This is a genomic window from Nesterenkonia sandarakina (assembly GCF_014138825.1).
Classification (GTDB): domain Bacteria; phylum Actinomycetota; class Actinomycetes; order Actinomycetales; family Micrococcaceae; genus Nesterenkonia; species Nesterenkonia sandarakina.
On record NZ_JACJIH010000001.1, the window covers coordinates 570,483 to 627,961 of the forward strand.

Consider the following 57,479-nt stretch of genomic DNA (forward strand, 5'->3'; position numbering starts at 1 on the left):
ACCAGCAGCGCCGATCCCAGCATGTGCAGCCCGACGAGCAGGACCGGCAGCCCGGTGAAGTGCTGGACGTATCCGATGACGCCCTGGGCGATGATGATGACGAAGAGTCCCCAGGCGCTGCGCCGCTGGTTCGCCGCGGCGCCGATCTGATGCTGGCGCACCAGAAGCGCGATCGCTGCGAAGCACAGCACGTAGACCGGGACCACATGCATCCGGGTCACCAGGTCCGGGTCGAAGAGATGCCGCGGCGACCCGGGGTCCCCGGCGTGCGGGCCGGTTCCGGTGACCACAGTGCCCAGGAAGACCGAGACCCAGGTCGAGATCAGGATCACCGGGGCCATCGCTGAGGTCACTGCGTCGGAGGGGCCGTGGCTCATCCGGATCCCGGCCACGCCGTCGCGGTCTGCCGAAGTCCCAGCGGCGGAGCTGGTCTGGAACTCCGGGCCGGACCCCGCGTCGGAGCCCGCGGTGGCGCTTTGAGTGGCGGCCGGGCCCGCCTGCTGCCCGGCGTCCTGAACGGCTTCGCGGGCCACCCGCCGCTCCAGGCGGATCCGATTCAGCAGCATGGTAGAGACCATGACCAGCGCCGCGGAGAGCAGGAAGTGCAGCCCCACGATCCAGGGGTTCAGGTTCGTCCACACAGTGATGCCCCCGATGACGGCCTGCAGCGGGATCCCGGCCAGGATCACCAGGCTCATCCGGAACAGCGCACGGTGACTGCGCCGCAGCCGCAGCAGCGCGAAGAACATCAGCGCGCAGATCAGCACCAGCACGTAGGTCAACAGCCGGTTTCCGAACTCGATGGCCCCGTGCAGTCCCATCTCCTGGGTCGCGACCCAGGACTCCGGGGTGCAGCGCGGCCACTCCGGACAGCCGAGCCCGGAGGCTGTCAGCCGGACCGCGCCTCCGGTGAGGATGATGGCGATGTTGCTGACCAGCGTCGCCCAGGCCACCACCTGGGTGGCGCGGGTGATGCGCGTGGGCAGGTTGTTGCGAAAGGCTTCGATCATATTCATCGGGAACTTCATCGCCAGTTGAACCACCTTCGTGCGGCCAGGACGGCCAGTGCGGCCCACCCGGCGAGAATCAGAGCTTCCAGGACAGGGAACGAGCCATCGAAGGACGCGGAGCGCAGGCCCTCACCCAGCGCTGCGGAGGGAAGCAGCAGCAGCAGCGCCCCGGCGCCGTCGTGGTTGAGCGGGAACACCGAGCCGCCGGCGGCGCCGAGCAGCACCCAGATGACATTGGTCAGGGCCAGGGTCGCCTCGGCGCGCACCGTGCCGGCCAGCAGCAGCCCCAGCGCGGTGAACGCGGTGGCGCCCAGGACGACGACGACGCCCAGCCACACCAGTCCCACCGGGTCTGGGCTCCACCCCAGGATCAGCCCGGCGGCGCCGATCACCAGCACCTGCACGGCGACCACCGCGAGCACGGCGATGGCTTTGCCCAGGATCAGGCCCGTGGCTCCCAGGGGTGTGGTGGCCAGATACGCCAGCACCCCGTACTGCCGTTCGAAGCCGGTGGCGATGCCCTGGCCGGTGAACGCCGAGGCCATCACGGCCAGGGCCAGCACGCCGGGGGTGATCACATCGATGCTGGGAGTCCCGGCGGAGGTGATCAGCTCCAGGCGATGGGCGCCGAAGAGCACCAGCAGCGGCAGGATCAGCGAGACCAGCAGCTGCTCGCCGTTTCGCAGCACATTGCGGGTCTCGTAGAGTCCGTGCGCAAGCACCCGGCGGATGGCCGGGCGCGGCGCCGGCGCCAGCGGAGCGTGCAGAGAGCTCATGCGGCAGAGACCTCCCAAAAGACGTCTTCCAGTGTGCGAGCCTCCATACGGACCTCCACGGGCATCATGTCGATCAGCTCCCACCAGGCCGCGAGTTCGCGAAGCTGTGCCGGGCCGGTCAGGCGCGAGGTCGTCCAGGTGGCACCTGGGGCGTTATCGGTGCCGCCGTCGAGCTCGATGCTCACCGGTGCGCTCGCGATCTCGGCGCGGGTCAGGGTTCTGGCCGCCGTGAAGACCATCCGGCGCGCCGCGCCGTCGGTGGACCCGGTGCCCGCCGACCCGGCGCCGGTGAGCTCGGCGACGGATCCGTGGCGCACCACTTCGCCGTCCTTGAGGATGAAGACCGAATCCGCGAGCTTCTGGGCCTCCTCGAGCAGGTGGGTGGTCAAGACGATGCCCATTCCCATTTCCCGGAGCTCCCCGATCAGCGCGAAGACGGTCTGCCGGGACTGCGGGTCCAGTCCGGCGGTGGGCTCGTCCAGGAAGACCACCTCGGGGCGGCCGAGCAGACTGGCGGCCAGCGCGACCCGCTGCCTCTGTCCGCCGGAGAGGCGGCGGATGGAGGTGCGCAGGAAATCACCCATGCCCAGCCGCTCCACCAGGTCCTCCACCGGCCAGGGGTTCTGGTGCAGGGCAGCCACATGATGAAGCAGCGCGCGGGGCTGGACCGATTGCGGCATGCCACCGTCCTGGAGCATCACCCCGACCCGAGCGCGGAGCTTCGCGTCAGCCCGGAAGGGGTCCTCGCCCAGCAGCGCGACGGTGCCCTGAGAGGGATGCAGCAGTCCTTGGGCGCAGCTGAGCGTGGTCGTCTTGCCGGCGCCGTTGGGCCCGAGCAGGACCGTGACCTCCCCGGAACGAGCCGTGAGGTCCACGCCGCGCAGGATCTCCTTGAGTCCCTGCGGGCTGCGAGCTGAGCCGACGGCATAGCGCACGTGGCGCAGAGTCAGACAGGGCGAAAACTGGGGCACCGCACCAGTCTACATTTCTACACCCCGTAGAAGATCGCGGGGGACGCTCCGGGTCCTGTTCCACGTGCTGGCGATGCGACGCCGGGACCAGGCCTGCGGGCACTGAGCACTACTTAGGTCGACCTTGCTGGCGGCTTTGTTCTGAATAGGTCAGAATAGAGTCATGTATTCGCCCGCGTCCGAGTCTGCCGCCGCAGCGCCTGCCTCACCTGAGGTGGACGCAGCCGAGCCCGGCGCCCCGGCCGAGGTGATCCGCGAGGCGGAGAGCACCACCCGGCAGCGGGTCCTGCAGCTGGTGGTCGAGGAGGGCCCGATCAGTGCCGCCGCACTGGGGGACCAGCTCCAGCTCACCGCAGCCGCGGTGCGCCGCCACCTGGACGCGATGACCGAACAAGGCATCCTCGAGGTCAAGAATGTCACGACGCGGCGCCGCGGGGCCGGCCGGCCCTCGCGACGCTACGTGGTCTCCCAGCGCGGCCAGCGCACCATGGGTGATGACTACCTCGGCCTGGTCAAGACCGCACTGGGGCTGCTGGAAGAGGGACCCGCCGCTCCCGAGGCGGAGATCTCCGCAGCGGCCGGGCTGGCCCGGGAGTACTTCTCCGACTTCGAGCGGCGCTGGGAGCCGGAGCTCTCCGCGATCGAGGACCTCGATGCGCGCACCGAGCGTCTCTCGGAGCTCTTCAACGAGGCCGGGTTCGCCGGGTTCACCCGCCTGGTGGGCCGAGACAACCCACTTCTGGCCATGCAGTCCACCCAGCTGTGTCAGGGTCACTGCCCGATCCGGGAAATAGCCGCGGCCCATCCGGTGTTCTGTGAGGAGGAGACCGATGTGATCTCCCGCCTGCTCGACGTCGATGTCAGGCGGCTCTCCACACAGGCGGCCGGTGCCCATGTCTGCACCACCCACGTCCCTGTGGGCCGCGAGAAGCTCGCCGCAGAGCAGCGGGCGCGTGCCGCTGCCAGCGCAGAGGCAGAACTACAGATCAGCGCCGCAGACGGTGCGACACATCAGTCGCGCAAGGTCAGCGGCGGACGAAAGCGAATCGTCATCTCCCCCCGTCAACAAGAGAGGTTGTCATGACCGAGCAGATCCAGCGCGAGAACGACCAGGGGGTCATCTCCGACATCTTGGAGCGCAACCCCGAGCTCCACGGCATCGGATCCTACGAATACGGCTGGTCGGACTCCGACACCGCCGGAGCCAACGCCAAGCGTGGCATCGACGAAGCGGTCGTGGAGGACATCTCCTCGAAGAAGAGCGAAGCCGAGTGGATGCTCAAGCTGCGCAAGAAGGGCCTGAAGTACTTCCAGCGCAAGCCTATGCCCATGTGGGGTGCTGACCTCTCCGGGATCGACTTCGACAACATCAAGTACTTCGTGCGCTCCACCGAGAAGCAGGCGAAGACCTGGGAGGATCTCCCCGAGGACATCCGCAACACCTACGAGAAGCTCGGAATCCCCGAGGCCGAGCGTGAGCGTCTGGTCTCCGGCGTCGCAGCCCAGTACGAGTCCGAGGTCGTCTACCACCAGATCCGCGAGGACCTGGAGGAGCAGGGCGTGATCTTCATGGACACCGACACCGCCCTGAAGGAGCACCCTGAGTTCTTCGAGGAGTACTTCGGCTCGGTCATCCCGGTGGGCGACAACAAGTTCGCGGCGCTGAACACCGCCGTGTGGTCCGGCGGCTCCTTCGTCTACGTCCCCAAGGGCGTGCACGTGGAGATCCCGCTGCAGGCCTACTTCCGGATCAACACCGAGAACATGGGTCAGTTCGAGCGGACCCTGATCATCGCGGACGAGGACTCCTACGTCCACTACATCGAAGGCTGCACCGCTCCGATCTATGACTCCGACTCGCTGCACTCCGCCGTCGTGGAGATCGTGGTGAAGAAGAACGCCCGCGTTCGCTACACCACCATCCAGAACTGGTCCACCAACGTGTACAACCTGGTGACCAAGCGCGCCGTGGTCGACGCCGGCGGCACCATGGAGTGGATCGACGGCAACATCGGGTCCAAGGTGACCATGAAGTACCCCGCCGTCTACCTCACCGGTGAGCACGCCAAGGGCGAGACGCTCTCGGTGGCCTTCGCCGGCGAGGGCCAGCACCAGGACACCGGTTCCAAGATGGTCCACATGGCGCCGAACACCTCCTCCACGATCGTCTCGAAGTCCGTGGCCCGCAATGGTGGACGCGCGGCGTACCGCGGTCTGGTCCAGATCAACGAGGGCGCCTCGAACTCCGCGAACTCGGTGGTCTGCGACGCCCTGCTGGTGGACACGATCTCCCGGTCCGACACCTACCCGTACATCGACATCCGCGAAGACGACGTCACCCTGGGCCACGAGGCCACGGTCTCGAAGGTCTCTGAGGACCAGCTCTTCTACCTGATGGCCCGCGGCCTGGCCGAGGACGAGGCCATGGCGATGATCGTGCGCGGCTTCATCGAGCCGATCGCCCGCGAGCTGCCCATGGAGTATGCCCTGGAGCTCAACCGCCTGATCGAGCTGCAGATGGAAGGCTCGGTCGGCTGACCCAGCGTTCTCCAGGCAGCCTCCCAGCCGCCCGGTCCCGCACAGGAGCCGGGCGGCTGGGGCCTGCCGTCCACCGCAGCGCCTCCGTTGAACCGCGCACGCAGACCCGCGCATGAAGAAACAAGGGAAGAGAAACACATGACGAATTCCGCGTCCGCCGATCAGGCGGAACAGGTCGCAGGAGTCGAGGTCGGGGAAGCCCGCATCACGATCCCCGGCATGAGCGAGGAGGGCGAGAACCTCGCCACCGCCCATGAGGAGACCGAACACACCCATGGCGGCCTCGGCGAGTCCACCGTCAAGGCCAAGTCCGGCGGCTCCCGCGCCGACCGCACCACCAGCCTGGACGTCGCCGACTTCGCCGTGCCCACCGGGCGCGAGGAGGAGTGGCGCTTCTCTCCGCTGAAGAAGCTGGGCCGGGTGCTCTCCGACGCGGCCACCCAGACCCCGGTGCGCCTGAAGGTCCGCAACCTGGCCGAGGGCGTCACCCAGGGCGAGCTCGCCCAGGCCCAGTCACCGCGCGGCACCGTGTTCTCGGCAGCCGATCGCGCCGCCGTCGTCGGGTACAGCCAGACCGAGAAGGCCGATCACATCAAGGTCGCCGCCGACACCGAGCTGACCGAGCCGGTGTTCCTGGACATCACCGGTGAGGCCGCCGGCCAGCGCGCCAACGGGCACCTCGTGCTCGAGGCCGGCACGCACTCCAAGGTGGTCTTCGTCATGGAGCACCGCGGCTCCGCCGATGCCAACCTCAACGTGGAGGTGATCGCGCGCGACGGCTCCGACGTCACCGTGGTCTCCCTGCAGCGCTGGGACGAGGACGCCATCCACGTGGGCCAGCAGGACGCCGAGGTGGGTCGTGACGCGAAGTACAAGCACATCTCGGTCACCCTGGGCGGCGAGGTCGTGCGGCTGAACTCCAACGTCCGCTACGCGGCCGAGGGTGGGGAAGCGGCCATGTATGGTCTTTACTTCGCCGATGCCGGCCAGCACCTGGAGCACCGCAGCTTCGTGGACCACAACTCCCCGCGGAACAGCTCCAATGTGCTCTACAAGGGCGCACTGCAGGGCCAGGACGCGCGCACCGTCTGGGTCGGTGACGTGCTCATCCGCAAGGCGGCCGAGGGCACCGACTCCTATGAGAAGAACCAGAACCTGATCCTCACCGACGGCGCCCGCGCCGACTCGATCCCGAACCTGGAGATCGAGACCGGACTCATCGAGGGTGCAGGACACGCCTCCTCCACCGGACGCTTCGACGAGAACCACCTGTTCTACCTGATGGCTCGCGGCATCCCCGAGAAAGAGGCCCGCCAGCTCGTGGTGCGCGGGTTCCTCAACGAGATCGTCCAGGCCATCGGCGTGGAGTCGATCGAGGACAGCGTCCAGCAGGATCTGGAGAACGAACTGAAGATCGCCGGCTTCTAGAGACAGCCTCCGCTGCCCGGTCTCAGCTGACCCCCGGGGCCGCCGCGGCTCGTTCGCTCCATCATCAACACCTCACAGAACCAAGCAAAGGACACGCAAAGAATGTCTACTCTCGAGATCAAGGACCTGCACGTCTCCATCGAGACCGAGCAGGGCTCCAAAGAGATCCTCAAAGGCGTCACCCTGACCATCAAGTCCGGCGAGATCCACGCCATCATGGGCCCCAACGGCTCCGGGAAGTCCACACTGGCCTCCACCATCGCGGGGCACCCGCGCTACCAGGTGACCTCCGGGACCATCACCATGGACGGCGAAGACGTGCTGGAGATGTCCGTGGACGAGCGAGCCCGCGCAGGCCTGTTCCTGGCCATGCAGTACCCCGTGGAGGTCCCCGGGGTGACCATGACCAACTTCCTGCGCACCGCCAAGACCGCCATCGACGGCGAGGCCCCGAAGCTGCGCACCTGGACCAAGGACGTCCGCGGCGCCATGGAGAAGCTCAAGATCGACGCCGACTTCGCCAACCGCAACGTCAACGAGGGCTTCTCCGGCGGTGAGAAGAAGCGCGTGGAGATCCTGCAGATGGAGCTGTTCAAGCCCAAGTTCGCCGTGCTCGACGAGACCGACTCCGGTCTGGACATCGACGCCCTGCGCGTGGTCTCCGACGGTGTCAACCGGGCGCACTCCGAGAACGACATGGGCACCCTGCTGATCACCCACTACACGCGGATCCTGAACTACATCACCCCGCAGTTCGTCCACGTCTTCGTCGACGGCCGCGTCGCCGAGCAGGGCGGGCCGGAGCTGGCCGACGAGCTCGAGGCCAACGGCTACGACCGTTTCCTCGCCCCGGTCCAGGCCTGAGCAGCACAGTGTTGAATCCAGACACCATCAGGGCTGACTTCCCGCTGCTGGGCCGCACGGTCCGCGGCGGGAAGTCCCTGGTGTACCTGGACTCTGGGGCCACCGCGCAGAAGCCGCAGCAGGTCATCGACGCCGAGTCGGGGTTCTACTCCCAGACCAATGCTGCGGTGCACCGCGGGGCGCACCAGATCGCCGAAGAGGCCACCGAGGCCTACGAGACCGCCCGTGAGACGGTGGCCGGCTTCCTCGGTGCCGACACCGATGAGATCGTCTGGACCAAGAATGCCACCGAAGCGCTGAACCTGGTGGCCTACGGCTTCCTCAATGCCAGCCTCGCCGCCGCGGCGGGACCTGCCAGCCCCGCCTTCGAGGCGGTCAGCGCGCAGGCCCGGTCGCGCTTCGCGCTGACGCCGGGGGATGAGATCGTGGTCAGCGAGGCTGAACACCACGCGAACCTGGTGCCCTGGCAGCAGCTGGCCGCGAAGACCGGCGCCACCCTGCGCTGGATCTCGGTCACCGCCGAGGGGCGCCTGGATCCGGAGAGCTTCTCGGTGATCGGGGAGCGCACCCGGGTGGTGGCCATCACGCACGCATCCAACGTCACCGGGGCGATCACCGATGTCCCCGCGCTGGTGGCCCGAGCCCGAGCCGTGGGTGCCTACGTGGTGCTCGACGCCTGCCAGACCGCCGCGCACATGCCGGTGGACTTTCATGGCCTGGACGTCGACTTCGCGGCATTCTCCGCCCACAAGATGGTGGGACCCACCGGCGTGGGCGCCCTCTACGGCCGTGCCGAGCTGCTCCAAGACCTGCCGCCCTTCCTCACCGGAGGGTCCATGGTGGAAGTGGTCACCATGGAGTCCACCAGCTTCATGCCCCCGCCGCAGCGCTTCGAGGCCGGGACCCAGATGGTGGCTCAGGTGGTGGGCTTCCGCGCCGCGGTGGAGTACCTCGATGCTCTGGGCATGGACCAGGTGGCCGCCCATGAGCAGCAGATGACCGAGCTGCTGCTCGAGGGCATCGCCTCGGTGCCCGGGGTCCGTGTGCTGGGACCCGCAGATGCCACGGATCGGCTCGCCGTCGTCGCCTTCGAGGTGGACGGGGTGCACCCGCATGATGTCGGCCAGGTGCTCGACGACGCCGGGATCGCCGTTCGGGTGGGCCACCACTGCGCGCAGCCGATCCACCGTCGCCTGGGCGTGCATGCCTCTGCCCGAGCCTCTGCCGGGGTCTACACCACCGCGGCCGATGTCGAGGCCTTCATCCAGGGGCTGCACGAGGTCCGCAGGTTCTTCACCCCGTCTGAGGTCGCCGGCGGGCGCGCACCGAGAGGGGTCTCCAGCTGATGGCCGATGCGATGGAACAGCTCTACCAGCAGGTCATCCTGGATCATGCCCGCGCGCGTCAGGGCGCGGGTGAACTCCTCGACTATGGCGGGGAGTCCTTCCAGATCAACCCCACCTGCGGGGATCAGGTCACTCTACGGGTGAACCTGGATCCGGCAGGAGAGACGATCCTCCAGCTCGGGTGGACCGGAGAAGGATGCTCCATCTCCCAGGCCTCGCTCTCGGTGATGCATGAGCTGGTCACCGGGCACCCGGTGACCCGCGCCGAGGAACTCGGCGGGTACTTCCGGGACCTGATGGCGGCCCGCGGGAAGGAACTCGATGCCGTGCGGCAGGAGGCCCTCGAGGATGCCTCGGCCTTCACCGGTGTGGCACGCTATCCGGCACGGATCAAATGTGCTCTGCTGGGATGGATGGCGCTGCGCGACGCCCTGGTTCAGGCGCGCGGCCGGGCATAGACCCGAAGCCGACACGGTTGAAACCGGCAGAAGCTGCCACGCCCTGACACCACAGCCAGCCGCAAGGCTGCGGCAACACCGCCTGAGATGACACGCAAGCCCCGCACAGATGCAGAGAACTTCGAAGGAAAGGAGCGCACCATGAGTGACGCGCCCGCTGCGGCTCAGACGCCGCTGGAAGACGTCGAGGAAGCCCTCAAGGACGTGATCGACCCGGAGCTCGGGATCAACGTCGTGGATCTGGGCCTGCTCTATGGCCTGAACTACGCCGAGGACGGTGCCCTGCTGATCGATATGACGCTGACCACCGCCGCCTGCCCGCTCACCGATGTGCTCGAGGAGCAGGTCGGACAGCATGTGGGCAGCCTGGTCGATGAGTGGCGGCTCAACTGGGTCTGGATGCCGCCGTGGGGCCCGGAGAAGATCACCGACGACGGTCGGGAGCAGATGCGCGCCCTGGGATTCAATATTTAGATTTGAACTAAATCTTCCCGTCAGGCGTTTTCCTGGGAAGAACCGTGACATAAGCTGTGCCGAAGCAGGTGGCATCCATGTCTGTACCCTGAAGCGGACAGGGTGCCACCTGTGACGGGAGCTTTGATGTCGAGATTGACCACGTTTCTGGGCCGGGAGTCCGAGCTGGCCGCGATCACTGCGGCCGCCTCTGCCGTCCGTGCGTCCGGGGAGCCGCGATTCATCCTGATCGAGGGGCACCCGGGCGTCGGGAAGACCGCCCTGCTCAATGAAGCCGTCTCCCGGCTCACCGGCTGGTCGCGAGCCAACGTCTACCTCGACGCCGCAGATCAGGAGAGCCCCGGATACGCCGCCACCCATCTGCTGCGCAAGAAGCAGCGCCTGCGAGCCCCCACCGAGAAGGCCGGGCTCGCCGCTCTGATCCAAGAACAGGCCGATGGCATCACCGAACCCGTGGTGTTGGTCATCGAGGACCTGCAGTGGATGGACTCCCTCTCCGCGGACGTGATCTATCAGACGATCCGCGAGGTGGAAGACGTGCCGATGCTCTCTCTGGTCACCGGACGCCTGAGCACACGCCCAGAGCTGCTGCGTCTGACTCGTTACACCCAGACGGCCGGAGAGGCGCAGCGCATCGTGCTGGAGCCCTTCAGCCGGGCCGAGCTGCGCGCCCTGCTCCAGCGCGAGACCGGACTGCCGATCAGCAGCAACGTCGCCGGCCGGGTCCACGAAGGCACCGGCGGGCTGCCGGCATTCGTGAACTACGTGATCGAGAAGCTCACGACCCAGGAGGAGGCAGTCAGTGCCGCCGCCCTGGACGCGGCGCTGCGGGATCTGGAGAAGGGTCTGGGCCCTGCGAAGACCCAGCGGCTGCTCATCCGGCAGGTCGCCGAGGAGGCCCCCGAGGACGTACGGCGTGCGCTCGGCATGCTGGCCCTGGCCCGGTACCCACTCGCCGTGCACGAGCTGCGCGAGCTGCTCGGGACCGACACCCTCGATGTGGAGGCGCTGCGGGAATCCAGCCTGGTCCAGGAGTCGATGAAGTCCGGGCGGTTCTCCCTGCAGCATCGGATCTTCGCCCGGTGCCTGGTCGCGGATCTCCCCCGGGAGCAGAAGGTCGACCTGCACATGCGTCTGGCCCGGATGGAGGTGGGCCTCGCCTCGGTGCGCCATCAGGCCCATGCGGCGCTGCTGGATCCTTCGGTGGCGGATCGCCCGGCGATCGTGACAGGGCTGAGCGATGCCGCGAGTCTGGCCAGCCGGTCCGGTGAGACCGCCGAGACCTTGGAGCTCTTGCGGCTGGCCTTCGAGGTCGAACGCTCAGGCGCCACGCTGGAGGCGCTGGCCTTCGCTGCGCTGCGAGCCGGCACCTGGATCGACATCGAATCGACCAGCAGCTGGATGCACACCCACGATGACATCCATCCGGTGCTGCGCCGCGGGGTGCTGGCCCGCGAGAGCCTCATGCGAGGTGACCTCGAAGGCACCCTGGGCTTCCTGGCAGGGGGACTCGATCTCGCCGCCGCCTCGCCCAAGGCGCTGCTCTCCTATGCGGACACCGTGCTGCAGGCCTCCCGCATGGCGGGGCTGCGCGGGTCGTACTGGCACCTGTTCAAGGTTGCCGAGCGCACCGTCGAAGCCCTGGCGAGCCTGGAGGCGCAGCTGGCTGCGGCGGAACCGATCCAGGACACGGCAATCACGGCGCCCGAGGAGCTGCTGGCGGAGGCCCGAGGGCTGCGCGCGAGCCTGCAGCTGTGGCGTCTGCTCGAGGGGATCGGCGACGCCGAACAGCCACACTCGTTCTCCAGCGAGGTGGAGGTGCTCCTGGAGGACCTCCGTCGGGTCCCGGGCACGGAATCCGCCCAGATGCTGCTGCTGGTGGCCCGCGGAGCGCTGCTGCGCACCGCAGGCCACCCCACTGAGGCGTACGCGGACCTGATCACCGCCATCGAGAACTGGCCCGGACGCAATCGCCGGGCACTGGCCCAGGCGCATATCCACATGACCTACCTGCTCTTCGAAGCGGGACTGTGGGGCGAGGCGCAGACCTTCGCGGAGTCGGCAGCCTCCGAGGTCCTGGACATCACCGAGGACAACATCGCGCCGATGGCCTTCAACGCCGCGCACCTGGTTCCCGCCGCGCGCGGTCACCGCGAGGAGCAGGACTGGCCCTTCGATCTCCGGGCCCATATCGGCCGCATGACCGGCACCAGCCTGGGCAAGGCCGGCTGGGGGTTCATCGAGGCCTGGGGAGCCACCTCCGCCCAGGACCACGAGCGGGTGGTGAGCAGCGTGCTCGCGCTCCAGGTCGAGCTGAACATCTGGTCCCCAGCGATCACCCCCGCGGTGCTCCTGGGCCGCTCGCTCTTCCATACCGGCCGCGCACAGGCGCTGCCCGCCCTGATCACCAAGATCCGCGGCGAGGAGCACTCCGCGTCGGTGCAGCGTGACTACGTGCTCCGGCACCTGCGCGGACTCTCCGCCCTGGGCGCGGGCAAACACCCGGCGGCCTATGAGTACCTCAGTGCCGCCATGTCCACGGTCTCAGGGATCCCGTCGCTGAAGTCCACGCATGTGTCCGGCGACGGCGGGGCGCTGAGCATCTACCGGGGTCTGCTCGCACTGGACCTGGGTCACTGTGTGCTGCTCGGCATGGAGTCCCTCCAGGAGAAGGTGGGCGAGGCTTCAGAATGGGTGCTCTGGGCCGCCTCGATGTTCCAGAGCTGCGGAGCCGAGGGCCTCTTCCACCAGGCCGACGAGGTGTTCCGGGCGCTGCGCAAGCCGGGCTCGGGCGCCAACGCCGGCAGCGAGCGGCTGCGCATCATCGATCTGCCCGAGGGGCTCAGCTCCAAGGCCCGTTTCGCGCTCAGCGCGCTGACCACCCGGGAACGCGAGATCGCCCTGATGGTGGGTCAGGGGCTCTCCAACAAGGATGTCGCCGAGGAGCTGGTGCTCTCGGTGCGCACGGTGGAGTATCACGTCGCCAATGCCCTCGGAAAGCTGGCGCTGGAGTCCCGCCATGCCCTGCGGCGCATGCTCCAAGGTGAGGATGAGGGCGACCTGCGCTCCGCCTGAATCGCCTCGACGTCCTGCCTCTGACCTGGGCGACTTGATGATGCAAGCAATTTCAGCGTTCGCACCACGGGGAATCACGGGGGTTCCCCGGTAGTCCCTGCGGGGGTTCACCCACCACTGTGACGCCCGGCACTCGTCCCGGCCTAGCGTGGTCAGCACACCGTGAGAGACGCCCCTCCGTCCAGGGGCGTCTCACCCGGTGACTACTGACCATGCACCGGGAAAGTTGTCACTCATGAATATGCACGACTATGTGCGCATCTGCCGTCGGCGGTGGGCCTCGATCCTGCTCACCCTGCTGATCGCGCTCGCTGCGGCCGCGGTGATCTACCCCTTCCAGCCGACCACCTACGCGGCGACCACCAAGATCTACGTCTCCGCCGCCTCCGGAGAGAACCTCGAGGAGCTCCAGCAGGGCAGCGACTTCGCCGAGCAGCGTGCCGGGACCTACGCAGACCTGGTGACCACCCCCGCAGTTCTGGGACCGGTGATCGAGGAGCTGCGGCTGCCGATGGCGAGCTCTCGGCTCGCTGAGGACATCGACGCAGAGGCGCTCGGGGGCACCACGCTGCTGGAGATCACCGCCAGCGCAGACACCGCGGCGGCAGCCGCGGACATCGCGAACTCCACGGTGACCAGCCTGCAGGAGCTGGTCAACGAGATCGATCGTCCGGTCAGCGGCGCCGCGAGCGATGCCGTCCCGCTCGTCGAGCTCGCAGTGGTCCAGGAGGCGGAGGTGCCGACGCGTCCGGTGAGTCCCCGGCTCGAGGTGACGCTGGGGATCGGCCTCGCGGTGGGTCTGGTGCTCGGCCTGGGCCTGGCGTTCCTGCGGGAAGCCCTCGACACCGCGGTCCGCACCCCACGCGACCTCAAGGACCTCGTCGAGGCACCCCTGCTGGGAGTCATCCGACGGTCCAGGGCCAGCTCGGGCAACAGGCAGCGTTCGGCCCCGGGGCCCGCAGAGTGTGCAGCGTCCTTCCGTGAGGTGCGCATGCGGCTGATGTTCGGAGAGACCCACGGGTCCCCGAGCTCCTACGTGGTCACCAGCTCCCTGGAGCGTGAAGGCCGCACCACCGTGGCGCTGAACCTGGCTCGGTCCCTGGTCGAGGGCGGTCGCCGGACGCTGCTGATCGGAGCGGACTTCGCGGACCCTGATCTCGTGCAGCAGCTGCGCGCCGGACGGTCCCAGAGGGGCCAGATTCGAGACCTGACCCCGACGGGGCTGACCGAGGTGCTCTCGGGGAAGGCCTATCTCGAGGACGTGATCCTCCGAGACGCCGAACCCGGGCTCGACGTCGTCCCCGCCGGTCGCAGAACCGATCAGCGCCTGGAGGCCACTCGCCTGGACTCCATGGCGGGGATGCTGGAGACCTGCGCAGAGACCTATGACGTCACCATCATCGACACTTCCGCCCTGCTGAGCTCCTCCGACGCGGCGCTGCTCGGTCAGATCACCACCGGAGTCATCGTGGTGGCCCGCTACGGCGAAGTCACCCGGGCCCAGCTGAGCACCGGACTGGACCTGCTGGCCCGAGCCCGGGCACGGATCGTGGGCGTGGTCTTCACCGGGGTCCCACGGCGCGGCCCGGACCGGCTCCACGATGCTCACCCCCCGACATCACGACGCCGGCGCTCCGCACGCGGCCCGGCCGAGGTCGAGGCCCCCGAGTCTGATCCGCAAGCCCACTCGCAGCGGCCTGGACACTCCGCCGCCCGGCGTCGTCGGCTGCCCGACGGCACGCTGGCGCTGTCTCAGTCGACTCCGCGCGCAGCGAGCAGCCTGGGCCTCCCGCAGGACAGGGGGTGATCGGGAGCATGCTGACCACCCCGCTGGTGCCTGCGAAGAACCCGATCACCGACCACGAACCTACGCACCGCACGGAGATCCCGGAGGCGCTGCAGAAGCTGCTGTGCCTGCTGCTCATCGGTGGTGGGCTGGTCAGCGTCGGCTTCGTCGGTGAGTTCTCGCCGCTGCCGATGACCACGCTGCTCGATGTCTGGGTGCTGCTGCTCGCCGTATGGATCCTGTTTCGCGGTCGGATCCAGTCCTGGGTGAGCCTGCTCCTGGTCCTGGGGTACCTCGCGGCGCGCGGCATAGCCGCGGTCTCGGTGGATCCTCCGCTGCTGGATCTGCTGCAGGCGCACCGCTGGCTGGTCTACCTCGCGGTCTTCGCGCTGGCCCGAGGCCACCGATGGAGCAGGCCGGAGCTGCTCACCCGGCTGGCATGGTGGCTGGTCGGACTGGCCACCGTGAAGTCGGTGCTGACCGCGCTCACCCTGGGTCTGGATGAACGTCCCGGACTGTTCCTGGAGAACAACTTCGAACTGGCGCTCTTCAGCGGCACGGCAGCGGTCATCCACCGCAATGACCCGCGCAATGGGATCCGGCTGATCCTGCTGCTGGGTCTGCTGACGCTGCTCTCCGGGTCCCGCAGCGGCGCCCTGACCTACCTGGTGCTCGTGGCCTTCGCGCTCTGGAGCGTGAGCACCCGGGATGTCTTCCTGCGCTACCTGGCCATGCTCACCCCGGTGGTCGCCGTCGTCGTCCCCTGGGTGATCTTCGCAGGCCGGGCCGCGGAGTCCGAGGTGATCGACCGAGTGAGGTTCCTCGAGGTGTTCCTCAGCGAGGTCCAGCGCTGGCAATGGCTGGACTGGACCTTCGGGACACCACCGATCACCCCGCTCTCCCCGCAGGGCTGCGCCTCGCTGGCCTACTACGACGTGCTGTTCTCCTCCGCAGGGGACGGCCAGTGCTACTCGGTGATCCTGCACTCCTTCATCCTGCGGCTGCTCTACGACGGCGGCTTCCTGGCCCTGCTCATGGCGCTGCTCCTGCCGCTGGTGATCATGCGCCAGGCCCGGGTGCCCTGGGGCCTGACCCTGACGCTGCTGGCGATCGCGGTGATCAACAGCGCCTCGGTCAGCGGCTTCAACAACCCCTATGTGGCTCTGCCGATCCTGCTCGCGGTCCTCACAGCTGGACCCCGCGAAGCAGTCGACCCCGCAGCCGCTCAACGACCTCTGGCTCCGTTCCATGCACCGTCGCTTCATCCACAAGGAGATCTCCGATGACTGTCATCCCGTCCCTGAATGTTCCTCTGCTCGGCGTCGCCGTCACCCCGCTGAACCGCGCGGAGCTGCTCGCCCATATCCGCGACGCGGTCCAGGAGGGCCGGCAGATGCTGGTCGCCGGGCACAACCTGCACTCGGTCTACCTCTGGTACAGCCTGCCGGAGTTCCGCGACTTCTATGACCGCGCCGGAGCCGTCGTGGTCGACGGGATGCCGCTGCTGGCCCTGCTGCGGATCGGGCAGCGCGCGCCGCTGCGCACCGAACACCGCATCGGGTCCACCGACTGGCTCGACGGGCTGGCTGACCTGGAGGGGATCCAGCGCGTGACGCTGCTCGGCGGCACCCCGGCGGCGAGCACAGCGGTGCTGCGGCACCTGCGCTCATTGGGCGGAGACGTCGCCTGGCAGGGCATCCCCGGTGACCCGTGGCGGGCCGAGGATGTCGATGAGGTCGCCGAGGAGATCCGGGCTCACGATCCCCAGGTGCTGCTGATCGGGATGGGCATGCCGCTGCAGGAACGCATCGCCGATCAGCTCGGCGCACGTCTGGACGTCCCGGTGATCGCCACGGTGGGCGGAGCCTTGGACCAGCTGGGAGGCACCCAGTCGCTCGCCCCGCGGCGACTGGGCACCATGGGCCTGGAATGGGCATGGCGGCTCGCCACCGACCCGCGCCGGCTCGCCGGGCGCTATCTGCTGGAACCCATGAAGCTCGCCGCGCTGCTGATGTGGAGGGCCTGATGAGCATCACCACCTCGGCCTGGAGCGAGACGATGCACCAGGTCCCGTTCACCGCAGAGCTCGACGACCGCCCCGAGTCCACCCCGCCGCGCACGCTGACCGCGATCATCCCCACGGTGGGGCGCCGCTCGCTGAAGCGGGCGGTCGCCTCGGTGTCGCGCCAGACCTGGCCCACCACAGCGCTGGTGGTGCTGGATCGGCCGGAGAACGCCGCCAGCGTGGAGAAGCTGCTGCAGGGCCTGCCGCACCTGCTGGTGGTCAGCCCCGGCGGGCTGGGCGGGGCGGGCGCGCGGAACCTCGGGGTGCGCAGCGCGCGCACCACTCACGTCGCCTTCCTCGACGACGACGACGAATGGGTCTCGGAGAAGGCCGCTCTGCAGATGGCGGTGGCCGGGGAGGACACCGTGGTCAGCTCACGGTCGCTCCTGGTCGGCTCCACGAGTCGGGTCGTGCCGGAGCGGCTCTACCACTCCGAGGGAGACCAGGCGGTGCCTGTGGTCGACTACGTCCTGGACCGGTCCACCCTGCGGCTGCGTCGGCACTTCATGCAGACCTCATCGCTGCTGTGCAGCCGCGACACCGCCCTGCAGGTGCCCTGGAACCAGGACCTGACCCGGCACCAGGACTGGGACTGGCTTGCCAGGCTTGAAGCAGCAGGCAAGACCCTGAGGATGCTGCCCGAGGTGCTTGTGCGGGTGCACCAGGGCAGCACCGGTTCCATCTCGCGCAGCGCCGACTGGCAGGCCAGTTCGCGCTGGCTCGACTCGGTCGGTCCGGGGCTCTCGGATCGGTCCCGGGCAGACTTCCTCACCTCGGTGGTGGCGCGCGGCGCCTTCGCCTCCGGGGCGTGGAACCAGGGCCTGCGGCAGCTCGCCCGAGGGCTGCGGGCACGCCCGCACGCTGCCGCCGTGGTGCTGGCAGTCTCCGGAATGTTGAGAGTGGGCGGGCATGGCTCCTGAGGCTTCCGTCCCGGGTTCGCCTGCGGCTGATCCCGCTGCCCCGGGTGATCCCCGACCAGCACCGCAGCGCAGCTGGACTGCGATGTTCCTGCGCACGGCTGGGTTGCGCGTGGCAGTGCTGCCGGTCAGCGCGCTGTGCGCACTGACCACCGCGGGACTCACCGTGCACTACGCGGGGGTGCTGGCCTTCGGGTTCATCACCCTGGTCGCCCAGCTGCAGCTCGCCCTGCCATTCGCGGATCTCGGCATGGGGGCAGCGGTGGCCCGCGCGGTGGCCCGCGCCGATGGTTCGGCCAGCGGAGCAGAGACAGTCCGGGTGCTGATCCGGCGCACGGCCCTGCTGCTGGGCACGGTGGGCGTGGTGGGGGCGGCGGGTGCGGTGCTGAGCGGGATTTCCGGATTCTGGTCCGGGGTCTTCGATGTGCCCGAGGCCCTGGCCGGGGAAGTGGATCTGGTGATGAGCCTGGTGCTCGCGGTGTTCTTCCTGAGCCTTCCGCTGGGGATCGCTGAACGAGTCCTCATCGGTCGCGATCGCGCCGACGTGCTGGTGCTGCTGGGACTGATCCCCTCGGTGGGGAACCTGCTGGTGGTCCTGGCCCTGGGACAGCTCGGGGTCCCCGTGGCCTGGTTGGCTCTGGGTCTGCCGCTGAGCACGCTGAGCTTCCTGGGACTCTGCGGCTATCTCGCCTTTGTCCATCCGCGCATCGGCCTCCGAGGGATCACCGGTCCGGGCCACCCGCAGGGAGCGGCCCCGGGACAGCCGGCTCCGGCAGGGAAGGTGGTGCGCGATGAGACCTCGATCCGGCTGATCCTGCTCGGGGGACTGCCGGTCCTGCTGTCCACTGCGGGGATGGTCCTCTCCGAGCAGCACGGACGGCTGGTGCTGGCCAGTGCGGGCTCAGCCCTGGACCTCAGCGAGTACGCGATCGCGCTGCAGCTCTACATGCCGATCTACTCGGTGCTCTATATGGCAGCCACGGTGCTCTGGCCGCGCTTCGCAGTGGCGAAGGATCCGCAGCTCTGGAGACGAGCCAATCTGATGCTCACCGGGCTCGGCTTCGGAGCCGCCCTGGGTTATCTCAGCTTCGCCCGCCCCGTGGCAGATCTGGTCTCCGGAGGCAGCCTGGTGCCGTCCTGGGGTGTGGTGCTCGGGCTCAGCGCGGCGCTCATCGCGCAGTCCGCTCACCTGACCCAGGTCAACCTGTTCACCGACCGTGCTGGCTTCTGGCGCCAGGCCGCCATGTCCCTGGCGCTGCTCGGGATCGTGGTCCCCGGGACCCTGCTTGGAATCCGGCTGGGACTCGGCGCCGCCGCCCCCGGCGTCTCGATGGCCCTGGGGGTGACGCTGGCGCAGGTCATCCCGGGACTGCTGCTGGCAGCCCGGCTGCTGCGAGTCGCGGCCGCAGGATCGGCGCCTGGGTCACCGGTGACGCGGTCCTCGACCGGCACCGCCGATGCGCCGAGCTCCGCATCCCCGCGGCACCCCATTGAGCTCGCCGATCAGACCGACCCTGCTGATCAGGCTGAGCTCGCTGATCAACCTGAGCCTGCTGATCCAACTGACCCTGCTGATTCCACCGAGCCATCCGATCCCACCAGCCCCGCCGGCAAGGCGTCCACCGCTGCGGCATCCGGCGCCGCGCAGACCCATGACCGTTTCCTCACGCCTGCTCAGCAGGCCTGACCTTGAAAGGCAATCACCATGCACCCTTCAGCTCGCAGAATGTTGACCCCCGTTCCGGATTCGATCCTGCGTCAGGTCATGTACCGCCGTCGCTTCGGTCGCTGGGGGGACTTCAAGACCCCGGCGCGGTTCACCGAGTTCCTCACCCAGCGGATGCTGCGGGATCGCAGCCCGGAGATTGCGTGGACCTGCGATAAACGCGCGATGAAGGCCTACGCCGCGGAGCACACCCCCTGGATTAACGTGCCTGACACGCTGTGGCACGGGACCGACCTGGACCAGCTCGACCTGGCGAGCCTGCCGGACCAGTGGGTGATCAAGCCGAATCACCGCAGCAAGGCGGTGCACTTCGGCGATCGCAGCACCACCCTGGATGAGCTGCGCAGGGTGACCCGAGGCTGGCTCCGACCCTACGACCGGATCGCCGTGGGGGAGTGGGCCTACAGCACCGCCCGCCGAGAGCTGATCATCGAACCTCGCATCGGGCACGGCCGGACTCTGGTGGACTACAAGTTTTTCGTGTTCCACGGCAGGCTGCGAATTCTGCACACTGACAGCAACCGGTTCACGGACAACTTCGAGGAGATGTTCTACAACCGAGAATGGGATGCTCTGGATATCGCCAATGGGGCACCCAGAGGTGCGGTCCTGCCGCGTCCGGACAACTTCGAGGCGATGGTGCGTGCCGTGGAGACCCTCGGCGCCGGCTACGACTTCATGCGGGTGGACCTCTACAACATCGACGGTGAACCGTGGTTCGGCGAGCTCACACCGTACCCATCGGGCGGCATGGATCCCTTCACCCCTGACGCTGTGGATCTGCAGCTCGGCGCCTGGTGGGCAGGCTTCGACGCGACGCCCGGGCACCCAGGTGGTGCCGCGCAGATCAATGAGGCCCGGCCATGAGCGTGCAGACCACCCCGATCAGTCTCAGCAACGCTGCCGCGAGCCACGACTGGATGACGGCACCGGCCGGGCCAGCCTCGGCACGGCAGTGGCAGCGGGGCTACGCGAGACGGCTGGCGCTGACGGATCTGATCCTGGCATCGGGCACAGTGGCTGCGGTCCACCTCCTGGCGCTGCCGGAGCTGCCGGTGCTGGGCACCGCGGTGCTGCTGGCGCTGTGGCTCACCGCGCTGGGGGCCGCACGATCTCGGGACTGGCGGCACATCGGGGCGGGCGTCACGGAGTACCGCCGGGTGCTCGTCGCCTCGGTGACCAGTGTGGGACTCTTCTTCGCGACCCTGGTGGCTCTGGACCTGCCCACCCCGCGTGAGCATCTGATCTGGTCCCTCCCCATGGGCGCCCTGAGTCTGCTGCTGGGCCGCTGGGTGTGGCGACGGGTGCTGCAGCGGAAGTGGCGGTCTGGCATCTGGACCCACCGGGCCGTGGTGGTGGGACACCCGGGAAAGATCAACCACGTGGTCTCCGCCGTCCAAGGTGCGACCTCCTGCACCGGAACGGTGGTGATCGCCACGCATCCCGTCCGGGGGGATCTGACCGGCGGTGATGCCGCAGCCCGGGAGCGCCTTGTCGCCCAGATCGTGGATGTGGTCACCAGCAGCGCAGCGGACCTGGTGCTGCTCACCGAGACCGACCTGCTTTCTGCGCAGGCGGTGCGGGAACTGGGATGGGCGTTGGATGCGCTGGACGTGAACCTGGTGGTGGTGCCCTCGCTCACCGAGACGGCCGGCTCACGGATCAGCTCCCACATGATCGCTGGAGTCCCGCTGCTCCACGTCGCCTACCCGCGGCTGACCGGACGTGCCCGGATCCTCAAGCGCAGCTTCGACGTCCTCGTCTCAGCGCTGGCGCTGCTGATGCTCGCACCTGGGCTGGCGATCATCGCGGTCTGGGTGCGGCTGGACAGTCCTGGGCCGGTGCTCTTCCGGCAAGAACGGGTGGGGATCAACCACTCCCGGTTCTCGATGCTGAAGTTCCGATCCATGGTGGTCGACGCCGAGCGGTACCTCTCACTGCTCAAGGACCGCTCCGAGGGCAATGAGGTGCTCTTCAAGATGCGCCGGGATCCGCGGGTCACCCGGGTGGGGACGGTGCTGCGCCGGCTCAGCCTGGACGAGCTGCCGCAGTTCTACAACGTGCTGCGCGGGGAGATGTCCGTGGTGGGTCCGCGACCGCCGCTGCCCCAAGAGGTGGAGGCCTACGACGACACCGCCCACCGGCGGCTGCTGGTCAAGCCCGGGATCACCGGACTGTGGCAGGTCACCGGACGCTCAGACCTCTCCTGGGAGGAGAGCATCCGACTGGACCTCTACTACGTGGAGAACTGGACGCTGCTCGGAGACATCCAGATCGTGCTGCGCACCGCACGGGCAGTCTTCGGCGGGACCGGCGCCTACTGACCCTGCACCCGCTGACCCTGGCGTCGGCCGACTCAGCGACCCGTGACTCAGCGACCTGTGCCTCGCCAGCCTGTGCCTCGGCAACCTGCCGCCTCAGGCGCCGGCGACCTCGCGGTAGCGTGCGATCGCCGGGGCCGGTGCGTCGTCGGCGGTCAGCCGGCCCTCCTCGAAGACCAGCACGCGTTCCGCCCGTGCGGCCAGCTGCAGGTCATGGGTGGCCACGATCATCGGCGCCTGAAGCCCCATCAGCAGCTCGGTGAACTCCACGGTGCTGCGCAGATCCAGCAGCGTCGTCGGCTCATCGGCGAGGACCAGCTCCGGCTCCGCGGCCAGAACACCTGCCAGCGCGACCTTCTGGCGCTCGCCGGAGGAGAGGTCGTAGATGCTGGAGTTCTCCCTCTCGCCGAGCCCCATGGTGTCCAAGATCTCACGGCTGCGCGCGCGACGTCGGGAGGCGGAGCTGATGCTGCGGCGCATCGAGAACGCGATGTCCTCTCCGACCACCGGCATGATCAGCTGCGCCTGCGGGTTGGCGAAGATGAACCCTGACCGCACACCCGACGGGCTGAGCTGGAGCGATCCCTGCGTGGGGGCGACCAGACCGGCGATCAGGCGCAGCAGTGTGGACTTGCCCGACCCGTTGGCACCAATGACGGCGATCCGATGCTGGGACAGGGACAGGCTCAGCGGGTGCAGGATCCGGCGTCGCCCGCCCTCGGCGGTGTCCACGTCGAATGCGACGGCATCGAGCGTCGTCGTTACACTAGAGAGGTTGTCCACCCCACCCACCCATCTTGCATTGTCAGGCCGGCGAGAACGTCTCGGCCCGAAGGGAATCTGCACCGTTGATCAGCGTATCCAATCTTGAACTCCGAGCGGGCGCGCGCCTGCTGATGGACGAGGTCAACTTCCGGATCGACTCCGGGGACAAGGTCGGGCTCGTCGGTCGCAACGGTGCCGGCAAGACCACGATGACCAAGGTGCTCGCCGGGCTGACCCAGCCTGCCGCCGGTCATGTGGAGCGTCGCGGCAGCATCGGCTACCTGCCGCAGGACCCCAAGATCGATGACATGGAGCAGCTCTCCCGGGACCGGATCCTCTCCGCCCGCGAGCTCGACGTGATCAGCGCGAAGATGCGCGCCGCCGAGCAGGACATGATGAGCACCGATGACGCCGTGCGGGACAAGGCCATGGCCCAGTACGGGAAGGTGCAGACCCGGTTCGACGCCGCCGGCGGCTACTCTGCGGAGGCGGAGGCCGCGATGATCTGCAACAACCTGGACCTGCCGGAGCGGATCCTCTCCCAGCCGTTGAAGACCCTCTCCGGTGGTCAGCGCCGCCGTGTGGAGCTCGCCCGGATCCTGTTCTCCGACGCTGACACCTTGCTGCTGGATGAGCCGACCAACCACCTCGACGCGGACTCCATCGTGTGGCTGCGCGATCACCTGCAGAGCTACGCCGGAGCGGTGCTGATGATCTCCCACGATGTGGAGCTCATCGAGTCCACCGTGAACAAGGTCTTCTACCTCGACGGCAACCGCACCACCCTCGATGTCTACAACATGGGGTGGAAGAAGTACCTGGTGCAGCGCGATCAGGACGCCGCACGGCGCAAGCGCGAGTATGCCAACGCGGAGAAGAAGGCCAGCCAGCTGCGCTTCCAGGCCGAGAAGATGCGGGCCAAGGCCACCAAGGCTGTGGCGGCCCAGTCCATGCTCAAGCGCGCGGACCGGATGATGGCCGGGCTCGAGGGTGAGCGCGCCGCCGAGCGGGTCGCGAACATCCGCTTCCCTGCGCCGGCCTCGTGCGGCAAGACCCCGCTGATGGCCGAGGGGCTCTCGAAGTCCTATGGTTCGCTGGAGATCTTCAACGGGCTCGACCTGGCCATCGACCGGGGGTCCCGTGTGGTGATCCTGGGCTATAACGGCGCGGGCAAGACCACGCTGCTGCGGCTGCTCGCCGGGGCCGCCGAGGCCGACGCCGGCCGGGTCATCTCTGGTCACGGGCTCAAGCTGGGGTATTTCGCCCAGGAACACGACACCCTGGACACCGAGAGCTCGGTGTTGGAGAACATGAAGACCGCCGCACCGTTCCTCAATGACACCGATCAGCGCAAGATCCTCGGGTCCTTCCTGTTCTCCGGCGACGACGTGAGCAAGCCCGCCGCAGTGCTCTCCGGCGGTGAGAAGACCCGCCTGGCGCTGGCCTCTCTCGTGGCCTCGAGCGCGAACGTGCTGCTGCTCGATGAGCCCACGAACAACCTGGACCCGGCCAGCCGCGAGGAGATCCTCGCTGCGCTGCGCACCTATGAGGGCGCCGTCGTGCTGGTCAGCCACGACCCGGGAGCGGTCGAGGCGCTGAGCCCGGACCGGGTGTTGCTGCTGCCTGACGGTGAGGAAGACATCTACACCAAGGACTATGAGGATCTGATCACGCTCGCCTGAGCGGGGGTGTCCACGGCCTGAGCTGGGGCTTCTCAGAAGACTCTGCGGATCTTTCGATGCTGGTCAGCGGCGCGCGCCGAGGCTAGGCTCACCGGATGGCACTGACCCCTGACACCCTGCTGGCCGGCCCGCGCGCCCGGAGGCTGTGCCACAGCAGTCCCCGCTTCTCGGACCAGGCCCCGGTGACGTTGTATCTCGTCGAGGACGGCTTCGGCTGGGAGACCGCGCACTCCCGACGGCTCCGGATCCCCGGAGCCCCGCGGATCTGTGAGATCCACACCGCGCAGGACTGGGCCGCGCTGTGCCGTCGCTTCCCTCTGGAGGTCACCGGTGAGAAGCGCCATGACTGGTACCGCACCACCGGTCGCTCCGGGCGCTGGGTGATCCCCGATTGGCACGCGGTCGCCCGGCAGTACGACGGCGTGCACCTCAGCGTCGCCGGATACCTCAGTGCGGCAGGCCGGGCCATCGACATCGACATCGACGCCGAGACGGCGAGCGTGATCGCCGGTTGGAACCCGGGAGAGACCTGGTGGCTCACCGCAGGCCCGGGTCTGGGCACCGAACTCACCCACTGGCAGCTCGAAGAGTCTCTGCACTGGCGGCAGGTGGAGTCCTGCGCACAGGATGAGTACCCGCCGGCGGGATGAGCCTCAGCGGTGCAGCCGCTCCTCCACCCAGGCGTCCTCGAGATCCTCGTCCGAGAGCTTGCCGGTCTTGATCCGTTGCCGACGTCTGACCTCGCGGACCCGGTTCTGGGCCGGGGCGGAGGAGGCGGCATGGACCGGCGCGCCGTCGGCGCCCTCGGCATGGTGCGGCTCGCCGCCGATCAGCGCCTCGGCCTCCTCATAGTCCCGGTTCCGGGCGTGGATCCGTGCAGCATAGCCCCAACCGATGAAGCCGAGCAGCCCGAAGGTGATCCACTGCATCGAGTAGGACAGATGCGGTCCCTCATCCTGAGAGGGCCGGATCAGCTGCCGCGGTGCCACCTCAGGGGCCGGTGACTCCTCCGCCATGAGCCCATAGCCGCCGGTGAGCAGGTCGTAGCCGAGCTGGTCCTGGTATTCGTTCAAGTCGATCGACGCCAGCTGGCCCTCGGGTGCGCCCCGGTTGATCTCCGGCTCCGCGGGACGGATCCGAGCCACCAGGTCCACCTCACCTTCGGGAGGATCCGGGTTCAGCGCGGGCTGGGAGCCGTCGGTGCTGTCGGTGGGCAGCCAGCCGCGGTCGATGACGACGACGTCGTCCGTCCCGGCCACTGCGAAGGGGACTACCGATTCATAGCCCACGGAGCCGCTGTGACCTCGGTTGCGCACCAGCCGGGAGTCTTCGGTCAGGTACTCCCCGCTGAGCTCGACCACCGTCCACTCGTCCTGGTCTTCGGCGGCCTCGAAGAGCTCCCGGGCCTCAGCGTAGGGGATCGGTTCCTGGTCGTAGTTGTCCACGATCCGGTTGATCTCCTCCAGGGCGACCTCGCGGCGATCGATCTGCCACTGACCCAGAAACACGCAGGCCACGGCGAAGAGCACGCAGATGCCCAGCCAGCCCAGCCAGGTGGGGGTGAGCAGGAAGCGGTAGCGGTTCACGTCTGGCTCCGCCCGGGTGGATCTTCGGCAGTTCCGGAGGCAGGTTCCAGCGCCTCGGTGCTGCGCCAGAAGAGCCGCTGGGTGAGGTAGTTCTCCAGCCAGGGGCGGTGCTCATCACAGGCCAGCCAGACCTTGCGCCGCTCGGGCTCGTGGATCTTCGGGTTGTTCCACAGCACCTGCCAGGTCGCGTCGCTGCGGCAGCCTTTTCGGGAGCACTGCGGGTCCTGCGGTCCGGGGTGCGCGCCGTCGCCGCCCAGGGCGTTCAGCAGATCCATCAGCGGTGCGTGTCCTGATCGTCGAGGGGCTCGGGGGCGGGGTCCTGCGGTGTCTCAGCGGAGTTCCGCGGCTGCTCAGTCTCGCGGGGGTGCTCGGTGTTGCGGGGGTGCTCGGTGTCGCGCGGGTGCTCAGGCCCGTCGGGCTCCACGAGCTCCCCGCAGATCACCTCGGACTCGGCGACGCCGTTGGAGTAGCCGTCGTGCAGCTCGGGCTCGTCCTCTTCCCACCACTGCCGGTCCGACTCCGGGTCGCCTTCTTCATGCGCGGTGCCCAGCAGGGCGGGGGAGTCCAGGTCCTCAGACTGACGGCGCCCCATATACCGATCGGCGCCCACGTTCGCCGTGGTGACCGCGACGTAGGGCAGGACCACCGCGGCCGCGAGGAGCACCCAGGTCATCCAGTTCTGCAGGATCACCGCAAGGATGAAGCACACCATACGGATGCTCATCGACACCGCATAGCGCACCATTCTCGAGTTCTGCTCGTCACTGTGCTTCTGGGGAGCATCAGTGATCGAGTGGACCTGGTCGCTCACCGGTTCATTCTAGGGGCCCAACCTGGTGGCTCACGGCGATGTGACGCGACGGTCACATAGCGGCTGGCATAGGCTGGGTGCAGAAGCCCTTTCGTGTAGATGGCGCCGCTCCCGGCGTGTGCCCTCGTGCACCCAGACCCGTAACAAGGAGACTCATGACCGCACGCAGCGTACTGATCACCGGTGGCAATCGTGGCATCGGCCGCGCCATCGCCGAGGCGTTCATCGCCAACGGGGACAAGGTCGCCGTCACCACGCGCAACGGTGACGCCCCTGATGGTGCACTCGGAGTCGCCGCAGATGTCACCGATGCGGCCTCAGTGGATGCCGCCTTCACCGAGGTGGAGCAGGCCCACGGCCCGGTGGAGATCCTGGTGGCCAACGCCGGGATCACCCGCGACACGCTGCTGATGCGGATGAGCGAGGAGGACTTCACCGAGGTGCTCGACACCAACCTCACCGGGGCTTTCCGGGTGCTCAAGCGCGCCTCCAAGGGCATGATCCGGATGAAGAAGGGCCGGGTCGTGCTGATCTCCTCGGTGGTCGGGCTCTACGGCTCCCCGGGACAGATCAACTACGCCTCCTCGAAGTCGGGGCTGATCGGCATGGCCCGCTCGCTGACCCGGGAGCTGGGCAGCCGGGGGATCACCGCCAACGTGGTCGCTCCCGGCTTCGTGCGCTCGGACATGACCGACGAGCTGGACGACGCCACGCAGGCCAAGTACCTGCAGAACATCCCCGCGGGGCGCTTCGCCGAGCCCACCGAAGTGGCCTCGGTGGTCCGCTGGCTCGCGTCTGAGGAGGCCGGTTACATCTCCGGCGCCGTGATCCCGGTCGACGGCGGCCTGGGGATGGGTCACTGAGACCGGCCCGGGCAGGCACCGGTATTTTTTTAAGGAACGCATCAGGCACAAGCAGAACTGAGGACACAGCCATGACAGAGCAGGACCTCGCCGGCATCGGCGCCATCATCACCGGATCCTCGCGCGGCATCGGTGCCGCCACCGCGGCCCTTCTCGGGGCTCGGGGCGCCGGCGTCGTCGTGAACTACCGGCAGAAGGCGCCACGGGCCAAGAAGGTCGTGGCGGGCATCGAGGAGGCCGGTGGCCGGGCGGTCGCCGTAGGAGCCGACCTCACCGAGGCCGTCGGTGCGCAGGCCCTGGTGGACGCCGCGGTGGAGAACTTCGGCGGGCTCAACCTGCTGGTGCTCAACGCCTCCGGCGGCATGGAGTCCGGCCGGGGCGAGGACTACGCGCTCAAGCTCAACCGGGACGCCCAGGTGCAGATGGTGCGCACCGCGATCCAGGTGATGCCAGCGGGGTCACAGATCGTGTTCGTGACCAGCCACCAGGCGCACTTCATCGAGCAGACCGCCACCATGGACGCCTATGAGCCGGTTGCGCGCTCCAAGCGCGCCGGTGAGGATGCGCTGTTGGAGCTGATCCCGGAATTCGACGCCAAGGGCATCACGCTCACCGTGGTCTCCGGGGACATGATCGAAGGCACCATCACCGCGACCCTGCTCGAGCGCGCCGAGCCCGGTGCGCTCCAGACCCGCCGTGAGGCCGCCGGAAAGCTCTACAGCGTCGAGGAGTTCGCCGCAGAGATCGCCGCGCTGATCGGACGCTCGGATCTGCCACAGGGCCACACCGAGCTGGTCGGCGGGGCAGAGGACTTCCTGGCCGCCAACGGCTAGGGTCCCAGCAGCAGCGCCGCGGTGGGCACGCAGACCAGCGCCGCGACGATCAGCAGGATCCCGCCCAGCGCGGGACGGCCCAGCGGCTCCGGCGGGACCAGCAGCCGGCTCAGCCGGGCCGTGGTGATCAGCGGTGAGGGCTCCAACGCCGCGCTGAGCGTCTCTGCCGACTCCGTGGCCCCTGCGGCCTCCGTGTGGCCGCCCGGGGTGCTCTGGCCTGGGGTGCTCTGGTCCGGCGCTGCGTCCGGCCGGGCATCACGTCGGACATCGCGGTGTTCCTGCCCGGCAGAGCTCAGCGCCAGCGCGCGCACCAGATCCTCACGCTGGTGGGCGCGCAGGGCGCCGTCGTCGGCGAGCATCTCGGTGAGCTCGGTGACCGCGGCGCGGCCGTGCCGGGTGGTCGGCAGCCAGGGCAGCGCCCGGTACCAGGCCTCGAAGGCCATGGTCAGGAAGTGGTGGCGCTGCTGCAGATGTGTCTTCTCATGGGCGACGACGGCGGCAAGCTCGCCCTCCGAGAGCTGGTCCAGCAGTCCCCGGGAGAGCACCGTGACCGAGCCGGAGTGGGTGCGACCAGGCAGGCAGTAGGCCAGTGGCGCGTCGTGTTCCAGGACATGGGCGTGGATGAGCTCCGGAGAGAGCTTGAAGTGCCGTCCCAGGGCTGCTGCCTGGTTCCCGTCCACCGGGGTGGAGAGCAGCCGCACCACGTCTCGGTGCCGCCGGCGCTGCCCCAGGACCCGCACATAGGTCAGCAGCAGGGTCAGCAGCAGGTGGCACCCCAGCAGCACGCCGAGGCAGAGCGCGAAGATGTGACCGGCATGGACCCCCAGCGCCGGGAGGGCGCCGAAGTCCGCGGCGGCCGAGAGGCGCAGCACGTGCCAGGCCGCAGCCGGGACCGAGTCCCCGAACGGGCCGAGCCCATAGACGATCGGCGCGCCCACCATGGAGAGCCCGCCGGCCAGGGCGATCGCCTGCCAGAGCAGCATGGCGGCCCAGGGGGAGCGGGTGCGGAACTTCGCCTGGCTGAGCACCCGGGGCACCGGAACGGCCAGGGCGAAGGCCAGAGCGGCCAGGCAGAGCGCGAGGATTGTCACCGGATCAGTTTAGTCTCCGGAGCCGATGTGGATTCGGCGGCTGAGCGGCTATCTCTGCAGCAGACGACGCAGCGCGGCGGCCTCGGACTCGGGGATGCCCCCGATGAACCGGGCCAGCACTGCCTCGCGGTCTCCGGCAGTGCCCAGCACCTCGTTGAGCATCTCCACGGTGTGCTCCTCCCGGGAGGCCACCGCGGTGTAGCGGTGCGGCCGGGTGGAACGTTCCCGTCGCACCATCTCTTTGCGCTCCAAGCGGGAGAGCACCGTGAGCACGGTGGTCACCGCGAGGTCCTCGCCGAGACGATCCCGCACGTCATTCGCGCTGAGGGATTCGGCGCTGTCCCAGAGCAGGCTCATCACAGAGCGCTCCAGTCCTCCGAGGGTGGCCATGGGCAGGTGCTCCTTAGTGCTGTGACACGTCGATGAAGCTGGTGCGAGCACGCGATGAGACGGTCCCCGGTCAGCTGATGGGACCAGAATACTCCTGCCGAGCCCGTGATTTCTACACGGTGTAATAATGGTGTGTCATGGTCACCGCACAGCGGCGGAGAGCGCCTCGGGACTGGAGGCCACGGCGTCGACGCCACGCTCCAGCGGGATGCCGGACCCGTCCCGACGCGCCATCTCCGAGGGCAGGATCCGCGCGGCGCCGTTGCGGGCCGCGCCGAGCGCCGGCCCGATCCCAGCCCAGCCCAGCTTCAGGTGGTCCTCTCCGCGCATGAAGCGGTGCGCCCGCACACCCGCGGTGCCGCGGCCCTTGGCGGGGAACTCGGAGAAGTCGGTGAGCTTGATGCTGCCGGATTCGAAGCCCTCCAGCGGGGCGTCGCCGCCGGCGAGGGTCACCACCAGAGCGCTGGCGACCGGCCGCTGCGACGGGTCCCCGCTCGGCTCTCCTTCCCTGGCGTGTTCCTCGGATGCAGCTGCGGGCACCACGGAGAAGCCGATCACGGTGTCCTCAGGGGCGAGCTTGATCCCGAGCATCCCGGCGGCGGTGCGTCCCTGCGGACGTACCAGGGAGGCGCCGAAGCGCAGCAGCTGGGCGCCGGCGGTGATGAAGCAGAGCTGGTCGGCGTCCTCGGCGGCCACCGCGGCCCCGATGACCCGGTCCTGGGCGCGTCCCTCACCCTTGAGCGAGATCACCTCCCAGTCGTCACGATTCAGCGGGTAGTCCGGGTTGACCCGCTTCACCCTGCCCTGCGCGGTGCCCAGAGCGATCACCGCGTCCAGCGGGACGAAGGCGAGCAGCTCCTCGTTCTTCTCCAAATGCAGGAACTCCCGGGCCTTCACGCCCTGGTTGAGGTTGACCGCGCCGGAGGACATCTCCACGGCGGGCATGTCCACCACCGGCACCCGGATCATCCGGCCCGCGGAGGTGACCGCGCCGATCTCCCCGCGTGCGGTGGTGGACACAACAGAGGTCAGCGCGTCGTGGCGGGCACGGCGGGTCGGGTGCACCAGGGAGGAGCGGTTGGTGGTGCGGGCCAGCTGGCCGGAGCTGGAGAGTGCCGCCCAACAGGGGGCGTCGGGGATCTGCAGGCTGGACCCGGCGGAGGGGGCTGCCGGGTCAGGCTGGGCCGAGGCCGCGGGGGCGGCCTCGGCGTCGAGCAGCTCGGTGCGCCGATCGTCGCCGTACTTCGCGGCGACCTCGTCGAGCTCATCGGCGACCAGGCTGCGCAGCCGCGACTCGGAGCCCAGAATGGCCTCCAGCTCCGCGATCTCGGCCTCCAGGCGTTCCTTCTCCTGCTCCAGCTCCAGGGAGGAGTAGCGGGTCAGCTGGCGCAGCCGCAGCTCCAGGATGTGATCGGCCTGAGCCTGGCTCAGGTCGAAGATGGTCATCAGCCGAGACCGGGCCGCCGCGGTGTCCTCCGCGGCGCGGATGATCTGGATGACCTCGTCGATGTCCAGGATCGCGATCAGCAGACCCTCGACCAGATGCAGCCGGGCCTGGCGCTTGCGCAGCCGGTAGGCGCTGCGTCGGCGCACCACATCCAGCCGGTGGTCCACATAGACCTGCAGCATCTCCAGCAGGCCCAGGGTGCGCGGCTGCCCGTTGACCAGGGCGACGTTGTTGATCCCGAAGGAGTCCTCCAGCGGGGTGTGCCGGTAGAGCTGGGCGAGGACGGCCTGCGGGTTGAATCCGGCCTTGAGCTCGATGATCATCCGCAGCCCATGCTTGCGGTCGGTCAGGTCCAGGACGTCGGAGATCCCGGTGAGCTTTTTGGCCTGGGCGGCGTCCTTGATCTTCTCGATGACCTTCTCGGGCCCGACCATATAGGGCAGCTGGGTCACCACGATCCCGGTCTTGCGGGCCGAGACCTGCTCGATGGAGACCTTCGCGCGGGTCTTGAACGAGCCGCGGCCGGTGCGGTAGGCGTCCCGGATCCCTTCCAGCCCCACGATCCGACCGCCCGAGGGCAGGTCGGGGCCGGGGATGTGCTCCATCAGGTCCTCGAGGGTGGCCTCCGGGTGCAGGATCAGGTGCTTGGCGCCGCTGATCACCTCGCGCATGTTGTGCGGGGCCATGTTCGTCGCCATCCCCACCGCGATCCCGGAGGCCCCGTTGACCAAGAGGTTGGGGAAGGCGCTGGGCAGCACGCCGGGCTGGGTGAGCTGGTTGTCGTAGTTGGGCTCGAAGTCCACCACGTCTTCATCGAGGTCCGCCGTCATCGACAGCGCCGCGGCGGTCATCCGGGCCTCGGTGTAGCGGGGCGCGGCGGGTCCGTCGTCGAGCGAGCCGAAGTTGCCGTGGCCGTCCACCAGCGGCAGGCGCAGCGCGAAGGACTGCGCCATCCGGACCAGGGCGTCATAGATCGCGGCGTCACCGTGCGGGTGCAGCTTGCCCATCACCTCGCCCACCACGCGGGCCGACTTCACGTGGCCCTTCTCAGGGCGCAGACCCATATCCGCCATCATGTACAGGATCCGGCGCTGCACCGGCTTCAGACCGTCCCGGGCGTCGGGCAGGGCTCGCGAGTAGATCACCGAATACGCGTACTCCAGGAAGGAGGTCTCCATCTCTGCGGAGACGTCGATGTCGATGATGTTCTCCTCCGGGGTGACCGGGGGAGTGTCGGCGCTCTTGGAACGGCGGGCCATGGCGGGTGTGCTGGTCCTGTATCTCTCGGGGGCAGGTGCAGGCCTGGAGCTGCCGAGCAGCGTGATCAGGGCGCGTCGGAGGGTGGGTATCGATCTCCGGGTGGGGATGGTTAGTCTTGATCCTATGGGTGAGACACCCCGAACCGGCGGATATCCGGCGCACTGGGAAGCAGATGTCGTGCTGCGAGACGGGGCTGCCGCCCATCTGCGCCCGATCAGTCCGGAGGACGCCGAGCGGCTGCAGCGGCTGCATTCCTCGCAGTCCGAGTCCTCGATCTATCTGCGCTATTTCACGTTCAAGTCCACGCTCACCGAGAAGGAGCTCGACCGGTTCACCCGGGTGGATCACGTGGATCGGGTTGCGATGGTGATATTGCTCGACGAGGAGATCATCGGGGTCGGCGGATATGACCGGATCGATGGCAGCCGCGAGGCCGAGGTCTCGTTCAACATCTCGGACCGACACCAGGGCCGCGGTCTGGGCTCGGTGCTCCTGGAGCACCTGGCGGCCGCCGGTCGCGAGCGCGGACTCGAGCGCTTCTCGGCCGAGGTGCTCCCGGAGAACCGGAAGATGCTGGCGGTCTTCTCCGAGGCCGGTTATGAGACCCAGCGCAGCTTCGAGGACGGCGTGGTGATGGTGGAGTTCCCCATCGACCCCACGGAGCGGTCCCGGGCGGTGATGGAGGCCCGGGAGCATCGGGCCGAGTCCCGCAGCGTCGCCGAGCTTCTGGCCCCGGAGCAGGTCGCCGTGATCGGGGCCTCCCGGGAGTACGGCTCCGTGGGCTATCACCTGGTGCAGAACCTGATCGAAGGTCACTTCACCGGGGGAGTCCACTCCGTGAACCCGGAGGCCTTCGAGGTCGGCGGGGTGGAGGCCTACGCCTCACTGGCGCACATCAAGCAGCAGGTGGACCTCGCCGTCGTCGCCGTGCCCTCAGAGCACCTTCCCGAGGTGGTCGCAGACTGCGGACGCAACGGGGTCAAGGGGATCCTGGTGATCACGGCCCCGGAGCTGGGCTCGGGTGAGGAGGACGTGGAGCAGCGTCGGCTGGCCCAGCGGGAGCTGGTCCGCCTGGCGCGGCGCTGGGGGATGCGGGTGATCGGACCGGCCTCGGTGGGTCTGCTGAACACCGACCCGGATGTCTCCCTGAACGCCTCGCTCTCCCCGACGATGCCGCTGCGCGGCGGGGTGGGGCTGTTCAGCCAGTCCGCCTCGATCGGGGTCTCGCTCTTCGCCCAGGCCAACCGGCGTGAGCTGGGGCTCTCCTCGGTGATCTCCGCGGGCAACCGGGCGGACCTCTCCGGCAACGACGCGATGCAGTACTTCGAGGATGATGACTCCACCCGCGCCGTCGGGGTCTATCTGGAGAGCTTCGGCAATCCGCGCAAGTTCTCCCGGATCGCGCGCCGGCTCTCGCGCACCAAGCCGGTGGTGGTCGCGAAGTCCGACGTGATGGGGCGCAGCCTGCCGCCGGGACACGAGGTCCGCACCACCCGCGCCCCGATGGGCGCGGTGGATTCCATGCTGGAGCATTCCGGGGTGATCCAGGTGGGCAACCACGATTCGCTCATGGACGTGCTCCAGGTGCTCGCCACCCAGCCGCTGCCCGGGGGCGGGCGCATCGGGATCCTCTCGAACTCGCCCTCGATGAGCCGGATCCTGGCCGACACCGCCGGCACCTTGGACCTGACCGCGACCCACGTCGTCGGGGACCTAGACCTCGATCTGCCCCGCGCCGAGGCCGACGCCGCGCTGGCCGGCGCCCTGGAGGAGCTGTTCACCGCCGAGGACGTCGACGCGGTGGCACTGTGCCTGCAGCCCGCGGTGACCGGGGAGCACTATGACCACAGCCGGCTGATCTCGCAGACCGCGCGCCAGCACACCAAACCGATGGTCGCGTCCTGGATCGGGGTGCTGGACTCCGCCGTGCCGCTGAACCACATCGGCAATGCCGCCCCGGTGATCGAGAAGGGGTCCCTTCAGCAGGGGTTCCCGGTGTTCTCCTCCCCGGAGCGCTCACTGACCGCGCTGGCCAAGATCGTGCGCTATCAGCGCTGGCGCTCGGAGGGGATCGGAGCGCCGTTCGTGCCGGCCGGATTGGAGGGCACGGCCGCGTCGCGGCGCGGTGATGCGCTGCTCGACGGCTGGCTGGCCGGCGTTCAGGGCGCCACGCTGCGGCAGCTGGAGCCCGAGCGCTGCGCTGAGCTCTTGGAGGTCTACGGACTGTCGATGCTGCGCTCCGTGGCCTTCTCCACCGAGGATCAGGCACTGGCCGCGGCAGAGTCGCTGGGCTACCCGGTGGCGGTGAAGTCCACGAACACCTACCTGCGCCACCGTCTTGACCTGGGCGGGGTGCAGCTGAACATCGAGGATCCCGAGGAGCTGCGCCGGGCGATCGCGGAGATGCGGCGGGTGCTCGCGGACTATGACGCGGCGGGACTGGAGCTGCAGTCCATGGCGCCGGCCGGTCAGGGCTGCGTGATCCGCGCGATCGAGGACCCGCTGATGGGACCGGTGATCTCCTTCGGCCTCTCCGGGGACGCGGTGGAGCTGCTCGACGACTGGGCCCACGCGGTGCCCCCGCTGACGGATCAGGACGTGCGCGGGCTGCTGCGCCGACCCCGGGCGGCGAAGCGGCTCTTCGGCTATAAGGGCGTCCCGGCGGTGGACATCGCCGCCCTGGAGGACACGCTGCAGCGGGTGGCCACGCTCAAGGACAACCACCCCCAGGTGGCCTCCCTGGAGCTGACCCCGGTGCTGGCCTCCCCGGAGGGAGTCCAGGTGCTGCACGCCGCGATCGAGATCGCCAACCCAGAACAGCGCACCGACTCCGCCCGCCGAGCGATCAGCCGCTACTGACCCTCCCTCCCTGGCCTCCTTTTCCTGGGTGGTTGAGTTCTCCGGTCCAGACGTTGGGACCGGAGAACTCAACCACGGGGGTCGGGGCGGGGGTCAGGACGGGGGTTGGGGCAGGGGAGCGCAGGAGCGCTGTGAGCGGCTCCCACGACGACGGCGGGGCGAGTCCCCTCGCGAGCCCGCGGCACCCCGGCCAGGGCGAGCCTCGCCGCCAGGATCTCGGGACGGGCCAGGTCAGACCACCTCCAGCGCACCACGTCGCGCCCGGTGCGGCGGAGCGCATCCTCGCGCAGCTTCTCCGCATAGTGCACCTCCTTGGCGGAGCGACCCTGCAGCAGCGCTTCGTCGAAGTACTTCCCGCGCCCGTCGAACTCCCCGACGATCCGACGCGGCTGCGACGCCCCGGAACGGGAGCTGGCCTGGAGAACCCATTCGAAATCCACGCGTTCATCGCCGATGTCCGTGGCGATCCATACCTGCAGCGCCGGCGTCGCGAAGCCCAGCTGATGGATCAGCGCGCGCGAGACGGACTCCGCGGGGGACTCGGCACGAGCATCGGCGAAGCCGACCGCCGCCCTCCAACGCCGGTTCAGTCGGTGCGTGAGGAAGCCGTCCCCCCAGTCTGACAGCTCACCTGAGGACTCCGGCGGTTTCAGCAGGCCCCCGAGAGCGGACTGCGCGAGGAAGGCATCCAACACGGCCACGGCCTCAGGGAAGGGCAGGCGTGAGACGGCGTCGGGCAGGGCGATCTCGACCGGCTCCACCCAGTACCCGGACTCCGGTCCGGTCACCACGCTCAGCGCCGAGGCCGGAAGCCGCACCTGCGGGGTGCGGAGGCTCCCGCGCCGCTGGGACTCCCGGGCGCTGCCGCGCGTCATCCCCCGCGGAAGCACCGTCTCGAAGCGCCGGGTCGGCACGTTGAGCAGAACCGCCGTCGTCGGCTCTTCCTGGGATCTTGTGGAGTACGCGGCGAGCCAGCTCTCGGCGCTTGCGGATCCGGTCATCGATTCGCGCCGACCGATCCCGACCAGGCTGGGGTCCTGGGTGCGCAGGGTCACGTGCGGCGGCGGGGTGATCAGCGGCAGACCATGCAGCAGCAGCGCGGAGTCGCGGCAGAACAGCGAGTTCGGCAGCCGGTGCGCCATCGCGGCGACGGCGATCTGCGCGCGGACCCACGGCGGGGACCGCACCCACGTGGCGGCGTCGATGTAGATGCCGCGACGCACCCGGAGCAGCTGGGCCGCGGCCACCAGCGCGGAGAGCCTGGTCGCGCTGTGCAGGTCATCCGGCTGCCAGGCGGAGCGGATCAGCTGGATCGGTGAGGGGGTGTCGAGATCGGGGAGTGTCATGCCTCCACAGTGCCGGCGGACAGACCGGACGCACAGGGAGACCGCGAAACTGTGCAGAACCGCCCCCCACCCTGGGCAGTTGAGTTCTCCGGCAGCACCGTAGGTGCCGGAGAACTCAACTGCCCAGGGTGGGAAAGGAAAGGGGAGGGGAGGGTAGGGTCAGACCTTGCCGGTGCTGCGGATGTGGTCGCGCAGCAGGGTGAGTCCCTCGTCCATGCTGATCCGCGGGGTCCAGTCCAGGGCCTGCTGGGTGGCGCGCTGGTCGAACCAGTGCGCCGTGGAGAGCTGCTCGGCCAGGAACTTCGTCATCGGGGGCTCATCGGCGCGCGGGCCGGCGAGCTTCTCGCTGAGCGCCCAGGCGCGTTCCACGACGGCGCCCAGCCCCTTGGCCAGCCCAGGGGCCAGCCGCAGCCGCGGCGCCGGGGCCCCGCCTGCGGCGGCGATCCCGGTGATCAGCTCACCGATCGGGCGCGGCTCACCGTTGGTGAGCACCAGCCGCTGCCCGGCGATCTGCGGCAGCCGGCGCAGTCCCGCCAGGAACGCGTCCACAGCGTTCTCGATGTAGAGCGTGTCCACCAGCGCGGCCCCGGAGCCGAGGATCGGCATCCGTCCGGAGCGGGCACGGTCGATGATCCGCCGGGTCAGCTGCCCGTCCCCGGGCCCCCAGACCAGGTGCGGACGCAGGATCAGCACGTTGAGGTCCCTGGCTCCGCGGGCTTCGGCGATCAGCTCGGCCTCGGCCTTGGTCTGCGCGTAGCTGCCCACGGCGTGCTCCGGGTCCGCCGGGCCGGCGCCGGCGCCTATGAGTGAGGCCCCGGCGTGAGCCACCGAGGGGGAGGAGACATGCAGGAAGTCGGTGACCCCGGCGTCCACTGCGGCGTCGAGCAGCCGCTGGGTGCCGCGCACATTGACCTCGACGAAATCCTGATGCCGTCCTGAGACCGAGACCTTGGCGGCCATGTGGATCACGGCGTCCTGGCCGGCGGCGGCGCGGGCGACGACGCCGGGGTCGCTCAGCGAGCCGCGCACCTCGCGGACACCGGTCAGCCCGGAGGCTCCGCGCTGGAGCACCGTGACCTGGTAGCCCTCGTCGCTGAGCCGCTGGGCCACACTGCCACCGAGCAGCCCGGAGGCTCCGGTGACCAGCACACTGGCGCCGGGTTCGATGAGTCGGCTCATGGCGCCTTGACCTTTCCGCCGGCGAGGACCTTCTCCGCCCAGGCCGCGAGCCCGGTGCGGTCGATCTTCGAGTTGTGCCGGACATCGGTGGGCAGCTCGTCGAGCACCAGCACGGCGGCCACGGGCACCTCCCCGGCAGCCTCACGGACCCGGGCGGCGAAGCTGATCTCGGCCACCGGGGAACGCCCGGCGCGCAGGCTGCGCCCCGGCTCCGGCTCCACGATCACGACGACGGCCTGAGTGCCCTGCGGCCCCACCGGAACCGCGGCGCTGCGGGCCACCTCTTCGAGGGCGTCGACCGGGGTCTCCACGGACCCCGGACCCAGCGGTCCGCTCGGGGTGGTGAGCACATGCTGCAGCCGCCCCTCGATCCAGAGCCGGTGCTCGGCGTCGAAGTGTCCGATGTCATTGGTCCGGTGCCAGATCAGCCCGTCCTTGGTGTCTCGTCTCGAGGCCCGTTCGGTCTGCCAGAGCCGGTCATAGCCGGCCTTCAGGTGCGCTGCGGAGACGACGATCTCGCCGAGCACGCCCACAGCCTCGCCGGGCTCCTGCAGCTCCTCGGAGGGGCGTCCCAGCCCGTCCAGCGGGGCCAGCGCGAACCGGACGCCGGCGACCGGGGTGCCAACGCAGACCCCCGACTGATCGGTGGCGACCGCGTCGAGCACCTGCTGGCGCTCGATGTCGGCCTGCAGCAGACCTTCGGTCATGCCGTAGGGGGTGTGGATCTCCGCGTGGGGGAAGATCTCCTGGACCGCGTTGAGCAGGTCCGGGTGCACCGGGGCTCCGGCGGAGAGCACGAGTGTGATCCCGGAGAGTCCGCGGCGCTGCAGCGCGCTGAGCGCCGGTGCGGTGGCCACGACGTTGCGCAGCGCCGCGGGGGAGCCGAAGAACATGGTGGCCTCCCCGGCCAGGGCGGCGTCCGCCACGGCCTGGGCGGTGAGCGTGGCCGGGCGCGTCACGGACATGTCCGGGGTCACCGAGGTGGCGCCGATGGCCGGTCCCAGCAGCGCGAACGGCGCGAAGCCGGCGATCAGCGAGGCCCCGGGGCGAATGTCGAACTGCTCGATGAGCAGCGCGACCAGCGCGCCGAGCCGTCCGTGGGTGTACATCACGCCCTTGGCCGGTCCGGTGGAGCCGGAGGTGAACAGGATCGCCGCCGGGTCCTCCGCGGCGGGGAGGTCCACCTGATCCGGGGCGGCACCTTCATGGCGGTCCAGCAGCGCATCCACCGAGGCCACGGTGCCGAGCAGCCCGGCGCGCCGGGCGGAGAGCCGCTGGGTGCTGATCCGCTTCCCGGGCCAGCCCAGGCTGCGGGCCAGGGTCAGTCCCGGCAGGGCCCCGATCACCCAGTCCGGGCGTGCCGCACGGACCGCGCGGGTCATCCCGCGCACTCCGAGTCCGGCGTCGGCGACGACCGCCACCGCGCCCAGGCGCAGGCAGGCGTAGAGGATCACGGTCAGCGAGGCGCCGGGCTGGACCAGCAGCGAGACCCGATCGCCGGGCCGGACTCCGGTGGCGCTCAGGCCTGCGGCCAGCGCGTCCACCTGGGCGTCGAGCTCGGCCCAGCTCAGGGCGCGGTCGCCGGTGGCGGCGTCCTCGGCGCTGCTCCAGGCCTCTGGCTCTGCGGTCATGTCCACCACGGCGGGGTCCTGCCGGCGCTCGGTGCGGGCCAGCTCGGTGAGCCGCTCGTGGAGTCCCAGGACGTCCCCGGCGGGTGCGGGGGACCTCAGCCGGGAGCGGGTGGCTCCGGCGCCGAACTGGTCATCGAGCCAGGTGAAGATCGGCGTGCTCAGGTCGCGGTCCTCGGCGAGCATGTGCCCGGTGCCTTCGAAGCGGTGCAGGTCGGCGTGCGGGACCCGGGACTGCAGGTCAGCGAGGTAGCGATCCTGGAACACCGGGTCCTTGGGTCCCCAGAGCAGCAGCGTGGGCTTGTTCCAGTCGCGCAGGCCCGAAGCGACCTCGTCCAGTGCGGGGCGCGAGACGTGGCTGGTCTCGGCGGGGATGTCGGCGACGAAGCCGCCGATGCCGCCGCGTCCGTTGCGTGTGGTGTAGGGCGCCCGGTAGGCCTCACGGACCTCCGGGGACAATGCGTTCTCCGCCAGCCCCAGGGTCACGGTGAGGAACCCCTCGCTGGCCAGCGTGGCCGCGGGCAGCACCGCGGGGGCCATCGCCGCGCGCAGCGCCGCCGGAACCTGATCCTCTGTGGGATGGTGCACGGCGGTGTTCAGCGTGATGGCGGCATCCACCTGGCCGCGCTGGCGCACCGCCCAGCCCAGGGAGATGATTCCGCCCCAGTCGTGTCCCAGGGTGACCAGACGGGAGCCGGTGTCCACGTCCAGAGCGTCCATCAGCGCGTCGAGGTCTCCCAGCCGCTGCGAGAGTCGGCGGTAGCTGGGCGCGTCGGGGGCCGGCGGGACCGGGTGGGAGAGCCGGTCGGAGAATCCCATGTCCAGCTGGTCCGGAGCGATCACCCGCCAGGCGTCGCCGCTGCGGGCGCGTTCCAGGGACCCGGCGATCACGTTCCGCCACAGGTAGGACCAGGTGGGGTTCCCGTGCACGGCCAGTATCGTGCCGGTGGGCGTGATCCCGCGGGCGGCCAGCGCCGGGCCGGTGTCCAGCACGTGGAAGGTCCGGGCGCCGTCGTCGGTCTTCGCGGTGACCAGCCGGGACCAGGCCGGGTCCAGGTCGGGGAAGCTGGCCCCGGGTGCGTGCTCGCGGGGGAGCCGGGCGGAGGCCGCGGGGACCGGTGAGAAGCGTGGGCGCAGGTTCACCATTGGATCTCCAGCATCGCGGTGTTCAGTCCTGATCCGACCCCCATGCAGAGCACTCGATCGCCGGGCTGCAGCCGGTCGGACTCCCGGGCCAGCGTGATCGGCAGCGAGGCCGGCCCCACATTGCCCAGCTCCGGGTAGGTCACCGGGACCCGCTTCTTGTCCAGCTTCGCGGCCTTCACGATCGAGGAGGTGTGCAGCTGAGAGACCTGGTGGGTGATGTAGGAGTCCATGGAGTCCCAGTCGAAGTGCTCGCGGGCGTCGTTGAAGGCGTCCATGACCAGCTCCAGGCCGCCGTCGAGCAGCCCGCGGGCGTCGGTGAACATGCCGTTGTGGTCACCCACGCAGAGCCCGTGGTGCTGGGTCGCGGCCCGGGTGACTCCACCGACGATCCGGTGGCCCTCCGGGTGCTCATCGGCGGGACCGATCACCGCCGCGGCGGCGCCGCAGCCCAGGGTGAGCGAGGCGAACTCGGCCATGAAGTCGTCCCGGGAGGCCATCTTCTCCAGCGAGTTGATCCGCTCCACGGTGGCATCCTGGACCTTCTTGGCGTCCTCACCGTTGACGATCAGCACGTACTTCGCCTGTCCGGCGTCGATCATCGAGCTGGCCAGGGTGATCGCGTTGACGAAGCCCAGGCAGGCGTTGGTGATGTCGAAGTTCATCGCGGAGCTGGGAAGCCCGAGGTCATGGTGGACCCCGACCGCGACCGAGGGCTCCAAGTGTTCCCGGGAGACCGAGGTGTTGATCATCATCGAGACGTCTTCGGCGGCGATCCCGGCGGCGGCGAGGGCTCGGCGCCCGGCCTCCACGGTCCCGGCGCGGACGTCGCCTGGTCTAGACCAGTTGCGCCGGGCCTTCACCCCGGCCACTCGGTGCAGCAGCCCGGTGGGCAGCTTCAGACGTTTGAGCGCATCCGCCAGACGCCGGTCCAGATCCTTTGACGTGAGGACCTCCGGGGCCTGCACCTCCGTCACGGAGAGGAGGGCGGCGTTGCGGTGGTGAAAAGTCGCGTTTCCTGGCACCGGACAAGTATCCCGTATGTGGAGCGCACCTGCTAATCCCGCCACCGGATAGCATGGAATCCATGACGTTCAGCCAGCATGGGCCCGGGGAGCACCGACGAGGCCCCGCTCCCACCTCCAGCCTGAAGGATGCAGTCGAGCGCGGAGGCTTCTACCCCTCCCTGGTGCTGCACACCCTGAATGAGGCGCTCGACGAGCGTGAGGCAAGTCATCAGATCGTGCACGTGGACACCCACTTCGACATGGAGGAGGTGCACCGGCACATCACCGTGCTGGCCCTGGCCGATGACATCGTCGTGGTCGCGCACCTCGATGACCATGACCTCGAGGCCGACGACGGGCCAGGCTTCGGCCACGGCGACTCCCCGCACCCGCGCCGAGCCGACACCGTGGCGCGGATCTCCACCGAGGTGGTCCCGGTGAGTCGGATCCGCTCGCTGATCCTCTCCGAGGTGCACCGGACCCCGGAGGACTTCACCCCGGAGAGGTCACTGGCCGAGGTGTCGCTGAACCTGACCTGGACCGGTGGTGCCCGGTTCGACACCTACCCGGCCGAATGCGGGAACCCGGAATGCGTCGCCGATCACGGGGACACCGGGAACTGGGTGCCCGAGGACATCGCGCTGCGGATCGCGGCCACCGCCGAGGGCGACACCGCCGTGGACGAGGCCCGCAGGTTCGTCCGCGCGCTGCGCCGGGCCTGCATCCGGCACGTGCGCTGAACCGCTGGCCGAGATGACCCCGAACTCCCGCCCGCTGCCGCCGGCTCCGGACTACGACGGCGCCCACCTGCGTCACGTGCTGAGCTCCGCCGCCGCCTCGCTGGGCCTCAATGGCTTCCAGAACCGGCTGGAGCTGCCCGAGGCCGTCACCACGGTGGTGCTGATGGTCGACGGGCTCGGAGATGCGCTGCTGGCCCGCTACTCCGGCCACGCGCGCTTCCTCGCCTCCGCCTGGCGCAGCTCCAGCGCGCAGACCCTCGACGTCGGGGTGCCGACGACGACGGCGGCCTCCCTGGCCTCGCTGGGCACCGGCACCACCCCCGGGGAGCATGGACTGGTCGGCTACGACATCCTCTCCCCGGAACTGGACCGGATCGTGAACATGCTCGGCGGCTGGGACCCCGAGGTGGACCCGGAGCAGTGGCAGCCGCGTCCCTCGGTGCTGCAGCGCGCCGTCGAGGCCGGAGCAGAGGTCCTCACCGCCTCCCGGCCGAAGTTCGTGGACTCCGGACTCACCCAGGCGGTGCTGCGCGGCGGTGACTTCCGCGGAGCCGCCAGGATGGACGCCCGCTTCGCCCTCACCGCCGAGTGGATCCAGCAGCAGCGCCCGGCCCGGGGCGCGCTCCGTCAGGGGCCGGCGCCACGCCAGCTGGTGTATCTCTACGTGGACGAGCTGGATAAGACCGGACACCGCTACGGCGTGGACTCCCCGCAGTGGCTGCAGATGCTGGAGACCCTCGACGCCGAGGCCGAGCGTTTCACCGCCGGGCTGCGCCGCTCCTACGGGGATCAGGTCTCGGTGCTGCTGACCGCAGACCACGGCATGGTCGACATCACACCGGAGAACCGGCTGGACTACTCCGCCCAGGCGCAGCTGCTTGAGGGTGTCCGGCACACCGGGGGTGAGCCGCGACTGGTGCAGCTCTATGCAGAGCCGGGCGCCGACCCAGCGAGCATCGCCGCCGCCTGGGAGCAGGAGTACGGGGACCGTGCCTGGGTGCTCACCCGCGAACAGGCCCGCACCGCGGGCTGGTTCGGGCCCGTTGATGACCGGGTCTCACCGCGGATCGGAGACGTGCTGGTGGCCACGCACAGCGACATCGCGCTCTACCACTGCGACCGGGTCGGACTGGCACCGATGGACATGATCGGCCAGCACGGCTCGCTGACCGATGCTGAGCGCCGGGTGCCGCTGCTGCGTCTGGGCGGCTGAGGACCGGAGGCGACTCGGGTCTGAGCCGGCCGAGGCGTGGCATCAGCTGCAGCGCGACCGCAAGATCGTTGCCGCGCCGGCCGCCGCGGTCAGTGCCCGCAGCGGGCTGCGCCTCCTGGATTCGGCGGCGATCCCAAGCAGCCCCCAGGCAAGCGCCGCGGCGTAGGTCTGGGGCGCGGGTGCGTGGCGGCGGGACCGGGCGCCGAGCACCGCGAGTGCGGAGATGGCCGCGAGGCTCAGCGTATTCGGCGCCGGCGCTCTGAGCCCGGCGGAGGCCTCGTCTGGGTTCAGTCGTTCTTGGAACCGAAGAGGATGTCATCCCACTTCGGCATGCTCGCACGCCGCGCGGGAGCCCGCTTCCGCGGCTTCTCCACGGTGGACTCAGCTTCAGCGGGTTCCGCGTCCTTCGCCGCGGGCGCCTGCTCTCCGGGACCACCGCGCTCCTCGGACTCACCCTCATAGGCGAATCCCCAGGCGTCGAGCCGGCCATCGTTGGGACCGGTCTCTTCGGTGTTCGTCTGCTTCGACGCGGTGCCGCCTGACTCGGCTGGCCAGGATGCGGCCGGATCGGAGCCTCCCGACGCGAGGTCCTCAGACTTGGAGCTCCCGGCTTCGGAGTTCCCGGTCGCAGAATTCTCCGCCTCGGGGTTCTCCAGCTCGGCGTCGTCCTTGCCCTGGTGCGCGTCGCGGACCGGTCGCAGCCGGGGAAGCGGGACTGTGGAGTGCTCGTCCTCGTCCTGCTGGGCAGCTTCAGAGGTCGTGGCACGGTCCTGCGGGTCCTGCCGGTTGAGCATCAGCGCAAGCCGATCATCGGCCTCGGCGTCGGCCCCCAGACGCTGGCCGCGACGGGCGCGCAGGACGTCAAGGAGGTCCTCATGTTCTCGTCCCTCGCTGCGGGACGGCTGCTCGGTGCGGCTCGGTGAGGCGTCGCGCGGAGCCTGGGTGCGCGCGCCGCGGGCCCCGGCAGCCGGCTGGCGAGGCCTGGAGGTGCCAGGCTGCGAGGGCGCGGAGCCGGACCCGCGCGCGGTGGAGTCCTCGACATCGAACACAGAGTCCACGGCGCTGAGCCGCCTGCGGCCGGAGGAGCCCTGGGCCTCGGTGCCGGGGTGCGCGTCGGAGGGAGAGGGCGCCGTCAGGGCGCTGAGCGACTCGGCCCACCGGTTGATCGCCCGCAGATGCAGGGTCTCCGGCTGGAAGGTCCACTCCGCAGGCGGACGCAGTCCGATGCCGGCGCCATGGGTGGCGGAGGAGTCGACGTCGAAGGCGCAGCTGATCTGCCACAGCCCGTCCTCCCGACGCCAGGAGTCCCAGGTCAGCGTGTCCAGTTCCACATCCATGGCGCGCAGCCGCACCGAGACCATGGCCTCGAGGGTGGCGGGATCATCACCGAAGGCGGCGCGGTGCGCCTCGGCGGCCGAGGCCGGCGCCACCTGGGCGGACCGGGCGCGCTGCGCCACGTACGCCCGCTCAGCCTGGACCGGACCGGCGTAACGCTCCACGTGAGCGGTGGTCAGGCCGGAGGCCGCCACGACCTGCTCCACGGTGGCCCCGGCACGCAGCCGTGCCTGGATCTCCCGCGGAGTCAACGGACTCTTCGCGGCCCCGGAGCTTGCAGGACGGACCGGGGTGCGGTTCGCGGCGTGCCGCAGCGCCTCATCCACAGGCAGCGCGAACTCGTGCCCTGACTCGTCGGAGAGGATGAGCTGCGGCACGTTCTCCTCGTCATTGACCCCGACGATGCGCAGGTGCTGCATTTGGGCTTCCTCCGAAGAACGAGCTGGTGGGTATTCCGGCCACTGTATCGCGGCCCGGATCAAAAACTCTCGAGGTGCTCAACCACTCCTGGAAGGATTGCCTCAACCCTTACCGCGTGACATTCTTTGGGTCCATATCCCGGCCGCGGACAGCGTCCGAAGCCTCTCGGTGTCAGCCCTGGGCTCAACGGCTGAGAAGGATTTGGTCCTGTGATCCGGATGGGACACAATCTGTCCGACCAGAATTTCCCACGTGTTCTGCGGACCGGGCCTCCGCCCGGACCGGCAGGGGGCCACGCCACAGGGAAATCGCGCTCAATCAGCTTCCTTCAGAAGCCGGTCAACGAGCGCTTCGATCTCAAGAATTCGGAGTGTGGAGCACCTCTTATGGCAACCGATTACGACGCCCCGCGGAAGAACGACGACGAAACCAGTGAAGACTCGATCGAGGAGCTGAAGAACCGGAACACCTCGCGCCAGTCCTCCGTCGTTGACGAGGACGAGACCGAGGCCGCTGAAGGGTTTGAGCTCCCCGGAGCGGATCTCTCCGAGGAGGAGCTGCAGGTTCGCGTGCTGCCCGCGCAGTCAGATGAGTTCACCTGCTCATCCTGCTTCCTGGTGCGTCACCGCTCTCAGGTGGCTCGCGAGGAGAACGGCATGTTCTTCTGCAAGGACTGCGAAGGCTGATCTCGCAGCAGACATACCTGGACTCCCTCGGTCCGTGACGGCCCGAGGGAATCCTGAGGTTCACTCGAAACTGACGCCGTGCTCCTGCACGGGCTCCCCGGAGCCCAACGCGGAGAGCACGGCGTTCGGCTTTCTGGTGGAGAAGATCCAATAGGGGGTGGCATCCCGGGGGTCGATGACCTGTGCGGTGACAACCGGATTGATCCAGCCGCGGATGCACTGGTAGGAGCTCGCGTCGAAGCCCGGGCCCAGCTGCTCCCGCGCAGCATCCCCACGGTGGGCCACGATGCGTCCCAGATGCTCCGTCTGGATGCGTGCGCGTCCCACGCGCAGCCAGCCCGGCGTGACCTCAAGGGTCGGGGTGGTGAGCACCAGGCCGAGGATCACCAGGCCGATGCCGATGAACATCGTGAGCACCCCGAAGGTGACGCTGATCGGGAAGAAGATCAGCGAGATCGACGCGCCCAGCAGGACCCCGGCGACCCAGAGCCACCAGGCCGGCCACAGCTTCTCCCGGTAGATCGGGGCGGGACCGGACCCGGCGTCGGGGGAGGAAGCTTCAGCACTCTTGGCACTCTCGTCACTCATGCCACTATCGTCGCATGTCCGGCTGAGGAGTCGAGTCGACCCGACGGTAGACTCGGGGCTGTGAATCGCATCTCAGTCCCCCTGAAACAGCTTGACCCGGATCTCGACGTGCCGCGCTACTCCCATCCCGGTGACGCCGGCGCGGACCTGTTGACCGCGGAGGAGTTCACCCTCGAGCCCGGGGAACGGCGACTGGTCCCGACCGGGGTCGCGCTGGCGCTGCCCCAGGGATGGGTCGGACTGGTCCATCCGCGCAGCGGTCTGGCGGTGCGCCACGGGATCACGGTGGTCAATGCACCCGGGACGGTGGACGCTGGGTATCGTGGGGAGATCAAGGTGTGCCTGCTCAATACAGACCGCCACGAGGCGGTCCACTTCTCCCGTGGGGACCGGATCGCTCAGCTGCTCCTGCAGAAGGTGGAGCAGGCTGACTTCACGGTGGTGGATGAGCTCGAGACCAGTGACCGGGGCGCAGGCGGCTTCGGCTCCACCGGGCGATAGACCAGCACAACCGACCAGGAGGACAGGCATGCTCTTCGGCAAGAAGAAGACCCCCGCGACACCGGCGCCCGAGACGGACGTCGCCGACACGACCGCGGACAAGACATCCCCGGCCACCACCGGCTCAGAGACCACCGGCACGGCGGAGACAGCCTCGGCGAACGCTGCCTCCCGCGAGGTGTCCGCAGCCGGTTCGCCGCAACCCCAGAGCGCCTCGGCCTCGCCCGACGTCGTGCCCGAGACCGCCGCCGTGGCCTCCGTGGCGCAGCCGGTCACCGAATCGACCCCCACGGCGGTTCCCCGCGACTCCCGCGAGCTGGACTCCAAGAAGGGCTACCTGGACTTCGGTGCGCTGCTGATCCCCTCGGCGAAGAACCAGCAGGTGCGCCTGGACATCGACCAGAAGACCAAGCGCGTGGTGGCGCTGACCATCATGGTCGACCAGGCGAGCATCCAGGTCCAGCCGTTCTCCGCCCCGAAGTCCGGCGGCACCTGGAACGAGGTGCTCGAGCAGATCGAAGACTCGGTCATCAAGCAGAGCGGCAAGGTCAAGCGGGTGGACGGACGCTTCGGACCGGAGCTCGCGGCCCGCGTGCCCACCGTGCTCAAGGACGGCCGCAAGGGCTGGCGGGTGGCGCGGTTCATCGGCTTCGAAGGCCCGCGCTGGTTCCTGCGCGGGGTGGTCGGAGGTCGCGGCGCCATCGACGCCTCCGCAGCCCGTGCCGTGGAGGACCTGTTCGCGAAGATCGTGGTCGTCCGAGGCGATGACCCCCTTCCTCCGCGGGAGCTGCTGCGACTGCAGCCCCCCGAAGGAGCCAAGCGGGTGGTGGTCCCGCGCAACCGCGCCCAGCGCCGCGACGATTCGCCCAGCCCGAACCCCGCGGCGGCACCGGTGAGCGATGACCGCTGACTCCCAGGGCTCGCAGGGAGCGCCCCGCGCGCCGCGCGGCGAAGGCCCCGGCGCGGACTCAGGCATGAGCTCCGGCGCGGACTCGGGCGTGAACCCCGGCGCGGGCTCGGGCGTGAACCCCGGCGCGGGCTCGGGCGTGAACCCCGGCGCGACCTCGGACGCGTCTGACGTGCGGGACCCGGTGCGGGACCCCGCAGCGCAGTTCTCCACCGCCGCCGCCTCCCGGGTGCGGACTGCCGAGGACGGCTCCCTGGATGTGCTCGCCTCGGTGGGCGGCGTGCGCGGGCTCGTGGAGAGCTCGCTGCCTGCCGCCGCCTTCCTGATCGCGTTCCTGATCACCGAGGACCTGATCCCGGCCCTGATCATCTCGGTGGTGATCGGCCTGGGATTCGCGCTGGTGCGCCTGGTGCAGAAGGGATCGCTGGTGCAGTCGCTGGCGGGACTGGCAGGGATCCTGATCTGCGCGCTGGTCGCCTACCGCACCGGGGATGCCCGCGACTTCTACGCCTGGGGCTTCCTGATCAACGCCGGCTACCTGCTGGCCTTCCTGGTCTCCATCCTGGTGAGATGGCCGTTCCTCGGTCTGCTCTTCGGGATCGTGCGCGGGGAGGGGCTGGAGTGGCGCAAGGACCCGGTCCGCCGCCGCAAGTACGCACTGGCCACCTGGCTGCTGCTCGCGGTGCCCGCACTGCGCCTGATCATCCAGGTTCCGCTCTACCTGGCCGACGACGTGGCCGGTCTCGGGACCGCCCGGCTGGTGATGGGGATCCCGCTCTACGCGCTCGCGCTCTGGGTGGGATGGTTGATCTCTCGGCCGGCGGAGACCACCAGCCCGCGCGCCGCAGCAACGCCCACCTCCGGGGTCGAGGACGATCCCGAGCAGCAGGTCGACCAAGAGAAGAGACGGTGACTCCGCGATGACGCAGACCCTGACGCTGGATATCGGCCCGATGGCCCATGGGGGACATTGTGTCGCCCGCTACGAGGGTCGCGTCGTCTTCGTTCGCCACGCCATTCCCGGGGAGACCGTCCGGGCCAGGGTGACCGAGGGCGGGCCGGGGGCGAAGTACTGGCGGGCCGACGTCGTCGAGGTGCTCAGTGCCTCCGACTACCGCCGACGCCACATCTGGAAGCTCGCCGATTCGCTGCGCGCCCATGAGAACGACCGGCTCCCGGTGGGCGGAGCCGAGTTCGGCCACATCACCGACCAGCATCAGCGCCGCCTCAAGGGGCAGGTCTTCCGGGACACCATGCAGCGCATCGGGGGCTTCTCGATCCATGACCAGCGCCTCCCGCTGGCCTCCGGAGACGGCGAGGTCCACGTCCAAGACGTGCTCTCCGACGGGCCGTACCACGGGCTGCACTGGCGCACCCGGGCAAGCTTCGCGGTCAGCGCCGAGGGGTCGCTGAGCATGAAGCCGCACCGCTCCAACGAGCTCATCGAGCTGCGCGGGATGCCGCTGGCCGTGGGCTCGATCCATGAGAGCGGCATCTTCGGGTTCAGCTTCGCCGGGGCCGACCGGGTGGACGCCGTGGCAGCCGGCGCCGGGCCGCAGGTCACCCTGGTGGTGCATGAGCGCACCGGGCTGCCCCAGCCCGACCGTGAGGCGCTGATCCAGCGGCTGCTCCAGCTGCACGCTCGGAACCCAGAGATCGCGAACATCGTGCTGGCCACCTCGCACCCGGAGCCGGTGCCGAGCGGGGCCCGGGGCGGCGCCCGCGGCTCGGCCCGTCGGGGCCGCGCCGGACGTTCCGGCCCCGGAGCCCGAGCGCAGGACCTTCCCGCTCCCGCGCGCCCGGATCAGGTCAGCTACGAGGTGGTGGCCGGTTCCCGGACGGTGACTGAGCCGCTGCCGCAGCCCGGGCCCAGCGCGGGCGCCTGGGACGGAGTGCCTGCGGAGGTGGTGATCCGGCCCGAGGACTTCTGGCAGATCCACCGCAACGCGCCGAGCTGTCTGGTCAGCGCGGCGCACAAGATGGCCCAGGTCCCCGAGGGCGCCGCGGTCGCGGACCTCTATGCCGGGGCCGGGCTGTTCACCGCCTGGGCGGCAGGCCTCGCCGGGCCCACCGGATCGGTGCTCAGCGTCGAGGGTGCCCCCGGATCCAGCGCCAGTGCGGCCGAGCTGTTCTCCGAGTCCCCGCAGGTCGAGGTGCTCCAGGCGCCCGTGGAGTCCGTCCTGGACCGGCTTGCGCGGCGTGATCTGATCCTGCTGGACCCGCCGCGGACCGGGGCGGGGGAACGTGTCATCACCGGGATCGACGCCGCTGCCCCGCGTGAGGTCCTCTACGTCTCCTGCGAACCCTCATCCTTCGCCCGGGACGCCAAGTCCCTGATGAGCCGGGGCTGGGAACTGGCAGACCTGGAGGTCTTCGATCTCTACCCGAACACCCACCACATGGAATCTGTGGCGCTCTTCCGGGCGCCTCGTCGCAGGTGAACGGCGCGCCAGGCGGCCTATGACGGGCGTCTGGAGAAATCTGAAAGAGTAGACTGAACACCGATCCATCAGCCCGGCTTCGCAGCTGCGCGGGCTGGCACGACTGGCAACTACAGAGGAGTCCCGAGTGAATAATGCGGACAGCTATGGGGCCAAAGGCGTCCTCAACGTCGACGGCACCGATTACGAAATCTTCCGACTCAACACTGTGGAGGGACACGACTCCCTTCCCTACAGCCTGAAGGTCCTGCTCGAGAATCTCCTGCGCACCGAAGACGGTGCCAACGTCACGGCCGAGCACATCAAGGCCCTGGCGCAGTGGGATGAGAACGCCCAGCCCGACACGGAGATCCAGTTCACCCCGGGGCGGGTCCTGATGCAGGACTTCACCGGCGTGCCCTGCGTGGTGGACCTGGCGACCATGCGCGAGGCCGTCAAGGAGCTCGGCGGCAAGCCCGAGCAGATCAACCCGCTGGCACCGGCCGAGATGGTGATCGATCACTCCGTCCAGATCGATTCCTTCGGCAACGCCGACGCCATGGAACGCAACATGGACATGGAGTACCAGCGCAACGGTGAGCGCTACCAGTTCCTGCGCTGGGGCCAGACCGCGTTCGATGACTTCAAGGTCGTGCCTCCAGGCATGGGCATCGTGCACCAGGTCAACATCGAGAACCTGGCCCGCACCGTGATGACCCGCGAGGTCGACGGCGCGCTGCGCGCCTACCCGGACACCTGTGTGGGCACCGACTCGCACACCACCATGGAGAACGGCCTGGGCGTGCTCGGCTGGGGCGTGGGCGGCATCGAGGCCGAGGCGGCCATGCTGGGCCAGCCCATCTCGATGCTCATCCCGCGCGTGGTCGGCTTCAAGCTCAGCGGCTCCATCCCGGCCGGCGCCACCGCCACCGACGTCGTGCTCACGATCACCCAGATGCTGCGCGAGCACGGTGTGGTGGGCAAGTTCGTGGAGTTCTACGGCGAGGGTGTGGCGGCAGTGCCGCTGGCCAACCGCGCCACCATCGGCAACATGTCCCCGGAGTTCGGCTCCACCGCGGCGATGTTCCCGATCGATGAGGTCACCATGGACTACCTGCGCCTGACCGGGCGCACCGAGGAGCAGCTGGCGCTGGTCGAGGCCTACGCCAAGGAACAGGGCATGTGGCATGACCCCTCCCGCGAGCTGCGCTTCTCGGAGTTCCTCGAGCTGGACCTCTCCACCGTGGTCCCCTCGATCGCCGGTCCGAAGCGTCCGCAGGATCGCATCGAGCTCACCGACGCGAAGCAGCAGTTCCGCAAGGACATCCACAACTACGCCGAGGGCGGCTCGGTGACCAACGGCGCCGTCGACGACGCCTCCGAAGAGTCCTTCCCGGCCTCCGACGCGCCCTCCCACGACGCGACCGACGAGCAGACCGAGGCCGATAAGCCCCGCGAGACCTCGGGGGAGCCGGTGGAGGGTCGCCCCTCGAACCCGACCCCGGTCAGCATGCCGGACGGACGCGAGTTCCACCTGGATCACGGCGCGGTGTCCATCGCCTCGATCACCTCCTGCACCAACACCTCGAACCCCAACGTGATGATGGCCGCCGGCGTGCTGGCGCGCAACGCCTCCGAGAAGGGCCTGACCAGCAAGCCCTGGGTCAAGACCTCGCTGGCGCCGGGCTCGAAGGTGGTCACCGACTATTACGAGAAGTCCGGCCTGACCGAATACCTGGAGAAGATCGGCTTCTACCTGGTCGGCTACGGCTGCACCACCTGCATCGGCAACTCGGGTCCGCTGGAGGAGGAGATCTCCCAGAAGATCCAGGAGCAGGACCTCGCCGTGACCTCGGTGCTCTCGGGCAACCGAAACTTCGAAGGCCGGATCAACCCGGATGTGAAGATGAACTACCTGGCCTCCCCGCCGCTGGTGGTCGCCTACGCCCTGGCCGGGTCCATGGACTTCGACTTCGAGAACGAGCCGCTGGGCCACGACGAGTCCGGCAAGGCGATCTTCCTCGCTGACATCTGGCCTGACCCGGTGGAGGTGCAGAAGATCATCGACGCCTCCATCGACACCGAGATGTTCACCTCCAAGTACGCCACCGTCTTCGACGGCGATCACCGCTGGCAGGAGCTGCAGACCCCTGAGGGCTCCACCTTCGCCTGGGACGAGGACTCCACCTACGTGCGGAAGCCCCCCTACTTCGAGGGCATGGATCTCGAGCCCTCCGCGGTCACCGACATCGAAGGTGCCCGGGTGCTGCTGAAGCTCGGCGACTCCGTGACCACCGACCACATCTCCCCGGCGGGCTCCTTCAAGTCCGACACCCCGGCCGGTCGGTACCTGCTGGAGAACGGCGTGGCCCGCAAGGACTTCAACTCCTACGGCTCCCGCCGCGGCAACCACGAGGTCATGATCCGCGGCACCTTCGCCAACATCCGGATCAAGAACGAGCTGCTCGACGGCGTGGAGGGCGGCTACACCCGCGACTTCACCCAGGAGGGCGCTCCGCAGGCCGCCGTCTATGACGCGGCCATGAACTACCAGGCGGCCGGTGTGCCGCTGGTGGTCCTCGGAGGCAAGGAGTACGGCTCCGGGTCCTCCCGTGACTGGGCGGCCAAGGGCACCAGCCTGCTCGGCGTCCGCGCTGTCATCACCCAGTCCTTCGAGCGGATCCACCGCTCGAACCTGATCGGGATGGGCGTGCTGCCGCTGCAGTTCCCCGAGGGCGAGTCGGCCGAGACCCTCGGTCTGGACGGCTTCGAGACCTTCTCCATCTCCGGAGTGACCGAGCTGAACAACGGCACCACCCCGAAGACCGTCAAGGTCACCGCGACCAAGCAGGACGGCTCCGAGGTCAGCTTCGACGCCGTGGTGCGCATCGACACTCCCGGTGAGGCGGACTACTACCGCAACGGCGGGATCCTGCAGTACGTGCTGCGTTCGCTGGTGAAGAAGTAACCGGCCTGCGCCCGCGCGGCTGACCCAGGGTCAGCGCCGCAGAACGAGGAGGGACGTCTCGATCCACGGATCGGGCGTCCCTCTTCGTGCCTGAGCGGCGTCAAGGTCCATTCGTCCGGGACGCGAGAGGTAGACTGGATCAATGAGTATTCTGCAGACAATCACGTCTCCGCAGGAGCTGTCCAAGCTCAGCGACGAGCAGATGGTGAGGCTGTCGGCGGAGATCCGAGAGTTCCTGATCGCGAACGTCTCCAAGACCGGTGGGCACATGGGGCCCAACCTCGGAGTGGTCGAACTGACCCTGGCGATCCACCGGGTCTTCGACTCCCCGCGCGACTCCATCATCTTCGACACCGGGCACCAGTCCTACGTGCACAAGCTGGTCACCGGTCGCCAAGACTTCTCCACGCTGCGCCAGACCGGCGGCATCGCCGGCTACCCGGATCGAGCCGAGTCCGTGCATGACATCGTGGAATCCTCCCACGCCTCCTCCTCGCTCTCCTGGGCCGATGGCATCTCCAAGGCCCGGGTGCTCGCCGGGGAGGCCGATCGCTGCGTGGTCCCGGTGATCGGCGACGGCGCCCTCACCGGCGGCATGGCCTGGGAGGCGCTGAACAACATCGCCGCAGACAAAGACCGCCGCGTGATCATCGTGGTCAACGACAACGGCCGCTCCTACGCGCCGACGGTCGGCGGGCTGGCCGAGCAGCTGGGCCGGCTGCGCAGGAACTTCCTGGACAAGGTGCGCACCCACCGCACCTATGAGAACGTCATGGACGGCACCAAGCAGCGGCTGCAGAACGGCGGCCCGATGGGCCAGATGGTCTACCGCAGCCTGCACGCCGCGAAGAAGGGCGCCAAGGACTTCTGGGCCCCCCAGGGACTCTTCGAGGACCTCGGCATGAAGTACATCGGACCGGTGGACGGCCACGACCAGCGCGCCCTGGAAGAGGCGCTCACCGATGCGAAGAACTACGGCGGCCCGGTGATCGTGCATGCCCTCACCGAGAAGGGCAAGGGCTATGCGCCGGCCCGCGCCGATGAGAACGACCAGTTCCACGCCGTCGGGGTCATCGACCCAGAGACCGGGGAGCCGGTGCACCGCGGCGGGGCACGCTCCTGGACCTCGGTGTTCGAAGAAGAGATCACCGCCATCGCCGATGAGCGCGAAGACATCGTCGGGCTCACCGGAGCGATGATGATCCCGGTGGGGCTGCGCAGCTTCGCGCAGAAGCACCCGGAGCGGGTCTTCGACGTCGGCATCGCCGAGCAGCACGCGCTGACCTCCGCTGCGGGCCTCGCCTACGGCGGGCTGCACCCGGTGGTCGCGATCTACGCGACCTTCCTCAGCCGAGCCTTCGACCAGCTGCTGATGGACGTGGCGCTGCACCGGGCCGGAGTCACCGTGGTCCTGGACCGGGCCGGGGTCACCGGGCCCGACGGTCCCAGCCATCACGGCATGTGGGACCTCTCGCTGCTCCAGATCGTCCCGGGCCTGCAGATCGCCGCGCCGCGCGACTCCACCCGGCTGCGTGAAGAGCTGCGCGAGGCGGTGGCCGTGGACGACGCCCCGACCGTGCTGCGCTTCTCCAAGGGCTCGGTCAACGGAGAGATCGACGCGCTGGAACGCCTCCATGACGGAGTCGACGTGCTCTGGCGCACCGCCGCGGACGCGGAGCATGGCGCCGAGGCCGAGCAGCCCTACGCCCACGACGTGCTGATCGTCTCGGTGGGCACCATGGCGGAGCTCTCCCTGGACGTCGCCCAGCGGCTTGCTGATCAGGGCATCAGCGCCACCGTGGTGGACCCGCGCTGGGTGCTGCCCGTGCCGGATTCCGTGGTCTCCCTCGCCGCCCGGCACCGCACCGTGATCTGCATCGAAGACGGGGTCAAGGCCGGCGGTGTGGGCTCACGCATCCGGCAGAGCATGCGCGAAGCCGGGGTGGACACCGGCCTCAACGAGGTCGGGCTGCCGGTGGAGTTCCTGGCTCACGGCACCCGTGGCGAGGTGCTGGCCCGGGTCGGGCTCACCGCACAGAAGATCACCCAGGACGTCGTCGGCCAGGTGCTCGGCACCAAGGTGCCTTACGCCCGTCCGCTGCCCGGTGAGACGTTTCCCACCGGTCAGATCCCCAGTCTCCGCACCCGAAAGGCCTGATCCTTGATCACTCTCTACCGCCGCGACGAGCAGGTCTGGAACTACCGCGAGGCCTGGTATGACGAAGCGGCCGGTGAGTTCGTGGTCCACCATGGAGCGTTGGGCGCCAATGGCAAGCTCAGCTCGGAGAAGGCTGGCGCCGAGGACGCCGAGCAGCTGCTGGAGAGCTTCATCGCCCAGTGCCGTGCCGACGGCTTCAGCGAGGCACCCGAAGAGGCGCAGGTCCAGCTGCGTCTGCTCTACCCGCTGAAGGGCGCGGAGCCCAGCGCCTCGGAGCAGCGCAACATCGGCGCCGTGCACCGGGATGTGCTGGCCACGCTGGCGTGGCGCGGCCTGGGTCTGCTCTCGGACCCGGTGATCGAACCCCATGAGTCCGGGCACGCCTCGGTGATGCGGCTGACCACGCTGCACCAGGGCAAGGCACGCGAGGCGGTCAAGGCCGCCGTGCGCGGCGGCGACGTCCCAGCGTCGAAGATCCAGCTGCACCTCGACCCAGACCGTGCCGGCCGCCCTGGTCAGTGACTAGACCTGCACCCAGATGGCCTCGCCGCGGATCTCTGCGGGGTAGCGGGTCAGCGGTTCGCGCGCCGGGCCGGCCTCGGCGGCGCCGGTCTCACGATTGAAGATCGAGCCGTGGCAGGGGCAGGCGAAGCGATCCGGCTCGGTGCCCACCGCGCATCCCTGGTGGTTGCATACCGCGGAGAACGCATGCACCGTGCTCTCATCGCTGCGATGCAGCAGCAGCTGGGTCTCCTGAACCTCCTCGGCGCTGCTGGCACCGACCTCAAGGTCCTCCAGATCCAAGAGCTCGACCCAGCTGCCGCCCTCGGCGAGACTGGGCGCGGCTGGCTCCGGGGTCCCGGGCCCACCGCAGGCGCTCAGCAGCCCAGCTGAGCCCACGGTCAGGGCCGAGGCATGCAGGAAACGGCGGCGGTCACAGCAGGGCGAGGTCATGCCGATCATTCTACGAGCGATCAGCCATGCCCCCGCCCTGCCTGCCGCGGCCGGGCTGCCTGGAATCAGCCGCGCGCGCTGAAGGTGCGCCCGTTGACCCGTTCGCTGGCGCCCACCTGGTCCAGGTAGGGGGTGATCCCCCCGCGGTGCAGCGGCCACCCGGCGCCCAGGATCATGCACAGGTCCACGTCCTGACGGGACGCGACGACGCCCTCGTCGAGCATCATCCCGATCTCCTCTGCGAGTGCATCCTGGACCGTTCTCAGCAGCTGCTCGGCGGTGCGCGGTGAGCTGCCGAAGCTCATCAGCGCCGTGGTGCTGTCCTTGATATAGGGCCGGCCGGCGTCGTCGGTGCTGAAGATCTCGGTGACTCCGGCGTCGATGAGCCGCTGCAGGTTCTCCGAGACGTGGAAGCGGTCCCCGAAGCTGGCATGCAGCGACTCGGTCACATGCTGGGCCACCGGGATCCCCACCATGGCGAGCAGGGTGAACGGGCTCATCGGAAGCCCGATCGGCTTCAGCGCGGCATCAGCGGTGGCCGGGTCGGTGCCCTCGTCGAAGGCGCGCTGGACCTCGGCCATCAGGCGCAGCAGCACCCGGTTCACCACGAAGGCGGTGGAGTCGCTGGTCAGCACCGGGGTCTTGCGCAGCCCGGCAGCGAGGGCGAAGGCGGTGGCCACGGGCTCATCGGCGGTCTGCGGCGCCCGCGCGATCTCGATCAGCGGCATCGCGGCCACCGGATTGAAGAAGTGGAAGCCGATGACCCGCTCCGGATGGGCCAGGTCGGCGGCCATCTCACTGACCGAGAGCGAGGAGGTGTTCGTCGCCAGGATGGTCTCGGCCGGGACGATCTGCTCCAGCTCGGCGAAGACCTGCTTCTTCACGCCGATCTCCTCGAACACCGCCTCGATCACGAAGTCGGCGTCGGCGTAGACGGACTTCTC

At 69.1% G+C, this 57,479-nt stretch carries 48 protein-coding genes (2 of these 48 cut by a window edge); 30 read left to right on the top strand and 18 right to left on the bottom strand.

What is annotated here, in order from left to right; all coding sequences use genetic code 11:
- The 3 genes in view from HNR24_RS13915 to HNR24_RS02615 are tightly spaced (at most 8 nt apart) and all read right to left on the bottom strand, a layout consistent with a single transcriptional unit that may run on beyond the window.
- Positions 1 to 1,016, bottom strand: the 5' portion of a protein-coding gene (locus tag HNR24_RS13915) for a COX15/CtaA family protein (RefSeq protein WP_259392388.1). Its footprint begins 121 nt before the window's first position; 1,016 of the gene's 1,137 nt are visible here — the first part of the coding sequence; the start codon lies at positions 1,014 to 1,016; the stop codon falls past the left edge of the window.
- Between the two features lie 8 nt (positions 1,017 to 1,024).
- On the bottom strand, positions 1,025 to 1,786 hold the full coding sequence (locus tag HNR24_RS02610; protein WP_179442577.1) for an ABC transporter permease: 762 nt from the start codon (positions 1,784 to 1,786) through the stop codon (positions 1,025 to 1,027).
- Positions 1,783 to 2,757, bottom strand: a complete 975-nt coding sequence (locus tag HNR24_RS02615) for an ABC transporter ATP-binding protein (RefSeq protein ID WP_310735367.1) — start codon at positions 2,755 to 2,757, stop codon at positions 1,783 to 1,785. The genes HNR24_RS02610 and HNR24_RS02615 overlap by 4 nt, the downstream gene beginning before the upstream one ends.
- Positions 2,758 to 2,920: 163 nt before the next feature.
- Here HNR24_RS02615 and HNR24_RS02620 point away from each other — a divergent pair, with 163 nt between their 5' ends.
- From HNR24_RS02620 to HNR24_RS02690, 15 genes are all read left to right on the top strand, one after another.
- Positions 2,921 to 3,841 carry a helix-turn-helix transcriptional regulator gene (locus tag HNR24_RS02620; protein WP_182494934.1) on the top strand — a complete coding sequence of 307 codons (921 nt, stop codon included), beginning with the start codon at positions 2,921 to 2,923 and terminating at the stop codon, positions 3,839 to 3,841.
- The gene (gene sufB, locus HNR24_RS02625; RefSeq protein WP_182494935.1) at positions 3,838 to 5,295 is read left to right on the top strand and encodes a Fe-S cluster assembly protein SufB; all 1,458 of its coding nucleotides are present in this window, start codon (positions 3,838 to 3,840) and stop codon (positions 5,293 to 5,295) included. The genes HNR24_RS02620 and sufB overlap by 4 nt, the downstream gene beginning before the upstream one ends.
- A gap of 138 nt (positions 5,296 to 5,433) precedes the next feature.
- Complete coding sequence (gene sufD, locus HNR24_RS02630; protein WP_179442574.1) at positions 5,434 to 6,723, top strand: Fe-S cluster assembly protein SufD; 1,290 nt, start codon at positions 5,434 to 5,436, stop codon at positions 6,721 to 6,723.
- Between the two features lie 102 nt (positions 6,724 to 6,825).
- Positions 6,826 to 7,587 (top strand): Fe-S cluster assembly ATPase SufC, encoded by a 762-nt coding sequence (sufC, locus tag HNR24_RS02635; protein WP_179442572.1) that lies wholly within the window; start codon positions 6,826 to 6,828, stop codon positions 7,585 to 7,587.
- 11 nt (positions 7,588 to 7,598) lie between these two features.
- Entirely contained in the window at positions 7,599 to 8,933 is a 1,335-nt protein-coding gene (locus HNR24_RS02640; protein ID WP_310735368.1) for a cysteine desulfurase, read from the top strand.
- Positions 8,933 to 9,391: a Fe-S cluster assembly sulfur transfer protein SufU gene (sufU, locus tag HNR24_RS02645; RefSeq protein WP_182494936.1), complete on the top strand. Its 459-nt coding sequence runs from the start codon at positions 8,933 to 8,935 to the stop codon at positions 9,389 to 9,391. The genes HNR24_RS02640 and sufU overlap by 1 nt, the downstream gene beginning before the upstream one ends.
- 141 nt (positions 9,392 to 9,532) lie before the next feature.
- Positions 9,533 to 9,865, top strand: coding sequence for a metal-sulfur cluster assembly factor (locus HNR24_RS02650; protein ID WP_058889463.1), 333 nt, complete (start codon positions 9,533 to 9,535; stop codon positions 9,863 to 9,865).
- Between the two features lie 126 nt (positions 9,866 to 9,991).
- Positions 9,992 to 12,940: a helix-turn-helix transcriptional regulator gene (locus tag HNR24_RS02655; RefSeq protein ID WP_182494937.1), complete on the top strand. Its 2,949-nt coding sequence runs from the start codon at positions 9,992 to 9,994 to the stop codon at positions 12,938 to 12,940.
- 235 nt (positions 12,941 to 13,175) lie between these two features.
- On the top strand, positions 13,176 to 14,747 hold the full coding sequence (locus HNR24_RS02660; RefSeq protein WP_083504918.1) for a tyrosine-protein kinase domain-containing protein: 1,572 nt from the start codon (positions 13,176 to 13,178) through the stop codon (positions 14,745 to 14,747).
- A gap of 8 nt (positions 14,748 to 14,755) precedes the next feature.
- Positions 14,756 to 16,012, top strand: a complete 1,257-nt coding sequence (locus tag HNR24_RS02665; RefSeq protein WP_182494938.1) for a hypothetical protein — start codon at positions 14,756 to 14,758, stop codon at positions 16,010 to 16,012.
- On the top strand, positions 16,009 to 16,752 hold the full coding sequence (locus HNR24_RS02670; RefSeq protein ID WP_182494939.1) for a WecB/TagA/CpsF family glycosyltransferase: 744 nt from the start codon (positions 16,009 to 16,011) through the stop codon (positions 16,750 to 16,752). Before HNR24_RS02665 ends, HNR24_RS02670 begins: the two co-directional genes overlap by 4 nt.
- A complete protein-coding gene (locus HNR24_RS02675; RefSeq protein WP_182494940.1) occupies positions 16,752 to 17,711 on the top strand; it encodes a glycosyltransferase family 2 protein in 960 nt (319 codons plus the stop codon). Before HNR24_RS02670 ends, HNR24_RS02675 begins: the two co-directional genes overlap by 1 nt.
- Entirely contained in the window at positions 17,701 to 19,395 is a 1,695-nt protein-coding gene (locus HNR24_RS02680) for a lipopolysaccharide biosynthesis protein (protein ID WP_182494941.1), read from the top strand. Before HNR24_RS02675 ends, HNR24_RS02680 begins: the two co-directional genes overlap by 11 nt.
- Before the next feature lie 39 nt (positions 19,396 to 19,434).
- Complete coding sequence (locus HNR24_RS02685; protein ID WP_182494942.1) at positions 19,435 to 20,301, top strand: ATP-grasp fold amidoligase family protein; 867 nt, start codon at positions 19,435 to 19,437, stop codon at positions 20,299 to 20,301.
- Entirely contained in the window at positions 20,298 to 21,758 is a 1,461-nt protein-coding gene (locus HNR24_RS02690; RefSeq protein ID WP_058889102.1) for a sugar transferase, read from the top strand. Before HNR24_RS02685 ends, HNR24_RS02690 begins: the two co-directional genes overlap by 4 nt.
- 93 nt (positions 21,759 to 21,851) lie before the next feature.
- Here the strand turns inward: HNR24_RS02690 and HNR24_RS02695 are convergent, their stop codons facing one another.
- Positions 21,852 to 22,538 (bottom strand): energy-coupling factor ABC transporter ATP-binding protein, encoded by a 687-nt coding sequence (locus HNR24_RS02695; RefSeq protein ID WP_310735369.1) that lies wholly within the window; start codon positions 22,536 to 22,538, stop codon positions 21,852 to 21,854.
- Positions 22,539 to 22,603: 65 nt separating this feature from the next.
- Between HNR24_RS02695 and HNR24_RS02700 the strand changes: the two genes are divergently transcribed.
- Together HNR24_RS02700 and HNR24_RS13770 are read left to right on the top strand one after the other, a co-directional pair.
- Positions 22,604 to 24,202, top strand: a complete 1,599-nt coding sequence (locus HNR24_RS02700) for an ABC-F family ATP-binding cassette domain-containing protein (protein ID WP_182494943.1) — start codon at positions 22,604 to 22,606, stop codon at positions 24,200 to 24,202.
- Between the two features lie 95 nt (positions 24,203 to 24,297).
- On the top strand, positions 24,298 to 24,852 hold the full coding sequence (locus tag HNR24_RS13770; RefSeq protein WP_220477146.1) for a hypothetical protein: 555 nt from the start codon (positions 24,298 to 24,300) through the stop codon (positions 24,850 to 24,852).
- A 3-nt stretch (positions 24,853 to 24,855) separates the two neighbouring features.
- Here HNR24_RS13770 and HNR24_RS02710 read toward each other — a convergent pair whose 3' ends face one another.
- The 3 genes from HNR24_RS02710 to HNR24_RS02720 are packed head-to-tail and all read right to left on the bottom strand — an operon-like array spanning position 24,856 to position 26,599.
- Positions 24,856 to 25,788, bottom strand: a complete 933-nt coding sequence (locus HNR24_RS02710; protein ID WP_182494944.1) for an SURF1 family cytochrome oxidase biogenesis protein — start codon at positions 25,786 to 25,788, stop codon at positions 24,856 to 24,858.
- A complete protein-coding gene (locus tag HNR24_RS02715; RefSeq protein WP_058889107.1) occupies positions 25,785 to 26,063 on the bottom strand; it encodes a hypothetical protein in 279 nt (92 codons plus the stop codon). The genes HNR24_RS02710 and HNR24_RS02715 overlap by 4 nt, the downstream gene beginning before the upstream one ends.
- On the bottom strand, positions 26,063 to 26,599 hold the full coding sequence (locus tag HNR24_RS02720; RefSeq protein WP_182494945.1) for a DUF3099 domain-containing protein: 537 nt from the start codon (positions 26,597 to 26,599) through the stop codon (positions 26,063 to 26,065). Before HNR24_RS02720 ends, HNR24_RS02715 begins: the two co-directional genes overlap by 1 nt.
- Positions 26,600 to 26,754: 155 nt before the next feature.
- Here HNR24_RS02720 and HNR24_RS02725 point away from each other — a divergent pair, with 155 nt between their 5' ends.
- Complete coding sequence (locus tag HNR24_RS02725) at positions 26,755 to 27,462, top strand: beta-ketoacyl-ACP reductase (protein WP_058889109.1); 708 nt, start codon at positions 26,755 to 26,757, stop codon at positions 27,460 to 27,462.
- 71 nt (positions 27,463 to 27,533) lie between these two features.
- Entirely contained in the window at positions 27,534 to 28,295 is a 762-nt protein-coding gene (locus tag HNR24_RS02730) for an SDR family oxidoreductase (RefSeq protein WP_182494946.1), read from the top strand.
- Here the strand turns inward: HNR24_RS02730 and HNR24_RS02735 are convergent.
- The 3 genes from HNR24_RS02735 to HNR24_RS02745 all read right to left on the bottom strand — a co-directional run bounded on the left by HNR24_RS02735 (position 28,292) and on the right by HNR24_RS02745 (position 32,482).
- Complete coding sequence (locus HNR24_RS02735) at positions 28,292 to 29,386, bottom strand: M56 family metallopeptidase (RefSeq protein ID WP_182494947.1); 1,095 nt, start codon at positions 29,384 to 29,386, stop codon at positions 28,292 to 28,294. The genes HNR24_RS02730 and HNR24_RS02735 overlap by 4 nt on opposite strands.
- A 48-nt stretch (positions 29,387 to 29,434) precedes the next feature.
- Positions 29,435 to 29,776, bottom strand: coding sequence for a BlaI/MecI/CopY family transcriptional regulator (locus tag HNR24_RS02740; RefSeq protein ID WP_179442540.1), 342 nt, complete (start codon positions 29,774 to 29,776; stop codon positions 29,435 to 29,437).
- A 141-nt stretch (positions 29,777 to 29,917) separates the two neighbouring features.
- Positions 29,918 to 32,482: a DNA gyrase/topoisomerase IV subunit A gene (locus tag HNR24_RS02745; RefSeq protein ID WP_182494948.1), complete on the bottom strand. Its 2,565-nt coding sequence runs from the start codon at positions 32,480 to 32,482 to the stop codon at positions 29,918 to 29,920.
- Positions 32,483 to 32,606: 124 nt separating this feature from the next.
- On the opposite strand from HNR24_RS02745, the gene HNR24_RS02750 reads away from it, so the two are divergent.
- A complete protein-coding gene (locus HNR24_RS02750) occupies positions 32,607 to 35,342 on the top strand; it encodes a bifunctional GNAT family N-acetyltransferase/acetate--CoA ligase family protein (protein ID WP_182494949.1) in 2,736 nt (911 codons plus the stop codon).
- 68 nt (positions 35,343 to 35,410) lie between these two features.
- On the opposite strand, the gene HNR24_RS02755 is transcribed toward HNR24_RS02750, so the two are convergent.
- The 4 genes from HNR24_RS02755 to HNR24_RS02770 form a co-directional block, all read right to left on the bottom strand.
- On the bottom strand, positions 35,411 to 36,688 hold the full coding sequence (locus HNR24_RS02755; RefSeq protein WP_182494950.1) for a hypothetical protein: 1,278 nt from the start codon (positions 36,686 to 36,688) through the stop codon (positions 35,411 to 35,413).
- Positions 36,689 to 36,847: 159 nt separating this feature from the next.
- On the bottom strand, positions 36,848 to 37,867 hold the full coding sequence (locus HNR24_RS02760; protein ID WP_182494951.1) for an NAD-dependent epimerase/dehydratase family protein: 1,020 nt from the start codon (positions 37,865 to 37,867) through the stop codon (positions 36,848 to 36,850).
- Positions 37,864 to 40,641, bottom strand: coding sequence for an alpha/beta fold hydrolase (locus tag HNR24_RS02765; RefSeq protein WP_182494952.1), 2,778 nt, complete (start codon positions 40,639 to 40,641; stop codon positions 37,864 to 37,866). The genes HNR24_RS02760 and HNR24_RS02765 overlap by 4 nt, the downstream gene beginning before the upstream one ends.
- Positions 40,635 to 41,663 (bottom strand): 3-oxoacyl-ACP synthase III, encoded by a 1,029-nt coding sequence (locus tag HNR24_RS02770; RefSeq protein WP_058889118.1) that lies wholly within the window; start codon positions 41,661 to 41,663, stop codon positions 40,635 to 40,637. Before HNR24_RS02770 ends, HNR24_RS02765 begins: the two co-directional genes overlap by 7 nt.
- Positions 41,664 to 41,725: 62 nt before the next feature.
- Here HNR24_RS02770 and HNR24_RS02775 point away from each other — a divergent pair, with 62 nt between their 5' ends.
- Entirely contained in the window at positions 41,726 to 42,385 is a 660-nt protein-coding gene (locus tag HNR24_RS02775) for a DUF5998 family protein (protein WP_182494953.1), read from the top strand.
- A 13-nt stretch (positions 42,386 to 42,398) separates the two neighbouring features.
- Positions 42,399 to 43,598, top strand: a complete 1,200-nt coding sequence (locus HNR24_RS02780) for an alkaline phosphatase family protein (protein WP_182494954.1) — start codon at positions 42,399 to 42,401, stop codon at positions 43,596 to 43,598.
- A 287-nt stretch (positions 43,599 to 43,885) separates the two neighbouring features.
- Here the strand turns inward: HNR24_RS02780 and sepH are convergent, their stop codons facing one another.
- Positions 43,886 to 45,352: a septation protein SepH gene (gene sepH / locus HNR24_RS02785; RefSeq protein WP_182494955.1), complete on the bottom strand. Its 1,467-nt coding sequence runs from the start codon at positions 45,350 to 45,352 to the stop codon at positions 43,886 to 43,888.
- A gap of 387 nt (positions 45,353 to 45,739) precedes the next feature.
- On the opposite strand from sepH, the gene HNR24_RS02790 reads away from it, so the two are divergent.
- Positions 45,740 to 46,039 carry a DUF4193 domain-containing protein gene (locus HNR24_RS02790; protein WP_182494956.1) on the top strand — a complete coding sequence of 100 codons (300 nt, stop codon included), beginning with the start codon at positions 45,740 to 45,742 and terminating at the stop codon, positions 46,037 to 46,039.
- Positions 46,040 to 46,099: 60 nt separating this feature from the next.
- Here the strand turns inward: HNR24_RS02790 and HNR24_RS02795 are convergent, their stop codons facing one another.
- Positions 46,100 to 46,627, bottom strand: a complete 528-nt coding sequence (locus HNR24_RS02795) for a DUF3093 domain-containing protein (protein ID WP_058889123.1) — start codon at positions 46,625 to 46,627, stop codon at positions 46,100 to 46,102.
- A gap of 60 nt (positions 46,628 to 46,687) precedes the next feature.
- On the opposite strand from HNR24_RS02795, the gene dut reads away from it, so the two are divergent.
- The 7 genes from dut (at position 46,688) to HNR24_RS02830 (ending at position 56,103) form a co-directional block, all read left to right on the top strand.
- Complete coding sequence (dut, locus tag HNR24_RS02800) at positions 46,688 to 47,128, top strand: dUTP diphosphatase (protein ID WP_058889124.1); 441 nt, start codon at positions 46,688 to 46,690, stop codon at positions 47,126 to 47,128.
- A gap of 28 nt (positions 47,129 to 47,156) precedes the next feature.
- Positions 47,157 to 48,038, top strand: a complete 882-nt coding sequence (locus HNR24_RS02805; protein ID WP_182494957.1) for a DUF3710 domain-containing protein — start codon at positions 47,157 to 47,159, stop codon at positions 48,036 to 48,038.
- Positions 48,028 to 48,948 (top strand): DUF3159 domain-containing protein, encoded by a 921-nt coding sequence (locus tag HNR24_RS02810; RefSeq protein ID WP_259392389.1) that lies wholly within the window; start codon positions 48,028 to 48,030, stop codon positions 48,946 to 48,948. Before HNR24_RS02805 ends, HNR24_RS02810 begins: the two co-directional genes overlap by 11 nt.
- 7 nt (positions 48,949 to 48,955) lie before the next feature.
- The gene (locus HNR24_RS02815) at positions 48,956 to 50,476 is read left to right on the top strand and encodes a class I SAM-dependent RNA methyltransferase (RefSeq protein WP_182494958.1); all 1,521 of its coding nucleotides are present in this window, start codon (positions 48,956 to 48,958) and stop codon (positions 50,474 to 50,476) included.
- Positions 50,477 to 50,603: 127 nt separating this feature from the next.
- Positions 50,604 to 53,423: an aconitate hydratase gene (locus HNR24_RS02820; protein WP_058889127.1), complete on the top strand. Its 2,820-nt coding sequence runs from the start codon at positions 50,604 to 50,606 to the stop codon at positions 53,421 to 53,423.
- Positions 53,424 to 53,565: 142 nt separating this feature from the next.
- Positions 53,566 to 55,581: a 1-deoxy-D-xylulose-5-phosphate synthase gene (gene dxs, locus HNR24_RS02825; RefSeq protein WP_182494959.1), complete on the top strand. Its 2,016-nt coding sequence runs from the start codon at positions 53,566 to 53,568 to the stop codon at positions 55,579 to 55,581.
- A 3-nt stretch (positions 55,582 to 55,584) separates the two neighbouring features.
- The gene (locus HNR24_RS02830; protein WP_058889129.1) at positions 55,585 to 56,103 is read left to right on the top strand and encodes a hypothetical protein; all 519 of its coding nucleotides are present in this window, start codon (positions 55,585 to 55,587) and stop codon (positions 56,101 to 56,103) included.
- Here the strand turns inward: HNR24_RS02830 and HNR24_RS02835 are convergent, their stop codons facing one another.
- Positions 56,104 to 56,535 carry a QcrA and Rieske domain-containing protein gene (locus HNR24_RS02835; RefSeq protein WP_182494960.1) on the bottom strand — a complete coding sequence of 144 codons (432 nt, stop codon included), beginning with the start codon at positions 56,533 to 56,535 and terminating at the stop codon, positions 56,104 to 56,106. It abuts the gene before it with no gap.
- 65 nt (positions 56,536 to 56,600) lie between these two features.
- Positions 56,601 to 57,479: the 3' portion of a 3-hydroxyacyl-CoA dehydrogenase NAD-binding domain-containing protein gene (locus tag HNR24_RS02840; protein ID WP_058889131.1), read on the bottom strand. It continues 1,281 nt past the right edge of the window; only the last 879 of its 2,160 coding nucleotides appear in the window; the start codon falls outside the window, past its right edge; its stop codon occupies positions 56,601 to 56,603.

What these genes read in the sequence shown, in the direction of transcription:
- HNR24_RS02610 (WP_179442577.1), bottom strand. Translation starts at nt 1,786, where the DNA reads ATGAGCTCTCTGCACGCTCCGCTGGCGCCGGCGCCGCGCCCGGCCATC.
- HNR24_RS02620 (WP_182494934.1), top strand. Translation starts at nt 2,921, where the DNA reads ATGTATTCGCCCGCGTCCGAGTCTGCCGCCGCAGCGCCTGCCTCACCT.
- sufB (WP_182494935.1), top strand. Translation starts at nt 3,838, where the DNA reads ATGACCGAGCAGATCCAGCGCGAGAACGACCAGGGGGTCATCTCCGAC.
- sufD (WP_179442574.1), top strand. Translation starts at nt 5,434, where the DNA reads ATGACGAATTCCGCGTCCGCCGATCAGGCGGAACAGGTCGCAGGAGTC.
- sufC (WP_179442572.1), top strand. Translation starts at nt 6,826, where the DNA reads ATGTCTACTCTCGAGATCAAGGACCTGCACGTCTCCATCGAGACCGAG.
- sufU (WP_182494936.1), top strand. Translation starts at nt 8,933, where the DNA reads ATGGCCGATGCGATGGAACAGCTCTACCAGCAGGTCATCCTGGATCAT.
- HNR24_RS02650 (WP_058889463.1), top strand. Translation starts at nt 9,533, where the DNA reads ATGAGTGACGCGCCCGCTGCGGCTCAGACGCCGCTGGAAGACGTCGAG.
- HNR24_RS02655 (WP_182494937.1), top strand. Translation starts at nt 9,992, where the DNA reads ATGTCGAGATTGACCACGTTTCTGGGCCGGGAGTCCGAGCTGGCCGCG.
- HNR24_RS02660 (WP_083504918.1), top strand. Translation starts at nt 13,176, where the DNA reads ATGAATATGCACGACTATGTGCGCATCTGCCGTCGGCGGTGGGCCTCG.
- HNR24_RS02665 (WP_182494938.1), top strand. Translation starts at nt 14,756, where the DNA reads ATGCTGACCACCCCGCTGGTGCCTGCGAAGAACCCGATCACCGACCAC.
- HNR24_RS02670 (WP_182494939.1), top strand. Translation starts at nt 16,009, where the DNA reads ATGACTGTCATCCCGTCCCTGAATGTTCCTCTGCTCGGCGTCGCCGTC.
- HNR24_RS02675 (WP_182494940.1), top strand. Translation starts at nt 16,752, where the DNA reads ATGAGCATCACCACCTCGGCCTGGAGCGAGACGATGCACCAGGTCCCG.
- HNR24_RS02680 (WP_182494941.1), top strand. Translation starts at nt 17,701, where the DNA reads ATGGCTCCTGAGGCTTCCGTCCCGGGTTCGCCTGCGGCTGATCCCGCT.
- HNR24_RS02685 (WP_182494942.1), top strand. Translation starts at nt 19,435, where the DNA reads ATGTTGACCCCCGTTCCGGATTCGATCCTGCGTCAGGTCATGTACCGC.
- HNR24_RS02690 (WP_058889102.1), top strand. Translation starts at nt 20,298, where the DNA reads ATGAGCGTGCAGACCACCCCGATCAGTCTCAGCAACGCTGCCGCGAGC.
- HNR24_RS13770 (WP_220477146.1), top strand. Translation starts at nt 24,298, where the DNA reads ATGGCACTGACCCCTGACACCCTGCTGGCCGGCCCGCGCGCCCGGAGG.
- HNR24_RS02715 (WP_058889107.1), bottom strand. Translation starts at nt 26,063, where the DNA reads ATGGATCTGCTGAACGCCCTGGGCGGCGACGGCGCGCACCCCGGACCG.
- HNR24_RS02725 (WP_058889109.1), top strand. Translation starts at nt 26,755, where the DNA reads ATGACCGCACGCAGCGTACTGATCACCGGTGGCAATCGTGGCATCGGC.
- HNR24_RS02730 (WP_182494946.1), top strand. Translation starts at nt 27,534, where the DNA reads ATGACAGAGCAGGACCTCGCCGGCATCGGCGCCATCATCACCGGATCC.
- HNR24_RS02740 (WP_179442540.1), bottom strand. Translation starts at nt 29,776, where the DNA reads ATGGCCACCCTCGGAGGACTGGAGCGCTCTGTGATGAGCCTGCTCTGG.
- HNR24_RS02745 (WP_182494948.1), bottom strand. Translation starts at nt 32,482, where the DNA reads ATGGCCCGCCGTTCCAAGAGCGCCGACACTCCCCCGGTCACCCCGGAG.
- HNR24_RS02750 (WP_182494949.1), top strand. Translation starts at nt 32,607, where the DNA reads ATGGGTGAGACACCCCGAACCGGCGGATATCCGGCGCACTGGGAAGCA.
- HNR24_RS02755 (WP_182494950.1), bottom strand. Translation starts at nt 36,688, where the DNA reads ATGACACTCCCCGATCTCGACACCCCCTCACCGATCCAGCTGATCCGC.
- HNR24_RS02760 (WP_182494951.1), bottom strand. Translation starts at nt 37,867, where the DNA reads ATGAGCCGACTCATCGAACCCGGCGCCAGTGTGCTGGTCACCGGAGCC.
- HNR24_RS02765 (WP_182494952.1), bottom strand. Translation starts at nt 40,641, where the DNA reads ATGGTGAACCTGCGCCCACGCTTCTCACCGGTCCCCGCGGCCTCCGCC.
- HNR24_RS02775 (WP_182494953.1), top strand. Translation starts at nt 41,726, where the DNA reads ATGACGTTCAGCCAGCATGGGCCCGGGGAGCACCGACGAGGCCCCGCT.
- HNR24_RS02780 (WP_182494954.1), top strand. Translation starts at nt 42,399, where the DNA reads ATGACCCCGAACTCCCGCCCGCTGCCGCCGGCTCCGGACTACGACGGC.
- sepH (WP_182494955.1), bottom strand. Translation starts at nt 45,352, where the DNA reads ATGCAGCACCTGCGCATCGTCGGGGTCAATGACGAGGAGAACGTGCCG.
- HNR24_RS02790 (WP_182494956.1), top strand. Translation starts at nt 45,740, where the DNA reads ATGGCAACCGATTACGACGCCCCGCGGAAGAACGACGACGAAACCAGT.
- HNR24_RS02795 (WP_058889123.1), bottom strand. Translation starts at nt 46,627, where the DNA reads ATGAGTGACGAGAGTGCCAAGAGTGCTGAAGCTTCCTCCCCCGACGCC.
- HNR24_RS02805 (WP_182494957.1), top strand. Translation starts at nt 47,157, where the DNA reads ATGCTCTTCGGCAAGAAGAAGACCCCCGCGACACCGGCGCCCGAGACG.
- HNR24_RS02810 (WP_259392389.1), top strand. Translation starts at nt 48,028, where the DNA reads ATGACCGCTGACTCCCAGGGCTCGCAGGGAGCGCCCCGCGCGCCGCGC.
- HNR24_RS02815 (WP_182494958.1), top strand. Translation starts at nt 48,956, where the DNA reads ATGACGCAGACCCTGACGCTGGATATCGGCCCGATGGCCCATGGGGGA.
- dxs (WP_182494959.1), top strand. Translation starts at nt 53,566, where the DNA reads ATGAGTATTCTGCAGACAATCACGTCTCCGCAGGAGCTGTCCAAGCTC.
- HNR24_RS02835 (WP_182494960.1), bottom strand. Translation starts at nt 56,535, where the DNA reads ATGACCTCGCCCTGCTGTGACCGCCGCCGTTTCCTGCATGCCTCGGCC.